We start from the raw sequence: 57,671 nt of genomic DNA, 5'->3' as shown, positions 1-57,671 counted from the left end.
CTGTAGGGCAGGCTTTTACGCAAGCCGGTTCCGAGCAGTGGTTACACCCAATGGATGCGTAATAGGCAAACACATCCTGCTCATAACTGGCATCGCCATTTTCAGTCCAGTTTCCGCCGCAATATTCATACACCCGGCGCCATAACATCCCCGGCAAGGCTGCCACACCACTATTGGCAACATCATCCTTGTTGCGTGTTAATCCCACCATGCGGTCTTTACAGGCAACATGGCACGTTTTACAACCGGTACACTTGCTGCTGTCAAAATAAAATCCTAATTGAGTATCCTGTGTCATCTTTTGTTACCCCTTAAGCTTTAACTACCTGGACACGATTGGTGTGCTGTGGATTGCCCTTGGTGATGGGTGACGGGTGATAGCGGGTTAACGTGTTGATACAACCACCCACATCCACAATGTGGCCTGATGGCCCCACTTTGCCGTTGCTGTCTGGCTGGTACCAGGCACCCTGTCCCAGGGCGCAGACGCCAGGCGTGACCCTTGGGGTTAATTTCACGGGTAATTCAATGGTGCCCCGCTGGTTGTAGACATACACGCTATCGCCATCGGACAAATCCCGTGTTGCCGCATCTTTGGGGTTCATCCACACCGCATCTTCCACCGCTTCACGCAACCAGGGAACATTGTGATAGCTTGAATGGGTGCGCCCTTTGGTGTGATATCCACACAGTTGCAACGGGAAACCGGCATCAATGGCAGCTTGATCCTGATATCCATCCCAGGTCACTACGTACTGGGGTAACGGGGTAATCTTGTCGCCTGCAGGCAGGGTCCACGTGGCCGCTTTGCGTGCCAAGGACACCGAGAAGATTTCAAACTTGCCGGAAATGGTCGGGCGAGGATTGGCCTGCGGATCCTGAATGAATGACTGAAACGCCACCACGGGTGCCGGCAGATATTTGCGAAACACCCCGACTTTCTGGGCTTCGGCATAAGTGGCCGGCATATCTACATCCGGATTGCGCGCCTTGGTTTGCTCGTACAGCAATTCACACCACTGCTGACCGCTGCGACCTTCGGTATACTCCGCCTCTTTCCCCATGGCTCTGGCAATCCCGGTACAGATATCGTACATGGACTGCGCCTCACCCAAAGGCTTGAGGGACGTACTCATGAAAGTGGCATACGCCATCTGCCCGGAAGCATAGGAGTCGTTGGCATAGTCGACAGATTCCAGCCAGGTGCTGTCTGGCAGCAAATAATCGGCAAATCTGGCTGAGGCGGTCATCCAGCAATCACACACCACAATGAGTTCGCACAGGCTTTCATCTTCAAGAATGGCAGCGGTGCCGTTACTGTCGGAATGCTGGTTGACCAAGGCATTGCCAGAACAGTTGATAATGGCCTTGATATTGCTGTTAAGTCTGGCCGGATTGTTATCCACCCGCTCCTGGGTACCACTGGCGGTAAAACGCACGCCATCAGTGCTGCCGGTAAATTCACTGCCACGCACAATCGCATCTGACCAGGTAAATACCGGAATGGTCACATCCACCGGGTTCGTGCCCGTAGGCATGCCTGCCACGCTGAAGCTGTAACTGCTGGGCATGGCACCACTATTGACACCAGACTGACCGATTTTTCCGGTCATGATTGCCAAGGTGTATACGGCGCGGGTTGCCTGATCGCCATTGGCATGGCGGCTTATGCCAGCACCTGCCGAGATATAAGGGGCATCTGCCGCCATAATGGCATTGGCCAACTGTTTGATTTTACTTTCTGATACGCCACAAACTCCGGCTGCCCATGCAGGTGTTTTGGCACCTTCTGCAACAAACGCGCCCGCGCCCATAATGTAATCAAAATAGTTTTGTTCCGGGTCCACATACTGCGCATGGGAGGCAATGAACGGGTCAGCATCCAGCGCAATGGCGGCCTTGGCATTCACCAGGGACTGACGATCGTAACCCACCACATATTTGTCGAGAAAAGCCTTGGCATGTTGATCCACCCAACCACTGCTAATCATCTGGTAAATGACGGCTTCTATTAATGCGGCATCGGTACCGGGGCGAATGGCAAGCCATTCATCCTCATTACCACGCATGGAGTCGGTATAACGAGGCTCCACCATCCACACCTTGATGCCTTTGGTGTTCTGCTCCAGCGCCTTGACAAAATCAACCCCTTCACCGCTACCGCTCATGCGGATTTCATTAGGGTTAAAACCAAATCCCACAAACAGATCCGAGTTGGCGATTTCACTCAAAGAACTGCCGCCGATGCTGTCCCACTGGTTACCGTAAGTAGCCATGCAAGCGGCATAGACACCAGCCCAAGAGTAATCCCAGTGGTGATTCAAAAAGCCGCCGTTCAGATTAAGCAAGCGTCCCCAGGTGGCTTTATTGGAGGCAAAGCCATAATACGCGCCAGTGCCGTAGTGCATGTAAATGGCTTCCGGGCCATAACTTTGTTTAACTTCCTGCAGTTTGGCGGCAATTTCGCTATAAGCCTGTTCCCAACTGATGGGGACAAACTTGGCTTCCCCCCGCTTGCCTACCCGTTTCATGGGGGCACGAAGCCGGTCGGTGGCATAAGTACGCTGACGCAAAGCGCGACCTCTAGGGCAGGCTCTGGCCTGATGATTCACCCCATATTCATCAGTGGTTTCATGATCGGTTTCAATCCGGGTAATCACCCCATCCTTACTGAATACCTTGATGGGGCAATTGGAGCCACAGTTCACCAGGCAAGCAGACCAGTTAATGGTTTCGCCGCTGGTATCCGGGGTAACCGGGGGGATCACATCGATTTCCTTGGCACTGTTGTTACATCCACTGACTGTTGCCGCGGCGCCGATGGCTGCACTCATTTTTAGAAAGTTTCTACGTTCCATACCTCTATCCTCGTAGTTTACTGATTGCGTCTAGCGCAATTGGTAGCTAAACGACAACATCACTTGGTGTGCGTTATAGTTATGGTTGATGTCCCCCAAGCTCACGACGCCAGGGATACGGCCAACATCGGTTATGGCGTCATCCGTGTCGTAATAACGCTCATAGCGATAGCTCAGTTTTAATGACATCTGCGCGTTCAGGGCATAGTCCCCATACAGGCTGGCACTGTGGTTATAGCTGTAATAATCGCCATAGGAAGCGGAGCTGATGCCACTGAGGTAGGTATCGCTACTGGCGTTGCTGAACAGGTAATCCAGCCCCAGCGTCAGTTTGTTTTGCAGCAATCCGCCATAGCTCAAGCCGCTTCCAAGGTTGATGAATCTGTCTTCCGTGTCCGCAAACCAATCCGCTGATGCAACTGCCTGGCTGCCGGCCTGATTTGACATGATCCATTGTTGCCCGGCAAAACCGTAAGCATGGACACGATCCGTAAGTTGCAACCCCACGTTCAGGTCATAGCCATAATCCTTGACGTCGGTTAAGCCGATTTGCGTCTTACTGTATTCATCATTGGCATAACGGGTATTTACATCAACGCTGAGCCAATTGAACGGTGTGTGCATGATGCTCAGCGCCACGCCATTGCGGGTCCGGTCAGCAAGGTAATATTTGCGCAATAACGCGTTTTGTTGTGATGAAGTCAGGGCATTGGCTTCGTACCTGGAGCCTCCACGGTTGGCATGTTCGGCCTTGATACGGAACGACAATGTATCGAAAATCCGTGCATTTAATGCCAACCACAGATTGTCGTCGTGGGTGTCTTCCCGGTCACTGAAACTGCGTTGAACGGCATTGCGTTGGTAACCGGCCAGCAGGCGGTAACCACTGGCAATGCGGTAACGGGCATCAATGTTGTAACGGTTGCGCCGATAATCCCGTGGCACATTTTGCCGAAAGGCACCCGTCAGGCTATTGAAGTTATACTGGGCAAATTCCGCCACCGAGCTTTTGTTGTCTCGGTCGCTGTACTCCCAGCGAGCTCTCAGCCGCAATCGGGGGGTCAGCATGGTATTCATTGCCAAACGGCCATCCAGGGTATCAACCTGACCATCCCAGTTTTGCAACGGGTTACCGGTCATCTGGATGAGCGCATCATCCTGGATCATCCGCCCCGCCATGACACTGCCATTAAGGATGGTGTTATCCAGTCGATACAGGCCAGACCATGACAACTGATGTGCCTGATTATCCGGCGCGGCGGCATACACGTTTTCCAGATAGGGCAAGCTAAGATGCTGAATGTGGTTGTCATAACGGCTGCCAACATACTGCAAAGTGCTGTTCCAGCGGCGGCCATTCACATCCACCCCGGCATTCCAATACTGGGTGGTTGCATCCACAGGCAAGCCGATATTTATCGGACTTGGGGTCACAATGCTACCCGCCCGGTGACCGGTTTTGTCCTCTTGGGTATAGCGGGCAAAGGCCCGGTAATCATAACGGGTAAAATCCATGCTCAATGCCAGCTTTTCCCGCTCCTGGGACAAATCAAAACGGTTCACACTTGTAGCGGGCATAAGTGTGCCTTGGTTATGCCAAAGTGCGCTTGCCACATCGCCAGCCCGGTAGCGGGTAGCGTTTTGATACTCCAGCGCCAACTGGTACAAACCACTTTCCTTGGCAGCCACCCGCAAAAAAGCGTTATCCGTGCCGAGTTGATGTGCTTGCAAATATCCCCGATAACCGGCATCCCGGTATTGCAGCTGCGCATCAATCATACCGATGGCACCATTGCCTGCCTGCCCGAAACTGTTGGCTGCATGGATATCACTGGCATCCTGATAGCCCGCCGCCACACTGACCTGCCCCTGGTACCCCTTGGCATTGCCCAAACAGCGATTGCATTGATATTGCTGCAGATTGACGGACGAAGTATTGGCCTTCCCCACCGAAAAATCTGCCGACACCGCGGCGCCCGAGACCGTCAACAGTGCCAGAGTGATTAAATTCATCTTGAATGACATCATCGTGATCTCCATTAGCGTTGCAGCAAGCTGCCTGATGGATGATTGGAACCATGGATTTGGCTGTGGCAATTCAAGCAACTCTCGGCGCCACCAAACGCATCCACGCCCCCTTCGGCCACCACCCGGCTGGCATGACCATCATTGGCATGGCACTGCTGGCACAGTTGCGGTGCGCGCAGTTGCAACAAATCCTCGTTCATGCTTCCGTGAGGGTTGTGGCAAGTGATGCAGCTTTCTGTCACTGGCGCGTGCTCCCATAAAAAAGGCCCGCGTTTCTCTGCATGGCAGCCATAACAAGTGTCATTGACTGACGCCTCTTTCAGCGTTGCTTCATTTGGGGAACCATGAGGGGCATGGCAGTCAATACAGGTCATCTGTTGCCACTTGAGAGGGTGTGATGAACGCTTGTTCATGTCCGCTTTTTCCCGGCGGTGACAACTGCTGCAGGCATCGTTAACCGTCAGCTTATTCAGCATGGGATCGTTAGCGGTATGGATTTGGTGACAATCGACACAAGCCACTTCTTCAAGGTTATGCACACTGTTGTGCCAGTTCATCTGCTGCGCATCCTTGTGGCATCCTTGGCAAACGCTGTTTTGCGCAGCCGCCGGCAGTTTACTTTGGCGACCAAAACCTATCATCGGCTCCTTGCCTCCCTTGTTGTGCTTCCCTTGTGGGCCATGGCAAGCTTCGCACTGCAACCCCGCCATGGGCGAACGGGCGGTGGTGGCCTGTCCGTGAACCCCATCAAAAATAGCCATGACCTTGGCATTCTGGCGGTGACACATCAGGCAAGAATCAGCACCTTTAGCCGAGTATTGTCCCTCCTCAAATTTTTGGGCCAGAGTTGCCTCTAGCGACTCGCTATCGAGCTTATCCCACGGCGTGGCATGCAGAATTGGCAAAATACCCAACCCGATACCGATTACGACAAGTTGTAAGATACATCGCATGGTAAATACCTCTGTTTCTCATTTTTTCCGGTAAAACGGAGCAACAAGAAATCGTCTTTAGCTGCTATTATTGAAACGGCAACATCAATGGCAACAAGCAAAAACCTTGTCAAAACAGCTGATTACTTTTCACCCTGATAAAACTCAATCATTTCATGCATTGCAGCTGGAAATAATATAAAAATGATCAAGTCCACATCGATGATTATTAAAACAAAGGCAGGCAACAAAAACCTTCATACCAATATGTAAAACCATCAATAATTATGTGACCAACTTAATAAAACCAGACGTATGCATCATCAATCGAAATATAATAAATGGCATATGACATAATAAGATGACATCGAAACTTAATTCGTGACTGAATTCCCATTACATTTTTATATGTGATATGCGTCTAATTTTAAAATTATGCCGATGCAGGCATTTGTTTAAAATCATGCAAATTTGTAATATTAAACAAAGTCAAAAAAGGGAAATTACCTTAAATAAAAAAAGAAGGTGTAACCGATGATCTCAGCAATCTCATTAAGCCCTGAAATGAAAAGCAAATCCTCGATATTTTTCCCAGAAGAAGTCCATCAGGAAATCGTGGAGTTTCTGCGCCTACATGGAGAATGCAAAAACCTAAAAAAGGGAGATTCAATTTCAAAGCAGATATTACTTAATAATTTCATATACTTAAATGATGGCTTGTTATTTTATGTAAAACGTACCAATGACTATACCCGTCCCAAATTTGTCAATATTGTCATTCCAAATCGATTAACGGATTATCATCTGTTACTGGATAACAATTGTACTTGCTGCAAAGCAATTAAAGTCGCCAGAGACAGTGAAGTCATACTTATCAATAAAAACTTAATCAAAGAATTAATTCATAACAATATTGATCTTTTTACAAGGTTTATGTTTGATTCAAATTATTTTACAGAAAGACAGACTGCACTTGCCATTTTTTTACTTACATCTTCCCCAGAAGATAAATTAATAAAATTTTTATTCGATATGTTAGCTGCATTAAAGTGTGACTTTAGCGATGAATGGCTAAGCATTAATATAAGACTCACCAGAGAAGAAATCGCTAACATTTTACATATCAGTGTAATTAAATTGGATTTAATGCTGGGGAAATTAAAAAAACAACGCCTCATTAAAAAAGTGAACAATAAACTTTATGTACATACCAAGATATTTGCTGAACTTTCCCCCTGCCCTTTGGGAAGGGAAGATGCAAAGGGCTGCAAATCCAATAACATGGCCAAGTTTAGGGCAAAAAATATGATATTAATTAACAATTTATAATATATTTACCACTGATGGCCTTTAATTTTCGTGTGGTTTTCAGCATACAAACACCCACACGACATTACCGGTGTATGTCCAATCCCTTCATGCCCAATACCAGAACGCCATGTGACAGGGCATGTTGTCATGACCAATGCCCCGATAACTTGTTACTGTCTTGACAGCATTGTCGCGGCAATTTCCTATCACCCCAATCCTTCATGACAATTGATTGCAAAAGACCGCCACCCCAAATAATCCGCCAAAAAATAGCACAGGTGATCATCTGCCACTACTTGCCCATAAAAGATGCTTTTTAATTATTGCTTAATGCAGGATGAATAATGTGTGACGTTTTTTTAAACAATCGCTGCAACCCAAAAATCATCACTTTCAGATTGGGTTGTTTATTTATCAAGCACTGTCTTACCCCTGTTTTTATCCATCCGCATAATCGCATTCACAATATATTGGGTGACCGTTTACCTTGATTCAATGTGCCCAAGTTCGCGTGCTGCCCCACCCCACCGCACAGTACAAAACCGTGTGGCCAAGATAAAGCATTATGTTTTACATAGGGTTTTACAGTAATAAGCCATACAACGCACAACAAACGGGTTACACTGAACAGCAACAGCCACAAGGCGGCAGGTGAACAAACGCCGCCCCATCACAAAGGATGCGCCATGCAGGATAAACGGGCAATACAGGTTGGCATTATCATGCTCATCACCTTGGCAGTGGTGTTGGTGCTGTATTTCACATCCTCGCCCAGCAAAGACAACTTTCGTCCTGCGCCGCCTAAAACCAGCACGCCGCAGCCGGCCCCGTCGGTAGAACAGCGCCCGGCAGCCACGGCAATCAACCGCAGTTGGCCCGTTGCGGTTGCCGCGCTGGCACGGCGGGCCATGTCCTATGAGGTGTTAAGCTCCCGCCTTGTAACTGACAGCGGCCGGGAACAACTGAAGGTGGTGATAACGTCCAGCTACGCCAACCGTTATGAACAGTATCTGGGTACGGCCATCAAGGTGGCGCGCACCATGGCCATCAATCGTAATGCCATGGTGGTGCATGTGCTGCTGGAGCCTAACCGTTTTCTGGCCGGCAAGGGCTACCAATTGGCTGACGTGACTTATTACAGCGATGCCATGGGAGATGACGGCCAGCGATTTGACGGCATCTACTGGAAAGCGGAGGCAGTACAGGTGCCCTATTCCCCCCAACAGTTACAGGTGGCCAAGTTGTGGTATCAGCATCTGGCTGACCATCTGAGTCACGATGGCAAGCCGGATGAAGCCGCCTTAAAGCAGCTGATTGCCGAGCAACTGCATATTCCGTTGGTAGCGGTAAAGCTGCCCCAGCCCAAGCGGGAGCCCCTGTTTTTGGATAATCAGCCTTCGGCCTGAGACAGGGTGTCGCTAATGGCCGCAAAGGTCAGCATCAGTTCGGCCAGCGACTCGGCCTGCATGCGCCGCATCAAGTTGGCTCGGTGGGTTTCCACGGTACGCACGGCAATGCATAACTCTTCTGCAATTTGTTGGTTTTTATAACCTTTGGCGATTAATGCCAGAATTTCCCGCTCCCGCAGGGTGAGCTGCCTGTAAGTTTGCAACTGCTGTTGTCTCAGGGCGTTATGCTGTGAGCGTTGCAGGGCTTTAGCCACCGCAGCGGCCAGCTGGGCGCCGTCAGCAGGTTTCTGGAAAAAATCCACCGCGCCCTGTTTCAGGGCATCCACCGCCAACGGCACATCGCCATGCCCGGTAAGAAAGATGACAGCCAGCGGACTGTGTTGCCGTTTGAGCGCCTGATGCAGCTGCTGGCCACTGAGCCCGGGCATGCGCATGTCCAGAATCACGCATCCAGGCTGCTGCCAGACATCCGCCGCCATGAAGGCTTCCGCACTGGAAAACTCTTTAACTTGAAAATCATAGCTTTCCAACATGAAGCTCAGTGAGCGCAGCACCGAGGCATCATCATCCACCAGATAGACAAATTGTGTGGTATCAGTCATCTGTCAATTCCTTTAACGAAAGGGTTACCAGTACACAGCAGCCGCCCTCTTCATGGTTGCGAAGTTGCAATCTGCCGCCGTGGCTTTCTGCAATTTCACGGCAGATAACCAATCCCAACCCCAGCCCCTGGGTTTTGGTGCTGGCAAACGCTGGCATCAGTTCATGGGCCTCACGGCTCAGGCCGGGGCCATTGTCGCGCACCTGCAGTTGCACCGTTGTGGCGCCATAATACAGCAGTATGTCGATGGTTTTATCCGGATTTTCCGTTTCCGCCAGCGCTTCGATGGCATTTTTCAACAGGTTCACCAACAGTTGCTGCATGGCCACCGGCTCCAGCCACTGAGGGCGCTCGGCACCGCGAATTTGCCAATTCAGGGCAATATGCTGTTTATCCAGTTCAAACTGCAATAACGCCACCGTGTCCAGCAACAGCGGCCGCAGCAACTGTTGTTGCTTGGCGGCTGGCTGCTTTTTCAGCAACCCCCGCAGCCGCTGGATTATGGCCCGTGCCCGCGCCACTTCCGCATCTATTTGCTGTAACGCCTGGGGCAGTTTTTCCAGTTGTCCCTGCTGCAATCGCACCGTGGCACCATGGCAATAATTGCCGATGGCCGCCAGCGGCTGGTTCAGTTCATGGGCCAGGCTGGCCCCCAATTCACCTGCCACCGCCACGCGCTGGGCATGCTCCAGCAACACCAGGTTTTCGCTGAGTTTTTGCTGCACCTTGGCCAACTGATGCCCACGGCGGTTAAAGCGGTATTCCAGCCAGAAATGATAGGCGTTAAGGCTGATGAGCAGCAACAGGATGCTCCAACCCCATTGGCGGTGTTCCTTTAACCAAACCATGGCCCGCTGCCACCAGGGCGCTTGCAGTGGGTGCATGTCCAGATCCCGATACAGTTTATCGATGGACAGCTGGCTCACTGCCGTGGTCCAACCGAGGGAATCGGCCGCTTTGGCCGCCTCACTTTGCTCCGGCAATGCCAGTAATGCCAGTGTCAACTGTTTGGCCAGCAGTTGCCCGGCGCGGCTGGTTTTGGCCAGTGACCAGTTGGGATACAGCGCGGTAGAAACCTTGCAGCCAAATCCCGCAGGGGTTTTGTCTTCCACGACCCGGTAATCCGCCCCGTCAATCAGCCCTTCGGCGGCCATCTGCTCCAACTGGCACACCGGCACCACTGCGGCATCCGCCTTGTCATCTCGCAAGGCATACAGCAGGTTATCCAGCGGAAAACCGGTGGGCAGCAACGCCGCTACCTCCTGTGGCAAGTCCAGCTGTTGCTGCCAGGCGGCATAGACCAGGGTGAGATAGCCGCCAAAGGCATGGGGCGAGACAATCGCCAGCCGTTTGTCCCGTAAATCGGCAAACCCATTAATGGGAGAATCATGGCGCACCACCAGCGCCGAGCCCACCTGCATGGGTTGCCCGTGATTGAGCCGGCTTTTTAACGTGGCCAGCCAGCTCAGGGAATACTGCCGCGCCAGCAATACCGATTGTCCCGGGTTGGTGATCACAAAATCCAGATCCTGCGCTGCCACTGCCGCCGACAGCTCGTCAATCGTTAGCGGATGCAACCGGAAATAGGTACCGGGAATTTGCTGCTCCAGCCACTGCATGGTGGGTTGCCAGCGGTTGATGCTGTCGCGATACCCGCGAATGGCCAGCACCCCCACATCCACCAGCGCGTACTGGGTTTCATCCATGGCTTTTGGTGCTGCCATCAAGAAATGCCCTGGCAGCAGCCCTATCACCAGCAGCAAACCACATCCCCGCCATTTGATGTTACGCCTGACCCATTTGCTCATGCCAAGGTGCCTTTTTTGAAATTTTGACCCAGTTTGCCGGCCATTTTAACGGGATTTTATTGTTCTGGATCAAGTCTGCGACCGGTATGTGGAAAACCACGATGGAGCCATGACAGCGGCTCTGTTGAGATTACCCGCAATGGCTCCCGCCGAGGATGCCCTCCCCAAGCTGCAAGGAGTGTGTAATGGACAATTCAAAACGCCGGTTACTGGGGCAAATTGCCGCCATTACCGCCGGCGCCGTGTTTATCCCGCTGGCAGAGGCTGAAAACCTCAGCACGCCGGCCAGCGGCAAACGCTACGGCATGCTCATTGACCTGCGCTGCTGCGTGGGTTGCCAGGCTTGTACCGTGGCCTGCACCATCGAAAACCAGCCACCGTTAGGGCAGTTTCGCACCACGGTGAACCAGTATGAAGTCACTGAAGGCGGCAACAGCGCCTTCATGATGCTGCCGCGCCTTTGCAATCACTGCGAAAACCCGCCCTGCATTCCGGTATGTCCCACAGGTGCGACGTTTCAGCGCGAAGATGGCATTGTGGTGGTCAACAATAAATGGTGTGTGGGCTGCGGCTACTGCGTGCAGGCCTGCCCTTATGACGCCCGGTTTATCAACCACGACACCAATACCGCCGACAAATGCACCTTTTGTGCCCACCGCCTTGATGCCGGGCTATTGCCCGCCTGTGTGGAAACTTGCGTGGGAGAGGCCAGGATCATCGGCGATCTGAATGATCCTGACAGCAAAATCCGCCGCATGTTAAGCCAGCACAAGGACGAGATTAAGGTACTGCGCCCTTCCATGGGCACCGGGCCACGGGTGTTTTATCTGGGCATGGATCAGGCTTTTGAAGAGCGGATCCGTGGTGAAGCACCAGTAAGAACCCTGATTGATGACAGCGGCAAGGAGTTATCCCATGGACATTAAAGAACTGCTGACACCGGATTTTGCCATCACCTGGCTGCCTTGGGCGGTACAATATTTTTTCCTTATCGGCCTGGCCTATACCGCGGTATGGATTGGTGCCATTGCCGTGCTGACACCGGGCAAGCCCGAGCAGCGCCTGCTCACCTTGTGCGGCAGCCTGATTATCAGCGCCGCCATTGTGGCACCGGTGGCACTGCTGGCTGACCTGCACCAACCGCTGCGCGCCTGGCATTTTTACATGCAGATAAGGCCCCATTCCTGGATGTGGCTGGGCGCTTGGTTGCTGCCGCTGTTCATGGGGTCAGCCCTGCTGTTCGGTTACCTGTTGCTGCGCCCGTCACTGCCAAGCAAGGCTACCGGCCGCTGGAGCCGGCTGGGTTGCTGGTTGCGCCTTGGCAACTGGTCACACACACCCTTGCTCAAACCCGCGGCACTGATTGCCGCCCTGAGCGCCGCCAGCATTGCCCTTTATACCGGCATGGAAACCATGGCCGTTGAGGCGCGCCCATTGTGGCACAGTTACTGGCTGCCGCCGCTGTTTGCCGCCAGTGCCCTGCTGGCGGGCAGCGGCATGCTGGTATGGCTTAACTTTTTGTTTAAAGGCCATAAATCCCATACCGACCGTTACCTGCTGTTATGGCTAAGGGCCGCCTTTACCCTGTTCGGGCTACTGCTGATTGGCTGGGCGTTAATGGGCGGCAAAAGCGCGGCAGAAGCGCAGCAGTTACTCAATGACAGCCCTACCTGGCAGCTGGCAGCCATGTGGGTGTTAGCCACACTGGCCCTGTTGGCACTGTTACTGGCCATCAAGCGCCAGCCCCACAGCCTGCTGTTACTGGCAGGATTCGCCGCCATGCATCTGGCCTGGGGCTTTCGCTGGCTGGTGCTCATTCAGGCCCAGACCGACCCCAAATACGGTGCCGGCACCTACTTTTACCAACTGCCCTGGGGGCCGGAAGGACTGCTGGGCATTCTTGGCACCTTTGGCCTGTGGCTGGCCTTGATCACCCTGATATCTGAGCTGGTACGCCAGACAACCGTGCAGCAGGAAGGAGCAGCATGATGGATAAGAGCAAACGCAGATTCATTAAAGGCGCAGCCATCACCGGCGGTGCCGGGTTATTTGCTGCCGGTTACAGCCATACCTTGAGCCAACTTGGCAAAGGCGTGGTCAGCGGCAGCTCCGGTGCAATCACCGATTCGGCCATTCACGGCAACTCACTGGCCCCGGAGCTGAACGTCAACCTGGAAAACGGTGCCATCAGCGCCAATCCCCAGCAGCGGCTGGCCAACAGCATGTGCCTTGGTTGCTGGTCCCGCTGCGGCGTGCGCGCCAGGATTGATAATGCCAGCGACAAAATCCTGCGCATTACCGGCAACCCTTACCATCCGTTGTCCGCCCGGGAACACCTCCCCTTTAACACTCCCATAAAATCCGCCCTGCTGCATACCAGCGGCTATCAGGAGCAAGGACTTGATGGCCGCTCCACCGCCTGCGCCCGGGGTAACGCCATGCTGGAGCTGCTGGATAATCCCCATCGGGTCACCCATTGCCTCAAGCGCGTAGGACCCCGTGGCAGTGGCCAGTGGCAAACCATTCCCTTTGCCCAACTGTTGCAAGAAGTGGTAGAGGGAGGAGATTTATTCGGTGAAGGCCATGTGGACGGGTTACGCGCCATTCGCGACATCAGCACCCCGCTGGATGGGAATAACCCTGAGTACGGCCCCAAGGCCAATCAGCTGCTGGTCACCGATGCCTCCGATGAGGGGCGGGATGTGTTTATCAAGCGCTTTACCTTCAACAGTTTTGGCACCCGCAATTTTGCCAATCACGGCTCTTACTGCGGTTTTACCTACCGAGCCGGCGCCGGCGCCTTGCTGGATGACCTGAAAAAATATTCCCACCTGAAACCCGACTGGGATAAAGCGGAGTTTTTGCTGTTTATCGGCACCTCACCGGCCCAATCCGGCAACCCGTTCAAACGTCAGGCCCGGCAACTGGCCCAGCGGCGCACCGATGACAATTTCAGTTATGTGGTGGTATCGCCCATGCTGCCCAACAGCTCCAGCCTGGCAGCGGCACCGGATAACAGCTGGTTGCCCATTCGCCCGGCTACCGATGCGGCACTGGCCATGGCCATGCTGCGCTGGATTATCGATAACCGGCGCTATGCGGCCGCGTTTCTCAGCGCCCCCAACGCCAAGGCGGCAGCCGCTGCAGGTTACCGGGGCTTTAGCAATGGCAGCTTTTTAATTCACAGCCATCAGGATGACACCCGTTATGGCCAGTATCTCCATGCCAGCGAGCTGGGCTTGCCCTTTAGCGGCGATGCGCTGGGCAAGGATGACCCCATATTGGTACTGGATGAGGCAAGCGGCCAGCCCATGGCCGCAGCAAACTGCCCCCAGGCCCGCCTGCAAGTGGATGAAACCCTGACCCATAACGGCATCAGCATCCAGTGCAGCAGCAGTTTCAGCCTGCTGGCCGCCTCGGCCCGCAGCCAAACCTTGGCCCAGTACAGCGCCGAGTGCGATGTGCCGGTTGCTGACATCATCGCCCTGGCCGACAAGTTCACCAGCCACGGCACCAAAGCGGCGGTGATCACCCACGGCGGCACCATGAGCACCAACGGCTTTTACAGTGCCTGGGCGATTATGATGCTCAATGCCATGATAGGTAACATCAACCAGCCAGGTGGCGCATTGGCAAAAGGCGGCGCCTATCCTGCGTTTGGCAAAGGCCCGCGCTACAATCTCAAAACCTTTGACGGCATGGTGCAGCCCAAGGGGGTTTTCCTCTCCCGCTCCAAATTCCCCTATGAAAAAAGCACTGAATACAAAGAGAAAAAAGCGGCAGGTCAGTCACCCTATCCGGCAAAAGAACCCTGGTTTCCCATCTCATCGCCGTTGCTCAGCGAGCATCTCACCGCTGCGGTAGCCGGTTATCCTTACCGCCTCAAGGCCTGGATTAACCACATGGGCAATCCGCTCTATGGTCAGGCAGGGCTTGTGGCCGCCATTGGCGAACAGCTCAAGGACCCAGCCGTGCTGCCACTGATGGTGAGCATTGACAGCTTCATTAACGAAACCTCCGCCATGTCGGATTACATCGTGCCCGATACCCTTACCTATGAATCCTGGGGCTGGACATCCGCCTGGCATGGCACCATCACCAAAGCCTCCACCGGACGCTGGCCCGTGGTCAGCCCCCGGGTGGAACATACGGCTGATGGCGACCCGGTGTGCATGGAAAGTTTCCTGACGCAAGTGGCCATGAAACTCCAGCTGCCGGGCTTTGGTGACAAGGCGGTAACAGCCGCTGATGGCAGCTTGCATCCGCTGACACGGGCAGCCGATTATTCCCTTTATGGTGCGGCCAATGTGGCCTGGGTCGGTGCGCCTGTGCCGGATATCAATGAAGAGGATATGCGCTGGTCAGGCGTGGAGCGAATTATGCCGGTACTGAAAGCCCGCCTGCAGCCAGAAGAAGTGGCAAAAGCCGCCTATCTTTATGCCCGGGGCGGCCGTTTTGAGCCGCTGGCCAACGCCCGTGACGCCGAGGGCAATCCCCAGCATGTGTGGCCCAAACCGCTGATGCTGTGGAACCCGGAAGTGGGCAGTCGCCGCCACAGCCAAAGTGGCGATTATCTCAGTGGTTGCCCCCGCAGCTACGGGCCACAACTGGCCAATGGCCAACCGCTGCGACAAGCCTTTACCCAAAGCCAGTGGCCGTTGTTATTGTCCAGTTACAAATCCCATGTGCAAAGTGCCATGAGCATCGGCTCTGACCGCTTGCGGCAGGTGCATCCCAACAACCCGGTGCGCATGAACAAACTCACTGCCGAGCAGATGGGGATCCACACTGGCGATACCGTGCGCATCAGCACCCCCAATGGCAGTGTGGTGGCGTTGGTGGAGTGTGTCAGCGGTGTGCATCCGGAGTGCATCGCCATAGAGCACGGCTACGGGCACAAGGAGCTGGGCGCCCGGGACACCATCATTGACGGCCGGCGCATTGCGGCCAATCCGCTGACACAGGCGGGAATAAACCTTAATGATTTGGCCATCCTCGACCCCAGCCGGCATGGCCGCTATCCCCTGGTGGATTGGGCCAGCGGCGCCTCAGCCCGCCAAGGACTGCCCGCAAAAATCGAAAAGGTTGTCTAAGCGTTTCATAACACTAGCGGCAAACAGGCACTGCAAAATGAAAACCACCGCCATGGCGGTGGTTTTTTTACCCCATAAAAAACCCGGCAAAGATGCCGGGTTTTTTCAAGCGTCACTGATTCAGCTCACTGAATTAGAAAGTGTATTTAACACCCAGTTTCAGGTACCAAACAGACTGGTTATCATCAAATGAATTGTCTGGATTCCAGTTATCAATCGGACGATATACCAAAGTACCATCTGCGGTATAGTTGGCATTAATCAGAGTCTTGGAGTTATAGCTCACGTATTCCTGTCTGCCCCATTCGTTATTCAGCAAATTGAGGAAGTTTTGCACAGTAACGTAGAACACCCCTTTATGACCTTCAGCAAACCCGGGGATTTCCTGCTGGAACGAAACGTCCATAGTGGTAACCCAAGGCAGGTTGTCAGACATTTTCGGCACAAAACCACCAGCATATTTGTTGAGGCCGGCAGGTGTTACATACTCATCCATAAAGGTTTGATAATCCAAACCATCAGCATAAGTCACCTTAGCATCATCCGCACCGGTAGGAATGTACGGCGCGTAATAACCATAAACACCACTTTCATCGCCAATGGCGTAGAAGTTTTGTTCTGCATTATTGATGTAGCTGTCATCGGCATTCTTGTAAGCACCGCCCATCAACCAGCTATATGGCAGACCGGAGCGACGTTCAAAGAAGGCGTTGAACTTGGAAGCGTAACCGGGGAAGAACTCATGGGTGTAACCCAGTGTGATCTTGAAGCTATGTTTAACTTCGTAGTAACCGGTACCAATCTGATCATCGTTACGATTGATCACATGGTTATATTTCCAGTTGGATGCCGCTTGGGAGCTAGTGCCAAAGTTACCTTCATCAATATCCTGATGGGTATATGACATGGTCAAATCCAGACCGTTATCCCATGACTTATACAAGCTGGTAGTGAAGATCTTGGACTTGCCGTCTTCATCCGCATTGGTCAGCATAATGTCATAAGTATGACCATCAGCAACGTGATCATAAATGATACGGCCATCAGATGTGGTGTTGCCAGAATCCTTGCGGTTCAGATCGCGCCATGCCAGATCATCCTGTTTTTTAACATAAATGAACTCAGCTGACCAAGTGTAGTCATCACCCAGTGCTGGCAGATCAAACTTGTAGTCATACCCTACGCTGGCACGCCAGTCTGAAGGGATCTTGAAGTTAGGATCAACCACGTTGGTTTCACCATCACCAGCCGTAAGAGCATCCTGATATTCTTGGGCAACGGAGGTAATATCAGCATTGCTGACATACTTCCAGGTTTTATCGGCAACCGTTACACCATCCTTGCTGAAGGAGTTGGATACCCAAACGTTAGGTTTGCCACCGGCAAAGCGGCCAACACCACCACGCACGGTCAGTGCATCTGTGGCATACCAGGTTAACCCTACGCGAGGCAACCAGATATCCATGCCATCCATGTTTTCCTGGTTGGAGAATCCGTAACGATCCTGGAAATTCTGGTTAAAAGCTGGGGTATCCTTGTTGAAAACCCGCTCGTAACGCATGCCGTAACTCAAATCCAATGTGCTTGAAAGTGCCCATTCATCCTGAATGTAAGCAGCATAAGTGCCCATGGTGAAATTGGCCGCGCCATCTTCCACATTGTTGGTGGTCGCGTTGCGATACAGGTATTTATAAGCCTCGCCACTCTTGAATTTATCAAAGGTGTCGAACGTCCACACCCCAAGGGATGCATCCACAAACAGGTTGTAGATATCAATGCTTTCATACTGGGCACCAAAACCTATTTTATGCTCACCCAGCAGATAATCCGCATCAAAGTTTACTGTCAGGGTCTTGGTTTCCAGCTCATTGGCGTGACGGTACTGATCGGGGCCGAATTCAATGCCTTTCTCATCCCGACCTTCAAAATTGGAAATTTTAACGGTACCAATGTCTTTGGTGCCTGACACCTGACCGGTTTTCACGGTTTTGTGCGCTACGGCAAATGCAGTAGAGAAGTCCGGGGTCCAGTCAGAGAACAATTGCATAGAAAACGCTTCCATGTCCTGGGTATTGTTATACCAGTTGGAAGAAGGTTTCAGTGTCTTCGCTGCAGATGTCATGTTGCGGATCTGGTTGCCTTCCACCTTGTTATAGGTGAACGCGGCACGATGCAGATCGTTGATGTTCCAGTCCAGTTTCACCAGATATTTTTTATCTGTTTCATCAGGTGCAGACATGGTGTCACCGATATCGATACCATATGTGTCCTGCACATAAGTCTTAATCTCGGTGAATTGTTCCTGGCTCATATTTGTGGCATTGGCCGCACCTTCTGGCGCATAATCCGGCACAACCGGTTTTTTATAATCTTCGTAGTTAACAAAGAAAAACAGTTTGTCTTCGATTAACGGGCCACCTAAATGCACGCCCCAGGAGTCACTGTCAATGCCCTTAACTTCTGATTCTTTGTCTGTAAAAGGGTTTTTCGCTTTACCGGTCCAGGCATCATCGGTTTTTTCATAGAACATGCCACCGTGGAACTCATTGGTACCGGATTTGGTAACCGCGTTAACACGGGCGCCACTGAAACCACCCAATTTGGCCTGGTAGGGATTGGTATCAATGGACACCTGATCCAAAGCATCCACGGAAATCGGTGCACGCTGGGTAGGATAACCGTTGTTGTTCAGACCGAAGTCGTCATTAATGCCCACCCCATCCACACTGATACTGTTGAATCTTGGGTTCTGGCCAGCCACGGTCATGGCGTTGTCAGAACCACCCAATGTGGTTGCCAGTGGGTTCTGGCGGACAATGTCCTTGATATCGCGGTTGAATGACGGTGCGTTAGCAATGGCATCCGCACCAAAGGTACTGGAACTACCGGCGTTGGAGGTGTAGGCAATCTGGCTGCCGGTGACGGTGATGCGCTCTACACTCTGCTGATCAGTCAGCTGCTCGCTGAAACGATAGGTTTGCCCCAATTGCAGGAAGATGTCTTCCTTGATGGCATCCTGGTATACGTCAGAGTCCACAATCACTTCATAAGGACCGCCAACACGCAGACCAGAAGCGTTAAAAGCACCTGATGCATTGGTGGTCACTTCAGTCACGGTACCTGAAGGCTGGTGAATAAGTGTGATTTTGGTGTTGGGTGCAGGCTGGCCATCTGGGCCAGTGATGGTACCACGCATGGATGAGGTGGTATCAGCAGCATAGGCCATTGAAGATGCACCGAGAGCCAGTGCCATAGCGAGGGCCAGACGGCTTTTGGTAAATCCCTGAATCATCATTAGATCCCCTGAGTTTTATTATTTGATGTTCGTTGCCGAAACGGTTAATTTCGTAACTGAATCGTCGAGCATTTCCAAACTCGCTCAACGAGCGCGTTTTATAGCACAAAAACGTTACACTTTTGTTTAGCTACCTCTCACCAAACACACAATAGTTGGCTTTTTGACCGGCAAAATAACGTTACGCCTGTTTTCGGTGAAAATTTTTTATGAGGAATAAATGAATTATCATTATATTCAGACACTTAAATGCATTTGTCTGATTTGTGTCGTTTTTATGACAGGAACGGTAATGGCAACTGAAGCGACCCGGTTAACAATCGCGACTTTTAACGTGAGTATGGAAGGGGGAAATTATCTGTCAGGGGCGCAAAAGCAACCCCAGGCAGAGACGTTGCCAAGATTGTTAAAAACGGCTGACAATCCACAAATCCGCAATATTGCCGAAATTCTGCAGCGGGTACGGCCGGATATCGTGTTGCTTAATGAATTTGATTACATTGCCGACCCCAAACAGGGGGTTGAAGCATTCATCAAGCACTACCTTAACCAGCCACAACAGGGGGCCAAAGCCATTGATTACCCCTACTATTACCTTGCCCCGGTGAATACCGGCGAGCCATCCCCTTATGACTTTGACCATGATGGCGTGGCGTCCGGCAAGGGAGCCGATGCCTGGGGTTTTGGCTGGTATCCCGGACAGTACGGCATGGTGTTGCTGTCCCGTTATCCCATCGATACCGCCCATGTACGCACGTTTCAGATGCTGAAATGGTCATCCATGCCGGGAGCCCTGCGGCCAAAAGACCCGGCAACCGGTGCCTACTGGTATGATGATGAACAATGGCAGGCGCTGCGGTTGTCATCCAAGTCCCATTGGGACATTCCGGTCAACGTGAACGGACAATGGCTGCATGTGCTGGCCGCCCATCCCACCCCGCCGGTATTTGATGGCCCGGAAAACCGCAACGGCCTGCGCAACCACGATGAAATCCGCTTATGGGCGGATTACTTGAGCGATGCCAATCGCCATCACTACATTGTGGATGATGCCGGCCATCCGGGAGGTTTTGGCAAGCAGCAACGGTTTGTACTGCTGGGTGACATGAACTCCGGGCCAGAGCAAACCGCGGAGCAAAGCGGTGCCATTCGTCAATTGCTTACCCATCCCCGGGTTAACAACAGTTTCACGCCCAAGAGCGCAGGCGGCGCAGAAATGCGCCCCGATGACGCCAAAGCCGGAGCCTATACCGCGTCATGGCAGGAGCGGGCCGATTATGTGCTGCCATCCAACGCCGGTTTCAACATTATCGGCGGCGGCGTTTTCTGGCCCGGCAAGCAGGACCCGTTACACCGCCTGGTGGCCACCCGCAGCGCTTCATCGGATCACCGTCTGGTGTGGCTGACGCTAGAAATGACCGCTTTGGATAAATAGTGCCATGCCATTAAAAAACCCGGAAATTTCCGGGTTTTTTAATGGGGTCACAAGCGGTGACGATTACTGGCCATTCCAGGGCTTCAGGCTGTTGTTGCGCAGCTGCGCTTTTTGTTCATCAGACAGCTGGTAATAACCTTTGCCAAGGCCGGGTTCCCAATCACCGTATGATGGATTAGGCAACAGCACAAAGCGCTGCCCAAACGCTTGCTGATGGGCATCCACGGTGGCATTGCGCACTTCATTAAGCTGGTGATAGGTATTCAGCTCGGGAAAATCGTTAAGGTTATCCCCTAAAAACAACACCACTTTATAACCGTCAGCCTCAATGGACTGCAGCCGGGGGGCCTTATCGGACGTTTCCCGTTTGAGGCGCAGCGTCACATCGCTCACATTGGGGAAACCCGCCTGCAGCAGATTGGCCTTGGTGGCCTCAAAGGTACGCACGGAGCGGTTTGACACATAAAACATGGTGCCGCCCTGCTTGGTCACATAGTTGGCAAACGCCACCGCACCGGCCAGCGCCGGTGTTTGCACGGCATTGACCCATTTGTTCCAGCTGGCGCTTTCATAAGGCTTGTGCTGCTGGATTTGCCAGGCGGCATAAGGCGTGTTATCCAGCATGGTTTCATCCAAGTCCACCATGACCGCCAATTTGCCACTGTTGCGGGCTTTGGCCGCATCAAACGCCATCATGGCGGTGTTGTAAGCCTGGTAACACAATGCACGATATTCGCCTGCGTGCTGCATCCATAATACGGCCTGGGTATTTTGTTGCGCCAAGTCCGTTGTTACCGGCACGGTTTTGGCAGAAACGCCCGCTGCCACAAACAGCAACGGCAATACGGCAATCAATGGTTTCATGATGTCCTCAATATTATCCAATCAGTTTAAAGTTTCAGGGCTGGCAGTAATGGCGCAATGGTGCCGTCAATCGGGTGAGTGATGGGCAAGCGTAAAATGCGCGCCACCAGCGGATACACGTTGACGTTATCAAATGGTGGCAATACCACGCCGGTGTTAAATGCCGGGCCTTCTGCCACAAACAGCGCGCCCATGTCTTTGGTGTAGCTATAACCGTGGTTACCGCCGCTGTCACGCTCTGCCAATGGCTTGGCGGTAAAATAGCGGGGAGCATCCACTTCCAGAATAATGTCGGCAATGCGCGGGCTGTTGCTGTAATGCCGCGCCGCCAGATATGCCTCGGTCAACACCCGGTAACGCCCCGCTGCCAGTTGGGACAAGCGCTCGCGCAACGCGGTGACATCTTCGCTGGCGGTATCGGGCTTGGCATACACAAACAAGCGGGTTGAAGCGTTAACCACCTGGAATTTTGCTTCATCAACCGCCAGCTCCCGGTAATCAACCGCTTTTTCATTATCGGTGGCGGCCATGCCGTGATCGGCCAGCACTATCAGGTTGACGGGATAACCCAGCGCCTTGATACCCGCCCGCAGACGGCCAATCATGGCATCCACCTTGGCTACCGCATCCGCCACCTGGGGTGAATCCGGGCCAAAGTCATGACCCATGCTGTCTACCAGTGAAAAATACCCCGCCACAAAATGCGGTCGGGTGGCTTCAGGCATCTGCAACCAGGCGATGATTTGATCGATACGGGCTTTATAGTCGGCCTGTTTGGAATAGTGGTAGTAATAGGAGGGGGTCATGCCGTTGATGCGGGCATCCGACTCGGGCCAAAAATAGGTGGCCGATTTCATGCCGTTGATTTCGGCCAGATTCCACAACGGGATACCAGACAACCAGCTGGAATCATCCTGCCCCATGCCCATTTTATAGCACTGCTGGCGCTCTTTATCACAAAAGCGGTTGTCCACAATGCCATGGTGCACCGGGTACAGGCCGGTAATCAGTGTCAGGTGGTTGGGAAAGGTTTTGGTGGGATAAGCCGGGCGCAGCTGCTCGGCCCGCACACCGTTGGCGGCAATCGCCTGCAGATGGGGCGCATGGTATTTATCCATGTAATCCCAGCGAAAACCATCCAGGGACATCATCACCACGGTGGGTTGATTTTCCGGGGCGGAAGCTCCGGCGGGCAAGGTCAGCGCCAGTAGCACCAACGACAAAAAGCTCCGTAAGCAAAGCGTAAATATATTCATATGGGTTAGCTAATTAACTGATTATCAGAACGATAGGTCAATTTGGGCGAACAGTATAACTAAAAATCATGACAGAAATGAGCCTTTTATTTGTCATAAAAGATGTCTGAAGCCGGCGTTAACCTGCCCATAACAAAAAGTTTCCCCTGAGGAGACGCCATGAAAGCGGCATATAACGAGACAACATCCGGCGCCACAACCCGGTGTGCCATCTAGGGTTTAGCCCGGAGGCTTGGCTGACGGTTGCCATACGCGGCTTACGTGTCAGTTCTACCCGTTGCCGCGACATGCTATGTTAGGCCAACAACCCAACAGCCGCTCATGAGGAAGTAACCGATGCAATTTACCATTCAGGTAACATTCCGTATCGGCGAGCGTCACCGCAGCCGCCGCTATCAAACGGAAACCCGCGCCAAACGCGCCATTTACAAGTGGCTGTTGCAAAACCGGCAGTTAACGGACATCTGCGCCAGTTATTTTTCACCCCAAGCGGGGCATCAGTCGTTTCAACAGGCCGAGCAACTGTCGGCGTTTGCCCCAACACCCGTCGACAACTTTTACCTGTCCCGGGCCTGGCTGAATGTGCGTCATCAAATCTTGAGTACCCGGGAGCACCGTTGCAATTTGTGCCAGCGCACGGTGGCTGAGCACGGTATCGCCCTGGAGGTGGATCATATTCTGCCCCGCAGCCGCTATCCCTTATTGGCGCTGGAGCCCAATAACCTGCAAATCCTTTGCTACGAATGCAATCGGGGAAAACGGGACAAATAAGCCTGCTGGCACGCCATGCCGCGCCCCAACGTTTGTTTTCAGCCTGTATTCAGTTGCAGTGGCTATAACAGCCGTTTTTTTAGGCCAACAGCCACAATTGCTAAGGGTTATCGCGGGTTGTTACAAAAAGGTAGCTGCAAACATTGGCAATTTTCCTTAGCATAGGCCGCTGGTACAGTTAGGTATCGTCTGTTTCAGACAAACGCAGCGTCATCCGCTATCCATAAACCAATAACGACAAGGACCATCATGGCATCGACCTCCACCGGACGCTGGCCGCGCCAGATCCCCTTCATCATTGCCAGCGAAGCCTGTGAACGCTTCAGCTTTTACGGCATGCGCAATATTCTCACCCCGTTTTTAATGACCGCCCTGCTGTTATCGGTTCCTGAAGAACTGCGACAGGGGGAAGCAAAAGACGTTTTCCACTCTTTTGTGATTGGGGTGTATTTCTTTCCATTACTGGGCGGCTGGATTGCAGACCGCTTTTTTGGCAAATACCACACCATTTTGTGGCTGAGCATCGTGTATGTTATCGGCCACGCCTTTTTGGCCATTTTCGAAACCAGCAAAACCGGCTTCTATTCCGGTTTGTTCCTGATTGCCCTGGGGTCAGGCGGGATAAAACCGCTGGTGTCTTCCTTCATGGGAGATCAGTTTGATCAGAGCAATAAGTCACTGGCGCAAAAAGCCTTTGACATGTTCTATTTCACCATCAATTTCGGTTCCTTTTTTGCATCGCTCTCCATGCCGTTAATCCTCAAATTCTGGGGGCCGTCAGTGGCCTTCGGCATTCCGGGGCTATTGATGCTCATCGCCACGATATTTTTCTGGTATGGCCGTCATCGTTATACCCACATTGTGCCGGAAGCCCGCAATCCCCACGGCTTTTTGCCGGTGATTAAAAGCGCGGTGCTCACCCCTGAAGCGGGCCAAACCAATAAAGGCTTATGGCTGAGTGTTACCGGCATCGTACTGGCACTGTTTGCCCTGAGCCAGGCCGGTAGCCTAGGCCTGGTCACCAGTTTGTGCCTGGCACTGGTACTGCTGATGGGATTTGTGGGAATGGGGGCATCGTTGCAGTTGCAGCGGGCGCTTCACAGTCATCCGCAAGAAGCGGTGGATGGCGTGCGGGCGGTATTTCGCATTCTCATCCTGTTTGCCCTGGTGACCCCGTTCTGGTCGCTGTTTGATCAAAAAGCCTCCACCTGGATCCTGCAGGCCAATGACATGGCCAAACCGGAATGGTTTGAACCCGCCATGATGCAGGCCCTTAATCCGCTGCTGGTGATGCTGTTCATTCCTTTCAACAACTTTGTGTTGTATCCCATGCTGGAGCGGGCCGGACTCAGGCTGTCGGCGCTGCGAAAAATGGGCGCGGGTATCGCCTTTTCCGGTTTGTCATGGATTGTGATTGGCAGCATTCAGTTGATGATGGACGGCGGCAATACCATGTCCATCACCTGGCAGGTATTGCCTTATGCCCTGCTGACATTTGGCGAAGTGCTGGTATCCGCCACCGGGCTGGAATTTGCCTACAGTCAGGCCCCCAAATCCATGAAAGGCAGCATCATGAGTTTTTGGACCTTATCGGTTACCGTGGGTAACCTGTGGGTGTTGCTGGCCAATGCCAGTGTGAAACACGAGTCGGTGACTAGCCATATTGCGCAAACCGGCATTAGCGTAACGGCATTTCAGATGTTTTTCTTTGCCGGTTTCGCCCTGTTGGCCGCCCTGGTCTTTGCCTTGTATGCCCGCTCTTACACCATGCAGGATCATTACCGGCAAACCGCGGGGTAACCCCTCACAACATGCCGCTGTCTGGCATCAGGCAGTGGCACTATCTCCCCTTAAAAGCCCACCATTGTGTGGGCTTTTTTGTGCATCCGGAATGGGGTTAATCATTCATGGCCGCAAGCATCCGTGTTTCATTAAATAACGCGTTGTTCATGCCATGTGTATTTCATGACCATTATCGGCATGGCCATTTTTTATATCCATGTGCAAATTACCTGATATTACCCCATAGAGTTGTTTTATTATTGCGATATTAAAAACAGTCATCGCCTTTTATTTATTTATATATTTAAAAATCATCACCTTATAAAGAAACAGCAAATAATTTATTCATAACTAACTGACAATAAACAAAAAATAAAAATCAGGTAATGATTTATTAGCCAGCTAACGTTATAAAAAACGCCTCTTGAATATAAAAAAGACGATATTTTCGTCATTCAACATGTGAAAAAGATACAAAAGGGGTGAAAGTGTTTCAAACTGCAAATGATGTAATTTAATTGTATTAGTTATTGAGTAGACTCCCCGCGCTGAAATATTCCTGCAATTTCTGACAACTCACTAAAGCCGAATCATTTGGCATTTTTTCTGAGGATAGAATGAAAATAAAACTACTGGTACAGCTTGGCGCTGCACTTATCTCTACATCTGCCTACTCTGCGGATATGGTCATCACCGGCGTTATTGATGGCCCGTTAACCGGCGGTGTTCCCAAAGCCGTTGAAGTGTTTGTCACCCACGACATGAGTGACATCAGCACTTGCGCTATCGGTTTTGCCAAAAACGGCAAAGCCTCAGAAGGGGTCTACACGTTCGAGAAAAAAGCGGCTGCAGCTGGCAGCTACTTGTATATTGCCTCCGAAAGCGAAGGCTTTAGCAAGTTTTTCGGCTTTGCCCCGGATATGGTCACCGGCACCGCGGGCATTAACGGTGATGATGCCGTGGAGCTTTATTGCAATGACACCCTGGTTGACGTGTTTGGCGAGGTAGGGACAGACGGCTCGGGCACTGCTTGGGAATATCTGGATGGCTGGGCCTACCGCCAAACAGGTACCACGGCTGATGGCAACAGCTTTGCACTGGATCACTGGACATTCAGTGGCACGAATGCCCTGGACAATGCCAGTGACAACAGCAGTGCTGAAAAGCCCTTCCCGGCCAAAAGCTATAGCCAAAGTGGCAGCACAACGCCCGTTGATGGTGGCGGCGATACCGGTGGCGACACGGGCGGTGAAGGCGGTGGTGATACCGGTGGCACTGAAGGCGGTGGAGACACCGGCGGCACTGACTCAGGTAGCGCCCCCTGTTACAACTGTAGCGTCATCGCACCGGTAGCCGACCCTGCCACCTTTGACGATGAGGCATATTATGGTAACGCAACCACGGCCATCAACACCCAACAACCGGCTGAAAATATCAAGCAGACACTCAGCCTGATCATCAGCGAAGGCCAGAAAAAACTCTCTTATGCCGAGGTGTGGACCGCACTGACCCATACCGATGAAGACCCGGAAAACGCCAATAACGTCATTTTGCTCTATAGCGGCCGCTCCATGCCCAAGATGTCCAACGGATCCGGTACTCAGAGCAGTAATCCGGACAACTGGAACCGCGAGCACGTATGGGCCAAAAGTCATGGCTTCAAGAGCGAAGCCAATGAAGCCTATACCGATATCAACCACCTGCGCCCGGCAGACATCTCCATTAACGCCTCCCGCGGCAACCTGGACTTTGACAACAGCGATGCCGAGCTGGCAGAAGATCCCAAAAACCGCATTGACAGCGACTCCTTTGAGCCCCGTGATGCGGTAAAAGGCGATGTTGCCCGCATGTTGATGTACATGGATACCCGCTATCAGGGCAATGGTGACGTAACGCCGGATCTGGTATTGGTCAATACCACCACCAATAATGGCGAGCCGCAACTTGGCCGCTTGTGCCGCTTGCTGGAATGGGCCAAGCAGGATCCGGTAGACAGCTTTGAGCAAAAACGTAACAACGCCATCTATCAGTACCAGGGTAACCGTAACCCCTATATCGACCATCCGGAATGGATTGCCAAGGTTTATGGTGATGCCCAGTGTGACGATACCGCCAGCGATGGCAACGATGTGCCCGCCCCGGCTCCGGCGCTTGGGCAATGCGGCGATGAAGCCACACGTATCAGCGCAATTCAGGGCCAGGGTGCCAGCTCGCCCATGGTGGATAACACCGTGGTGATTGAGGGCGTGGTCACTGCCGTCAACAGTGCCAGCAATGCCTTTTTCGTGCAGGAAGAAACCCGCCATGAAGATGGTGATGCCAGCACGTCCGAAGGGATTTACGTCTACAACCGCGCCAAACTGCCCATGCCGGAAGTGGGTACGGTAGTACGCCTGATGGGAGCGGTATCCGAGTATCACGATAAAACCGAAATCACCCTAAGTGAGCAGTACAGCAGTTGTGGCACGGATCAAGTGCAACCTGTGGCCGTAACGCTGCCGGTCACCTCCATGGCGGCGCTGGAAAGCCTGGAAGGCATGCTGGTGAGCTTTAACCAGGAACTGCTTGTCACCGACAACAGCAAGCTGGGCAAATTCGGGGAGCTGACCCTGTCAAGCCAACGCCTGTTTGCCCCCACCAATCAGCATGCGCCCGGCTCTGATGCCGCCAAGGCACTGGCCGAGGCCAATGAGTTGAATCGCATCGTGCTGGACAATGCCGAAGATGTCCCCTATGGCTTGTCAGCCAGTAACAGCGTGCGTATCGGCGACCAGGTGTCCGCTGTTACCGGGGTGATGGATTACAGCTATAACGCCTATCACATCTCCCCCACCCAGGCGCCAAGCCTCATTGCCGCCAATGCCCGCACGGACGCGCCTTCACTGGCTGAAGGCGATATCACCGTGGCCAGCATGAACGTATTGAACCTGTTCAATGGCGATGGTAACGGCGAAGGTTTCCCCACCGCCCGCGGCGCCGACACCAAAGAAGAGTATGAGCGCCAGCTTGCCAAAACCGTCGCGGCCATCATTGCCAGCAATGCGGATGTTATCGGCTTGATGGAAATTGAAAATGACGGCTTTGGAGACACATCCGCCATTGCCGAACTGGTAAGCCATATCAATGCCCGTCTGGGTGATGGCACCTACGCCTTTGTCAGCGCCGGTGATAAAGTGGGTACGGATGCAGTCAGCGTGGGCATTATTTACCAGGTCGCCAAAGTGACGCCGGTAGGTGATGTGATGGTTAACAACGCGGACATTTTCAGCCGCGCGCCCATGGCCCAGCAATTCCAGCTGGCCGGCAGCGACAACCGTTTCACGTTGGTGGTCAATCACTTCCGCTCCAAAATCTGCAGCAGCAGTGCCAGTGATGACAACACGGATCAGCATGACGGACAGGGCTGCTACAACGCCAAACGCGTGGCCCAATCCCAAGAGCTGCTGCAATGGTTCAGTAACGATGCCATGCTCAGTGAGCAACCCAACAAGGTGCTAATTGGCGACTTGAACGCCTATGCCAAGGAAGATCCGGTGACCACCCTCACCAGTGCAGGGTTTGTGGATCTGCTGCAGAAATTCCGCGCGGATGAAGCTTACTCCTACGTTTATGGCGGCGAGTCCGGCTACATGGATCACATGCTGGTATCTGCCAACATGGCGTTAGCCGCCGTGGATGCCAACGACTGGCATATCAATGCCGATGAGCCATCGGTGCTGGATTACAACATGGAGTCGAAATCGGCGCAGCAGCTGACCGACTATTATGCAGCCGACCCATTCCGGGCGGCAGATCACGATCCGGTACTGGCAAGCTTCAGCTTCAAGGCTGATGAGAGTGCAGACAAGCCGCAAACGGACGACAAGGCTGACAATGCCAACAATGGCGGCAGCTTGTCCTTCCTGGCACTGTTGCTGTTGCCTCTGGCCTGGTTGCGCCGCACCCGCTAAAGCGCAGCGCTAACCGCCATGAAAAATGCCCACGTCAATGTGGGCATTTTTTTATGATCAGGTAACAGCTAATGCCGCTCAGGCAATTTCCAGCAACACTTCACCGGGGTTAATCCTGTCCCCTTTTTGCACGTGGATGGCCTTGACCTCTCCGGCGATGGGAGCGGTAAGTTCCGATTCCATCTTCATCGCTTCGGTTACCAGCACGGCCTGCCCGGCGCTGACGCTATCCCCGATATTGACCAACACGTCCACAATGTTACCGGGCATGGAAGTGCTCACATCCCCAGGGGCACTGGCCTGTTTGCGTTTGCGGTTATCCGCGCTCAGCTCTTTTAACGGCTCAAACACCACCTCTTCGGGGAAGCCGTCAATGGACATGTAAAAGTGGCGTTTGCTGGCACTCTTGATGCCCATGCCGGTAATGTCGATGTGATAGGTTTCACCATGCACATCAATGACAAACTCGGTCGGGCTGCCTTCACGCAGCGGGCTGCCATCGGCGCCGGTGCTGGCAATGGGCAGCAATGGCTCCGGCGCCAGCGTGCCTTCTGCCCGCTCATTGAGAAACTTGCGGCCGATTTCCGGGAACATGGCAAAGGTCAGCACATCTTCCTCGGAGGTTGCCAGCGCACCGATATCCGCCCGCAGTGCCTGCAGCTCGGGTTTGAGCAAATCGGCCGGACGCCCGTCCACCACCTCTTCCGAGCCGATGGCACGGCGCTGCAACTCAAGGTTCATCTGGCTTGGCGCCTTGCCGTAACGGCCCTGCAGATATAATTTCACTTCATTGGTAATGGTTTTGTAGCGCTCTCCGGCCAGTACGTTAAACACCGCCTGGGTGCCGACAATCTGCGAAGTGGGCGTTACCAGCGGCGGATAGCCCAGGTCTTGGCGCACTTTGGGAATTTCGGCAAACACTTCGTTAATCCGGTCCAGCGCCCCTTGGTCCTTGAGCTGATTTGCCAGGTTAGACATCATGCCCCCCGGCACCTGGTTGACCTGCACCCGGGTATCCACACCGGTATAGGCGCTTTCAAACTGATGATACTTCTTGCGCACTTCATAGAAATAGCTGCTGATCTCCTGCAAGGCGACCAGATCAAGCCCGGTGTCGTATTCGCTGCCACGCAGTGCCGCCACCATGGATTCGGTACCTGGATGGCTGGTGCCCCAGGCCATGCTGCCGATGGCAGTGTCAATGTTATCGGCGCCGTTTTCAATGGCCTTGAGCTGACACATGGCAGCCACCCCGGCGGTGTCGTGAGCGTGCAAAAATACCGGCAAGTCAAAATTGTCTTTCAGGGCTTTGACCAGCTCACCGGTGGCATAAGGCGTCAACAATCCCGCCATGTCCTTTACCGCAATGGAGTCGATGCCCAAGGCCACCATTTCCCGTGCCTGCTGCACGAATTTCTCGGTAGTGTGTACCGGGCTGGTGGTATAGCAAATGGTGCCCTGTGCGTGTTTGCCCGCCAGTTTTACCGCTTCGATGGCGGTTTCCAGATTACGCACGTCGTTCATGGCATCAAAGACCCGGAACACATCAATACCGTTGGCGGCGGCACGTGTCACGAATGCGGTGACCACATCATCACTGTAATGGCGATACCCCAGCAGGTTCTGCCCCCGCAGCAACATCTGCAGCCGGGTATTGGGCAGCGCGGCGCGCAACTGGCGCAAACGCTGCCACGGATCCTCTTTTAAAAAGCGCAAACAGGCATCGAAGGTCGCGCCGCCCCAGACTTCAAGCGACCAAAAGCCCACTTTGTCCAGTTTGGGACAGATGGGCAGCATGTCTTCAGTACGCATCCGCGTGGCCAGCAGCGATTGGTGGGCATCACGCAATGCGGTTTCGGTAACAGTGATTTTCTTGCTCATAGGTTCTTCTTCCTGAGCCGGCATTCAATGTGCCGACCATCATTAGTTATAACCCAGCATTTGCGGCAATTGCCGCCGCAATGGCCAGTGCCAGTTGTTCGGGACGACGTTTTTCCGAGTAATCCAACAACTCCGGATGGCTTTCCACAAAGCTGGTGTTGAACTGACCGGTACGAAACTCCTGATTTTGCAAAATCTGCTGATAATAGGGCGCAGTGGTTTTCACCCCCTGAACCCGCATGTCATCCAGTGCCCGCAGACTGCGATCCAGCGCATCTTCCCAATTGAGCGCCCAAACCACCAACTTGAGGCACATGGAATCATAGTGGGGCGGAATGACATAGCCGGTATAGATGGCGGTATCGGTACGCACCCCGGGGCCGCCGGGAGCGTAATAACGGGTAATGCGGCCAAATGACGGGAAAAAGTTGTTTTTCGGATCTTCGGCATTGATACGAAACTGCAGGGCATATCCCCGGTGATGGATATCCTGTTGCTTGATGGACAAAGGCAAACCGGAGGCGATGCGGATCTGTTCGCGCACAATATCAATGCCGGTGATCTGCTCGGTGATGGTGTGCTCCACCTGTACCCGGGTATTCATCTCCATGAAATAGATTTCATCGCCGGAGAGCAGAAACTCCACGGTGCCGGCATTTTCATAATTCACCGCCTGCGCCGCCCGCACGGCCATTTTGCCGATATAGGCCCGCTGTTCCGGCGTTAGCTGGGTACTGGGGGCAATTTCAATCAGTTTCTGGTTGCGCCGCTGGATGGAGCAGTCACGTTCAAACAGGTGAACCGTACTGCCAAAACTGTCGGCAAGGATCTGCGCTTCAATGTGTTTGGGGTTGATAATGCATTTTTCCAAAAACACTTCAGCGGAGCCAAAAGCCTTGGTGGCTTCGGAAATCACCCGGGGAAACTGCAGTATCAGCTCATCCCGGTTATTGCAACGGCGGATCCCCCGTCCACCGCCACCCGAAGTGGCTTTTAACATCACCGGATAGCCGATGCGCGCCGCTTCTTGCAGCGCTTCATCCAAATCCTGCAAATTACCTTCTGTACCCGGCGTGCAAGGCACACCGGCCGCCATCATGGTGCGGCGCGCTTCGGTTTTATCGCCCATGCGCCGGATGATGTCGGCACTCGGACCGATAAACTTGATGCCATGCGTGGCGCAAAGCTCCGCCAGCTCGGGGTTTTCAGACAAAAAGCCATAACCGGGATGCAGGGCATCACACCCGGTTTCCAGCGCCAAGCCCACCAACCGTTGCGGGCTCAGATACCCCGCCAGCGGGTCATCTCCCAGACTGTAAGCCTCATCTGCGCGCTTTACGTGCAAGGCATGGCGATCAGCATCTGCATATACGGCTACCGAACGGATCCCCATTTCCGCACAGGCACGAATAATGCGCACGGCTATTTCACCGCGGTTGGCGATGAGAATTTTTTTGATCACAGAAAGTAACCTCTTTGTTACAAGATTGGATAAACCTCAGGGGAATTAAGCTACTGCGATTTCAAAAATAATTAAAATTAATATTTATTTTGTCTATCATAAGGAATTATTTATAGATAAGGAGTCGCTCTGTGCAAAATTCATACATGCGCATCACCCTGCGGCAATTATTGGTGTTTCGCACCGTCTGCGAGCAACGCTCTTACAGTCGTGCCGCAGAGTTGCTGGCACTGACCCAACCGGCAGTGAGTTTGCAAGTCCGGCAGCTGGAAGAACTGCTGGAAGAACGGCTGCTTGATTATATCGGCAAAAAACTTTATCTCACGGAAGCGGCTGAATACCTGCTCACCACCGCCAATGACGTGTTCCAGCGCCTTGACGTGCTGGACATGCAGCTCTCGGAGCTGCGGGGCACCCTGAAAGGCACCTTGCGCATTGCGGCGGAATCCAGCGCCAAATACCTGTTGCCCCACCTGCTGGCAGCCTTTCAGCAGCGCCATCCGGATATTCACCCGGTACTCAATGTCTTCAACCGGGCCCAGTTAATCCGCAGGCTCAATGAAAACCGCGACGATTTGGTGATCATGACCGATGTGCCCGATGACATGGCACTGGATTTCATGCCGTTTCTCAACAATCCCATTGTGGCGGTGGCACCGGCCGGACACCCGCTCAGCCAATTGCCGGCGCCCGTACCGTTGAAAAACCTGCAGCAATATACCCTGGTGCGCCGCGAGCACGGCTCGGGCACCCGCCGCGCCTGTGAAACCTTTTTCAGCCAGAAACACATCAGCTTCAGCAATGTGGTGGAATTCAACTCCCATGAAGCCCAGCGTGAGGGGGTCAGTGCCGGGTTGGGCATTGCCTTTTTGCCCCGTTACTGCATTTACCGGGAATTGCGGGACGGCTCCTTGCAGGAGCTGCCCATCAAGGAGCTGCCCATTGTGCGCAGCTGGTGCCTGGTGCATCCCCGGGGGCGGCAGTTGTCGCCGGTGGCTCAGGCTTTTGAGAATTTCATTTTGCAGGAGCGGCAGGTGATTAACGCCATTGCCGCTAAATTTGAGGGAACCCTGAGCAGCACTTAGCCCCCGACAATGCCATGCCAGCCAACGGGGGCAGCTTATGGCTCGCCCCTTGGCGCCTTGCCTGATAAACTCGCTACTTTCATCATCACTAATTCACTTGTTACGGTTACAGGCAGGAGCTGCTATGCGCCCAATTATCCGAATGTTTTTCTTTGTGTTACGTCGACTGCTGATGCCATTCATGTGGCTGTATGCAGCCTTATCCAAACCCAAGCCCATCAGCCGCGAAACCGCCGCCCAGGCGCTAGTGGATGACGCTTGCCGGCAACTGACCCTGTATCAGTTCAACACCTGCCCGTTTTGCATCAAGGTGAAAAAAGAGGTTCACCGGCTGGCGCTGCCCATCACCATGGCCAATATTCAAAAAGATGCCGAAGCCCGGGACAAGCTCGTCCGCCATGGCGGTAAAAGCCAGGTGCCCTGCTTGCACATTGTCCATGAAGGTGGCGAGGAGCAGTGGCTTTATGAATCGGGGGACATTACCCGTTACCTGCAGCAACGCTTTGCCGCCTGAGCGGCTGTTGCCTTGTGTAAAAAATCGCGCGTCAGTTTTTTGCACACACCAATAAAACGGGGGCTGCCATTGGCAGCCCCCGTTTTATTGAAAATGCCCCAACATCCAGGTCACTCCAGACACACCGCCACTCGCGGGGTCAATTTGGTGACCAGTTCATAAGCAAACGTGCCGATTTTTTCCGCCACTTCCTCCACCGGTAACTCCGGCCCCCACAGGATCACGCTATCGCCCACCCGGTCGCTGGCATCCGCGCCCAAATCCACGGTGAGCATATCCATGGAGACACGGCCGACCACCGGCACCCGCCGTCCGTTAATCATCACCGGAGTGCCCGGCAAAGCATTGCGGGGATAGCCATCACCATAACCAATGGCAATCACCCCCAAGCGGGTATCGGTTGTGGCTTGCCAATGGCCGCCATAACCCACCGTATTACCGGCTTGGTGATCCCGCACTGCAATCAGTTGTGACACCAGTCGCATGGCCGGGATGAGTCCGTGCCGCGAGCCACGATCCCCATCAAGCGGCGACACGCCATAAAGCGCAATGCCGGGGCGGATCCAGTCAGCCTGGCTTTCGGGCCAAAACAGAGTGCCGGCAGAAGCGGCAATGGTGCGTTCACCGGGCAACTGAGCGGTGAGCCGGTTGAAAATGGCCAGTTGCTGGCGGGTGTATTCATTGTCCAGCTCATCGGCACAGGCAAAATGGGTGATAAAATTAATGGGTTTGGCCACCTGCGGACATGCCATGAGCCGCGTGTAAACATCATGAAACTGCGCTGGGGAAAACCCTAAGCGGTGCATGCCGGTATCCAATTTCATCCAGACGGTCACCGGCTCGGCCAGTTGGGCCTGCTCCAGCATCTGCAACTGGGATTCATGATGTACGGCGGTATCGATATGATGGGTAACCAGTTGGAGCAAATCTTCACGGCGGAAGAAACCTTCCAGCAACAGTAATTTGCCGTGAATGCCGCCGCGCCGCATCTCCAGCGCCTCTTCAAGCCGCGCCAGGCCAAAACCGTCGGCATCGCACACACTGTTGGCCACATTCAGCAAACCATGGCCATAGCCATTGGCTTTGACAACGGCAAGCACTTTGCTGTGGGGTGCCACTTCTTGAAGGCGTTTCAGGTTGTGTTTGAGCGCCCGACTGCTGATCTCAGCTCTGGGAAAAGGTTTCACTTCATACCTTCATTAACGTGTTGATAAGGCGCGATGAGCATCGCGCCGATAATGACCGGGCCTGGGTTAGTCATCGTCAAATTGCGGCCCGGCATAGTTGTCAAAGCGGGAAAATTGCCCCTGGAATGTCAGCCGCACTTTACCGATGGGGCCGTTACGCTGCTTACCGATGATGATCTCCGCCACCCCTTTGTCCTGCGAATCTTCATGATAAACCTCATCACGATAGATGAACATGATAAGGTCGGCATCCTGCTCAATGGAGCCGGATTCACGAAGATCCGAGTTCACCGGGCGTTTGTCTGAGCGCTGCTCCAATGAACGGTTGAGCTGGGACAGGGCGATCACCGGGATTTCCAGCTCTTTGGCCAGTGCTTTCAGGGAGCGGGAGATCTCGGCGATTTCCAGTGTACGGTTATCCGCCAGCGCCGGTACCTGCATCAGCTGCAGGTAATCGACCATGATCATCGACAATCCGCCGTGTTCCCGTGCCACCCGCCGTGCCCGGCTGCGCACTTCCGTAGGGGTCAGTCCGGAGCTGTCATCAATGAACATCTTGCCATTTTCCAGCATCAGCCCCATGGTGGAAGAGACTCGCGCCCAATCATCATCATCCAGTTTGCCGGTACGGATACGGGTCTGATCCACCCGCCCAAGAGAGGCCAGCATACGCATCATGATCTGCTCGGAGGGCATTTCCAGGCTGAAAATCAGCACGGGTTTCTCTTCATTGAGGGCGGCATATTCGCACAGGTTCATGGCGAAAGTGGTTTTCCCCATGGAGGGACGGGCCGCCACAATGATTAAATCCCCCGCCTGGAAACCGGCGGTTTTTTCATCCAGATCGGAAAAGCCGGAGGATACCCCGGTCACCCCATTGTGCGGGTTGTTGTAAAGCAGCTCGATTTTATCGACGGTTTTTTCCAGAATGGTTTTGATCCCTTCCGGCCCTTCATTGGCGTTGGCCCGCTGCTCGGCGATTTTGAACACTTTGGTTTCGGCCAAATCCAGCAGCGCCCCGGAGTCGCGCCCTTCCGGGTTGTAGCCCGCATCGGCGATTTCATGGGCCACACGGATCATCTCGCGCACCACGGCGCGCTCCCGCACAATTTCGGCGTAGGAGATGATGTTACCGGCACTGGGCGTGTTTTTGGCAATCTCCCCCAGATAGGCAAAATCCCCGGCATCCTGCAGCTCATTGGTTAATTCCAGCTGTTCGGAAACCGTAATCAAGTCCAGCGGCTGACCGTGATCCACCAGTGTTTGCATGGCGCTGAAAATCAGCTTGTGGGCCCGGGAGTAAAAGTCCTCTTTGACCAGCACTTCGGCCACCTTGTCCCAGGCTTCCGCTTCCAGCATCAACCCACCGAGCACGGACTGCTCGGCTTCAATGGAGTGAGGCGGCAGTTTCAGCGCATCAACCTGTGCACTCTTACGTTTATCCCCTTTGGCTTTAAACGCGCTTTGCTGTGGCATAAATCCGGAAGTCTCCAATCGAGGTATGGCTTACACACTAAAAATCACTGTCATTCCCGCCGCTGCCCACGGGCATGGCTGCCTGAAAACACAAGCGGTAGGCGCCTGGCGCAACATCACGGTGGGCATCAAGGTGGCAACATCTTGCATGCCTTGCCCATGCAGGCATCCGCATCAAGATAATGGCGCTTATTGTAACGTCTATCGCCATCCATCAAAAGCAGAGTATTGCGCCATCGGCCACAGTGGTCAGCCGGCCGAATTGCCCCGTCCAGCCCGCCCCAAAATGGACACAAAATAGACAGATTTTAACAAAACCTACAATTTGATGGAAAATACATAATTTATAAACAATATATTTACATTTATTTTAAATAATTGTATCAATTGTTAGTCATCTAACGACTGACAACTGCGTGTGAACGCATTTTGCCAAATACAAAAATAATACGAGGAAGGATTCCAATGGATTTGAAAAAGACGCTGATTGCCGCGTCAGTGGCAGCAACCCTGGGGCTGGGAATGTCCGGCCAGGCGATGGCGGACAATACCACCTCCACCATCAACGGGGTGCTGAGCGTTGTAGGCGCATCAGCAAATGAATACAGCGCAACGGCATACAATCCCAAAACCGGCCTGACAAGAACCGTGGATGTAGGGCCCCAGGGCAATTTCCGCTTTGCCAAATTGCCTTTTGGCGTTTACGAGGTCACGATTTTCAAGGGCGATACGGTCGTTGCCAAAGACAGTGTTGCCGTTTCCCTTGGGGTGAACGCCAATGCGCAGTTTGATATCCAGGCCGCACAAAATATTGAAGTGCTCTCCGTTGTGGGTGCCCGTATCAATCCGGTGGATCTCACCACGGCGGACTCCGGCCTGACCATTAACAAAGACAGCATTGACATGATGCCTGTTGCCCGTGATTTCACCTCCATTGCCCTGCTGGCGCCGGGGACCGTCTCCGGCGATGGAAAATTTGGCAGCGGCGCCTCATTTGGCGGTTCATCCGTAGCTGAAAACTCCTGTTACATCAATGGACTGGAGGTTACCAACACCAGCCGCGGATTAGGTTGCAGCAGTGTACCCTTTGAGTTTTACAAAGAATTCCAGGTAAAAACCGGCGGATATTCCGCCAAATTCGGCCGCACCACCGGCGGGGTGATGAACGCCGTGACCAAAAGCGGCAGCAACGACTGGGAATTTGGCGCCTCGGCGCATTGGCGCCCTGCGGCACTGGCCGCTGAAGGACAATACTCCCGGGGGAATGGCGGCATCGGCACCATTTTCCGTGATACGCGCAATGATGAATACGATTTAAAGGATTACACGGTTTCTGCCAGCGGCCCGCTTATTCAGGACACCCTGTTCATATACGCGCTGGTTAACCCGCGGGATTTGCAGGATAACTATACCGATTACAGTGGCAAGGCGGCATACAGTCCAGTCAACAGTTACGTTAAAAACAGCGCCACCGGCTCGGACAACCTGTTTTGGGGCGCCAAGCTGGACTGGAATATTACCGACAACCACGCACTGAGCCTGTTTGCCTATTCCGATCGCAGCGATACCACCTCCGAATCGTTCGAGTACAAACCCGAATCACAACAGATTGGCAAATCCATTGGCACCACCACCTTAAAAAGGGGCGGCGAAGCCAAAAGCATTACCTATAACGGCACCATTACCGAAGATCTGTCCATCACCGCCATGTATGGTGAGATCAAAGCCAATTACACCAATATTCCGGGCAATCTTGATTGCCCCACAGTGGCAGATTCACGCACCGACATACTGGAATCTGACATCATCAGCAGCTGCGGTCCCGGCGGAGCCTATGGCGACAATGTCGATACCAACAAACAAACCCGTGTCGATATTGAATACTACTTGGGCGACCACCTGTTAAAAGCCGGCTACGACAAGCAAAAACGCGACACCATGCACACCTCAGCGCCCATTACCGGCCATAGCTGGACTTACTCTACCCTGAAAGACAATGGTGCCATTCAGGGCAATGGCGGCCCTATCTACATGAATAACTCCGGGGCGCCAATGGATATTGTGCAAGACCGCATATTTGACGGTGGCGGGGCCTTTTCATCGGATTTGACTGCCTATTATCTGGAAGATAACTGGCAAGTCACGGATTCATTGATGCTGCAACTGGGGCTGCGCAAAGACAAGTTTGAAAATGCTGGCGTGACCGGCTTGGTGTTTTCCTCATTTGATACGGATATAGCCCCCCGCTTGGGCTTCACCTGGGATGTGATGGGTGATGGCGCCTCCAAACTCTTTGGTACCTACGGCCGCTATTATCTGCCGGTACCCAACAATACCAATTACCGCTCGGCTTCAGGGGTGAGCGACACCACCACCTATTACACCTTCACCGGCCATGATGAAACCGGGGCGCCCACAGGACTGACCCCCATCAATGGCGGTAACTCCACCGTGGTTAACAGCATTCCGAACCCCACCATCCAGGAAGCCTATCAGAGCGAGGAAGCCGAACCCTTCGCCAAAGATGAATACATTCTGGGTTATCAGCAACAACTGACCGAGAGCACTACCGCCTCCATCAAGGGGATTTACCGTGAAGTGGCCAGCGCGCTGGATGATTATTGCGGTGATTTGGCATCACAATCCACCTGCACCATCCTTAACCCTGGCAAATCCGCCACCTGGCAATTGGACAACGATGGGGATTCCATTCCCGATGCCGGCAGCCGCCGTACCTACAGCGCGGCAGAAATCGGCTTGCCCAAAGCGGAAAACACCTACAAGGCCATTGAAACCCAGCTGCAGTATAACCATGACGATCTGCACCTGACCTTTACCTATACCTGGAGTAAAAGTGAAGGCAACTTTGAAGGCGCGGTGAAATCGGATATCGGGCAGGCAGATCCCGGCGTGACCCAGGACTTTGACTTCCCGGCCCTGATGGATGGGGCTTACGGTTATCAGGCCAATGATCGGCGCCATGTGTTCAAACTGTTCGGCACTTATGATGTCACCGATGATTTAAGCCTGGGCTTCAATAGCGTACTGTCCAGCGGCCGGCCACTTAGCGCTTTCGGCCAAGGGTATCCGTCAAACGATCCCCATCTTTATGGCAGCTATGGTGACACCTTCTACCTGTATACCGGGCAGTGTCCTGACAGCAATGGCAGTGGCGATTGCCAGCAAGAGGAGAAGATTTACGATTATGTCAGCCGGGGAACCGTTGGCCGCACGCCGTGGAACTTCAGGGTGGACTTGTCTGCCAACTATCAATTCACCCTTAATGCCGTGGACATGATGGCTTCGGTCAAGGTGTACAACGTGCTGGATGTTCAGGAGATCACCTCCAAGAACGAACACTATGAAGGCTACCGGGCAGAAGGAACACAAAACCAGTACTATGGCGCGGCCTATGACTGGCAAACGCCGCGGTATGTGGAATTTTCCATTTCGGCCCGCTTCTAGGCAGAATCAAGGGGCTGACAACCTCGGTATCCCGGTGGTGGTGCCAGCCCCGAAATACTGTTGAGAACCGCTTTTAAAACGGTAACACACTCATAAAAACACCCGCTATAGCGGGTGTTTTTTTACGATATTCATATGGATAACTGATTGCCATGGTGAGGGCCATCAGTTCCCATCAGTTGCGTACCAACGTCAGCTCATCCAGCAGGTTGTCGGCATGATCCACTTTGTCCATCATCCACAGGATGTAGCGAATATCCACATGTACCGCACGGGTGATGGTGGGGTTGAAATACCAGTCCTTGGTAATGGCTTCATAAGTGGAGTCAAAGTTCAGTCCCACCAGTTCCCCTTTGCCGTTGAATACCGGTGAGCCGGAATTACCGCCGGTCGTATCCACACTGGAGAGGAAGTTCACTGGCACCGAGTCGAATTGGGCCGGTTTGTCCAGACAGGAAAACAGGCGGCACAGCCAGTTGCGGGGATCAGGATACAATTGCTGCACTTTATGGGTGCCCATATCGCCTTTCTCAATGGCGGCCAGCAATTTTTGCGGGGCATTGAAAGGGACCACACCGGTATGTTTGGCAACAATCCCTTCAAGACGCGTAAAGGGCTGTTTATACAAGGCATCCTGCGACTGATAACCATCTACCATGCCATAGCTGATCCTCAAGGTGCTGTTGGCATCAGGGTATACCGGCTTACCCAAGGACTTGTTGTAGGCAATAATCGCTTTCATGTAAGCGGGGCGGGCGATGGACAGCTCCCCGGCCAGTGCCTTATCGGCTTTTTCCTGCGCCATGTTGGTGGCATAAAGCGCCACGGCCATCTGGATGAAAGGATCGCTGCTGGCCTCAAAATCAGCGGCGCTGGCCTGCATCCACGCCAGCCGTTTTTGTTGCGAGGTCAGCTCGCTCTTGGCGTACATCGCTGTCAGCTTGTCTGCCAGCGAGATGCCAGCGTCTGTTGTCAGCCATTGGTCCATCACCCCAACCCGGTTATCCTGGGCCAGGTAAGCATCCACATCCATCTGCCACAAAGTGTTGTCCACGGCCACATCAAAACTGGTATCAATACGTTTAAGGCGGGCGGCAAACATTTTCATGTCACGCTGCTGATAACCGGCCTCACGCTCCGCATCGGGCTTTTCATTTTCTTTGGCCAACCGATACAGCTGCTTGGCCACGCTCAGCAACGTGCTGGACTGGGCATTGTCAAAATAATAGCTTTGCTGATGGCGCTGCTGCCGCTCAGCCAGCAAGGTTTCCAGTTGAGCAAGCTGTTGTGTCAGCGCATCAGCCTCCGGCTGCCGGGCAAGCCAGTCACGAAAAGCGTTTTCTTCCGTTTGTTTGATGGCGGCAATGTCCGTGGCCCGAAAACCATCCAGCAAACCATTGAGCTTTTTCATGCGGTTGGCCATGCTGGCCAAAGTGCCCGCGTACTTGATGGCCACATCCTTGTTGGCATCACCCATGCGCTCGATGGTATCGATACGGGCTTGATAGCGCGCCGCCTGGGTGGGATACAACCAATCACTGGCAAACCGAAGTTCCGAGGTCAGCCGGTAGCGGCTGGTGGAACCGGGATATCCCGCCAGAAAAACCCCGTCGCCGGCTTTCACGCCATCGGCATTAATCTTGAGATAGCTTTTGGGCTGATAAGGCACGTTATCGTCAGCATAAGCCGCCGGATTACCGTCTTTGCCCACATAAGCCCGCAGGAAAGTGAAATCGCCGCTGTGGCGGGGATACTCGTAGTTATCAATATCGCCGCCGTAACTGCCCACACTTTTGGGCGGCGCATAAACCAAGCGCACATCGCGGATAATCAGCTGCTTGATCAGGTAATATTCCAGCCCGCTATGGAAACTGCGCACTGAGCAGCGGTAGTTGTCATCGGCTTCACAGGCCTTGATCAACGCCTTGCGATTGGCCTGAATGGCTTCATAGCGAGCCAGCGGCTCAACGGGCAAGTCAACGGTTACCTGCTGGCTCACATCCGTGACCGCTTCGGTCACATAAAGCCGTTCATTGGGGCCTGCAGAGGGTTCCTGGGCAGGGCTTTTGGCCAAAAAGCCCTCTGCCAGGTAGTTATGCTCCGGAGTGCTGTTGTACTGGATCCCCCGGTAGGCGCAGTGATGATTGGTGACCACCAACCCCTTGGGTGATACAAAACTGGCAGTGCAATAGCCCAGGCTAACCACGGCATTCATGGGATATTGTGTCAGATCTGCCAATTGCTCTGCCGGGATGGCAATCCCGCGCTCACTGAGCTTATCGGCGATTGAAGGCATCTGGTAAGGTTGCCACTGTCCTTCATCGGCAACCACGAGGCCGGAGGTCAGCGCCAAGGCTGCAGCCAATACTTTGCGCATGTTCATTCCTTATTGCTTATGAGTATCCATGGGGATATGACCAGCAGGTTGTTGTAGGGCAAGTGCCTGCTTTTATTGAACCGGGGGTTATACCACATTTTGCCCGTTTATTGGAGGGCAAGAAAAAAGCGCAGCCACAGGGGGGATACACCTAAGAGGATGGGAAACCTCATGACACCCTGCTTGGTGAAAAGGTGGGGGAGTTTCGGCAATCACCTATCTTTGGCAAATTACCGCCCATTATCATCGGCCATAAAAAAACACCGCACAAAGGCGGTGTTTTTTTAGCAACTTAAAGCTTAAGCTTCGCCAACGATAGTCACGTTAACAATGGCTTTCACTTCAGAGTGCAGCTGAACTTCAACTTCGAAGTCGCCAGTAGTGCGCAGGGCACCCAGTGGCAGACGAACTTCAGCTTTGGCCAGTTCAACACCAGCGGCAGTCACGGCATCAGCGATGTCACGAGTACCAACAGAACCGAACAGTTTACCTTCATCACCGGCTTTAGAAGCGATAACCACAGCTTCCAGTGCAGCAATTTTTTCAGCGCGAGCAGTGGCAGTGGCCAGCTCAGCAGCAACTTTGGCTTCCAGTTCAGCGCGGCGTGCTTCGAAAACTTTTACGTTTTCGGCGTTAGCAACAACAGCCTTGCCCTGAGGCAGCAGGTAGTTGCGAGCATAACCGGCTTTTACAGAAACCTGGTCACCCAGATTGCCCAGGTTGGCAATTTTATCAAGCAGAATAACGTTCATTATCAATTCCTCTCAATTGGATTTGGATCTATGCCGGCTTACTGATGCAGATCAGTGTAAGGCAGCAGAGACAGATAACGAGCGCGCTTGATAGCACGAGCCAACTGGCGCTGATATTTAGCGCTAGTACCAGTAATACGGCTGGGAACAATCTTACCGCTTTCAGTGATGTAGTTTTTCAGCGTAGCGATATCTTTGTAATCGATCTCCGTAACACCTTCAGCAGTGAAACGGCAGAATTTGCGACGACGGAAATAACGTGCCATTTTGACAGTCTCCTAAATTTTCAATTCGACATTTTCGGCGTGTAACACCAGTCGGCTTTGGCCATTGCGACTCTGTTGTAGCGTCAAAAAGCCTTCGATCTGGACATCCACACCCGCTTTCAGCTTATCTGCAACGCTTTCAAAGCGTTCTCCACTCAATACCACCTGTAGCTGGCAATAAACGTTTCGAGGCAACTGGGCTTCAAAACGTTGCGATTTATGCTCCAGCTGAATGACCGTGTGCTTTATGCCTGCCGGACTTTGCAAGTGCCGACACCGTAAAATTCGCCCGGACAATGCCAGATGGTTAGTGGTCACAGAAAAACTTACTCGGCGCTCTCTTCAGCGTTTTCTTTAGTGGTTTCAGCAGACTCGCTTTCTACAGCACGTTCGCTGGTAGCGGCGCGACGTGAGTCACGTTCGTCTTTGGCTTTGGCCATTGGAGAAGCTTCAGTGATGGCAGCTTTAGTGCGCATAACCAGGCTACGCAGAACAGCGTCGTTGAAACGGAAAGCAGTTTCCAGTTCTTCAATAGACTCTGCAGTGGTTTCCACGTTCAGCAGAACGTAGTGGGCTTTGTGCAGGTCCTGAATAGGATATGCCAGTTGGCGACGACCCCAGTCTTCCAGGCGATGGATTTTGCCGCCTACAGCAGTGATGGCACCGCTATAACGCTCAATCATGCCAGGAACCTGTTCACTCTGATCAGGGTGAACCAAAAATACGATTTCGTAATGACGCATTTAGTGCTCCTTACGGTTATTTAGCCTCGTTGTGGCTCAGTCAGACCCCTGTAAGGCAAGGAACGAAAGTAAAGTAACTGATTTAGGCGCGAGATAGTACATAAATGGGGCGGCAAACTCAAGCAATAACTTTGCCTGCACGGCGTCTGCAGTTATCATGGGGCGCCTGATTGCAGCCGTAACAGCATAAAGACCGAAGACCATGACCAGATTTTTTGTATTGGCAGTAGCCAGTGTATTGTCATCCCCGGCCTGGGCGCTGGTGCCACCGGATTATCGGGAGCCACCCAGCGACTTTACCGCCGAGGTAGAAGCGGGATTTCAGCTCAATACTGGGAACACGGACTCCACCAGTTTCAACGGTCGTACCAAGATGGTGTACGATACCCACAAAGCCACTCAGGAAGGCACGTTCAAAGCGTATTACGCGGCGGACGCCAAAAACACCACCGCAGAAAAATATGATCTGCAGTTACAGTCCAACTACAAACTGACCCAAGGCTACATTTTTGGGCGGGGAGAGTTTGTCTGGGACAAGTTCGGCAGTTATACCGATATCTATACCATTTCCAGCGGTTATGGTTTTGATGCCATCAGTAATGGCCGCACCAAACTCAGTTTGGAAATCGGCCCCGGTTATCGGTACAACCTGCCGTTTGCCACCGAGGAAGAGCCGGATCCGGCATCAGAAACCGATGTCATCCTGCGCACCGCAGCGCGCTTTGAACAAAAAATTCACGAGTACACCACCTTTAACGCGGACTTGACTGCAGAAGTGGGTGAAAACAACAACACGGTCACCCTGGATATGGGTTATAAAAACACCCTGTTCCAGGATTGGGCGTTCAAGGTGGGGTTTTACGTCAAATATACTGAAATCGTGCCGGAAGGCAGCCATCAAACCGATACCATTACCACCTTCAACCTGCTGTACACCTTCCAGTAATCTTGCCGGGTCAAACACGATGAAAAAAGGGATGACATTGTCATCCCTTTTCGCTCACTGATGGTGCATCACCTATTGGTCACGGCGCTGGCGCACCACTTCAAACAAACAGATGCCGGTTGCCACCGAGACATTAAGGCTGGAAACACTGCCTGCCATGGGAATGGAAATCAGCGTGTCACAGGTTTCCCGGGTCAAACGGCGCAGCCCCTTGCCTTCTGCACCCATGGCAATTGCCAGCGGGCCGGTCAACTTGGCCTGATAAAGCGTGCTGTCCGCCTCCCCTGCCGTACCGGCAATCCAAATGCCCGCATCCTGCAGTTGTTTCATGGTGCGCGCCAGGTTGGTCACCTGGAACAAAGGCACGGTTTCTGCCGCACCACAGGCCACTTTACTCACGGTAGCGGTCAAGCCTACGGAATTGTCTTTGGGTACAATCACCCCGTGCACACCGGCAGCATCCGCATTACGCAGGCAAGCTCCCAGATTATGGGGATCGGTGACCCCATCAAGAATAAGCAAAAACGGCATGGGCTGAACATCTAGCAATGCCGCCAGATCGTTTTCCGTCAGCACTTTGGCAGGACGCACCCGCACCACCACCCCCTGATGCTGGGTACTTTCCGCTTTGTCATCCAGCGTCTTGCGGGCCGCCAGCTGGGGTTTAACGCCAGCGGCATCGGCCAGGGCCAATAGCGGACGCAGCCGCTCGTCCTGACGGCCACTGAGCAACCACATCTCCAGTACCCGCTCCGGGGCCTTGTTCAACAGTGAGGTAACGGCATGGATACCAAACACCAGTTCCGGTTTTTTCATGATCTATTTCTTTCTCTTTGGCCGTTTTACAGCCTTTTGCTTATTGTTTTCAGATGGGGTTTTAGGTTGTTTATCCGCAGTTTTTACCGCCTTTTTAGCGCGTTTTTCTTTGTGGCCACCGCTGCGCCGCCCTTTATTGGCCGCCAGTTTGGCACCTTCCTTATTCACCCGTTCCCGGGCGGTCAACCCGCGTTTGCGGCTGCGCCCACGGGAGCCCATGTCATCGGCCATGAGCAATTCAATCTGGCGATCATCCAGATTCACCGCGGCGACTTTCACCGTAACAGGATCGCCAATCTGGTAGCTTTTACCGGTATGCTCGCCCAACAGGCGCTGACGCATGGGATCATACTGGTAGTAATCACTGCCCAAGGTGGAGATATGCACCAAGCCGTCAATGAACAGATTATTCAGGCGCACAAACAGGCCAAAGCTGGTCACTGATGCCACCACTGCATCAAAGACATCGCCCACATGATCCTGCATGAATTCGCATTTCAGCCAGTCAGACACATCACGGGTGGCCTCATCGGCACGGCGTTCGGTATTGGAGCATTCCTCACCCAGTAAATCCAGCTCTTCAGGCTGATAATGATAACCGCCATCAGCAGTCCATTTATCCTGCACCTCCCCTTGTTGCTGGGCGAGCAAAAAGCGGATGACCCGGTGCAAAATCAAGTCGGGATAGCGCCGGATGGGGGATGTGAAATGCGCATATTCCCCCAACGCCAGCCCAAAGTGGCCGTCGTTGTCCGGGGTGTAGATGGCCTGACGCATGGAGCGCAGCAACATCACCTGAATGAGCTGTGCATCCGGTCGCTCACGCACCTGTTCCATCAGCGTCTGATAATCCGCCGGTTGCGGATCCAGGCCGCCATTCAGTTTCAAGCCGCGCTCTGCCAGAAACTCTTTGAACTGAGTGAGTTTTTGTTCTGACGGTGCCTCATGCACCCGATACAAGATATGCCCTTTGTGTTTTTTCACAAACTTGGCAGCGGCCACGTTAGCCATGATCATGCATTCTTCAATGATCTTGTGGGCCTCGTTGCGTAGCCTAGGCACAATGCGTTCGATTTTGCGCTGCTCGTTGAAAACAAACTGGGTTTCTTCCGTTTCAAAACCGATGGCGCCCCGCGCTTCGCGCTGCTGTTCCAGCGTGCGATACAGCGCCTGCAACACTTGCAAGTGTGGATAGACTGCCTGGTAGGCCTCTGGCACTTCGCCGGTTTCCAGCATGCCGGCCACTTGGGTATAGGTCAGGCGGGCATGAGAGTGCATCACGGCAGGATAAAACTTGTAGCCGGACAGGCGACCGGAGGCGGCAATGGTCATCTCTGCCACCATGCAGAGTCTGTCCACGCCGGGGTTCAGTGAACACAGGCCATTGGACAGTTTTTCCGGCAGCATGGGGATCACTTGGGAGGGGAAATACACCGAGTTGCCACGGGCCCGAGCTTCCACGTCCAGCGCCGAGCCGGTGCGCACATAGTAGCTCACATCCGCAATGGCAACCCACAGGCGCCAGCCACCACTGCGTTTGCGTTCGGCATATACCGCATCGTCAAAATCCCGGGCATCCTCGCCGTCAATGGTCACCAGCGGCAATTGGCGCAAGTCCACCCGCCCCTGCTTGTCTCCCTCTTGTACCTCATCGGGAATTTTCCGCAGTTTTTTCTCAATGGCCACTGACCAGCTGTGGGGCAGATCATAATTGCGCAGCGCAATTTCAATCTCCATGCCGGGCGCCATGTCCTTGCCCAGCACTTCGGTCACCTTGCCGGCCGCTTTCACGTAACGTCCAGGTCTGCGAGTGAGTTCCACCACCACCACGTCCCCTTGGCGGGCACCATTGCGGTCCGCATTATCAATCAGGATTTCCTGGGGAACACGCTTGTCATCGGCAATCACAAAGCCCATGCCGCAATCGATATGAAAACGCCCGACTAACGGCGCGCTTCGCTCTTCAAGCAGCCGCACAATCCGCGCCTCGCTACGGCCTCGCCCACCCACTTTTTGGGCCAGCACCCTGTCGCCATGGAAGAATCTGAGCATGTCGCCATGATGAATGTACAGATCGTCCCCGCCTTCTTCCGGATGAAAAAAGCCATAGCCATCTTTGTGGCCGATAATCGTGCCGGCAATCAAGTCCATGCGCTCAGGCAAACCGTAACAATGGCCGCGGGTAAACACCAGTTGCCCGTCACGCTCCATGGCCCGCAAACGGCGCCGCAGCGCTTCCAGCTGCTCTTCATCGTGGATATTCAGGGCATTGGCAATGTGTTCGCGATTTAGGGGGGAGGTCTGGCGTTTTAGGTAATCCAGAATGAATTCCCGGCTGGGAATGGGGTTGTCGTATTTCTGTTGTTCTCGCTCAAAATGAGGATCTTTAATCATTCAAATTCCATCTATTGGGTTAACCATGGCGTTATCTGTGCACCACGGCTTTTTGGGCTTGTTCCAATTGGCTGGCGGGTAATTTCAGCGCCAATTTAGCCAATAATTCACGTGCCCGTTTTTGGGTTTTGGCGTCATTAAACGTTTGGTTGTACAACCAATGGTAAGCCATCATGTAGTCCCTTGGGCTACCATAACCTTCACCGAATAATTGCACCAACATCATTTGTGCAGGCAAATCGCCATTGGCCGCGGCGGAATAGAGATACTGCACCGCCCGCTGTTTATCCTGCATCAGAAACTGGCCTTCTGAATAATATTGAGCCAGTCTGACCATGGCTTCGGCACTGCCCTGATTGGCGGCGGCGCGCAGCTGCTGCATGCCGCTGGCAGGGTCTGCCTTGACACACACGCCATGATTGAGCATTTCGCCCCACAAGTATTGATACATGGGTTCTTTAAGCACATCGGCGTGGGCTTCAATGTCTTGTACTATCTGGCAATTATCCGCTTTTATCCGTTGCAGGTAAGTATGGTTACGGATCATCTGTAACAATTGTGCTTGGGAATAAACATCCACTGCGCGAGTTTGTGCCACCACGGCGTGACTCATCAATAGTAATAGCACCAAGGTCAATCGCAACATACATCCATTCCAAAGCTAAGGGGCAGATAACTGGATCATCGACAGTATAATGCAATTCTGAAGGGATATTTGAAAGAGAGCCCCCTATAAAAAAGGCCGCTTACGCGGCCCTTTAACAGTTACTCGTTGAACGGATTAACTAAAATCATCGTTTCATTACGATCCGGACCGGTGGAGATGATATCCACAGGTGTTTCCAGCAGCGCCTCAATACGTTTAATGTAATTGATGGCAGCTTGTGGTAACTGTTCCAGTGACGTTGCACCAAATGTGTTTTCGCTCCAGCCTGGCAGGGTTTCATAAACCGGTTTTACCTGTTCATAACCTTCTGCAGCCAGTGGGGTTACCTTGCTCACGCTACCATCGGGCAATTCGTAACCCACACAAATCTTAACTTCTTTCAGACCATCCAGCACATCCAGCTTGGTCAGGCACAAACCGCTGAGGCTGTTGATTTGGATGGCGCGGCGCATGGCCACTGCATCCAACCAGCCTGGACGACGTCGGCGACCGGTGGTTGCCCCGAACTCATGCCCCTTGGTAGATAAATGATCACCAATTTCACAGTTCAGTTCGGTAGGGAATGGACCACCGCCAACACGGGTAGAGTATGCCTTGATAATCCCCAGGACATAATCAATATAACGGGGACCCAAACCACTGCCAGTAGCAACACCGCCTGCGGTGGTGTTGGAGGAAGTGACAAACGGATAAGTGCCGTGGTCAATGTCCAGCATGGTGCCCTGGGCGCCTTCAAACAGGATGGGTTCACCGTTCTTGCGGGCAGTATCCAGCAATTCGGTCACATCCACACACATGCTCTTCAGGTAATCAGCCAGCGCCAATGCATCTTCCAGGGTTTTTTCATAATCCACTGGCTCACATTTGTAGTATTCAGTGAGGGTGAAATTATGGTACTCCATAACATCTTTCAGTTTGGAGGCGAACTGCTCTGGATTGAACAAATCCCCCAACCGTAAACCACGGCGGGAAATTTTATCTTCATATGCGGGGCCAATGCCTCTGCCGGTAGTCCCAATAGCCTTGTTGCCACGGGCTTTTTCACGCGCGGCATCCAAAGCGCAATGGAATGGCAGGATCAGCGGACAGGCTTCAGACAACAGCAGTCGTTCCTCAACGGGAACACCCTTGTCTTTCAGCATGTTGATTTCGGTCATCAACGCATCCGGCGCCAAAACAACACCATTGGCAATAACGCATTTCACGTTATCGCGAAGAATACCGGATGGAATCAAATGAAGGACGGTTTTTTCACCATCGATAACCAGTGTATGGCCAGCGTTATGACCACCCTGATACCGAACCACGTATTTTGCCTGTTCTGTAAGAAGGTCGACAATCTTACCTTTTCCCTCGTCACCCCATTGGGTACCGAGAACGACTACGTTTTTGCCCATTGTTTGCTGCAAGGTTGCGGTTAAAACAGGATTCTAACAGATTTTGAGCTGAAATGGCCAAGTGTTTATGAAAAAATAATCAGCACCATGGCGCCAAGCAGCACCAGTGCGGCACCGATTCGTTGCAGTGTGGCCGCAGGCATGGACGCGATTTGTTGTAAATATTGCCGCCAACGGTTGGGAAACAACAAAGGCCCCAACCCTTCCAGTAACAGCACCATTCCTAGCGCCGTCAATCCCACATGCCAGCTCATCGATTTACGCCTCCAATTTTTGTTTACAGCCGTCATTGTGGCATAAAAAAACCCGGCATAGCCGGGTTTTTGACAAACACATGAAGCGATATTAACGCTTGGAGAACTGTGGTTTACGACGTGCTTTACGCAGACCCACTTTCTTACGTTCAACCTGACGGGCATCGCGGGTAACGAAGCCTGCAGCACGCAAGGTAGGACGCAGAGTTTCGTCCAGTTCCATCAGTGCACGGGTAATACCGTGACGGATAGCGCCAGCCTGACCGGTAATGCCACCGCCTTTAACGGTTACATACAGGTCCAGTTTATCAGTCATCTCAACCAGTTCGAGTGGTTGGCAAACTACCATGCGAGCAGTTTCACGACCAAAATAAACATCCAGAGGACGCTTGTTAACAACGATATTACCACTGCCTGCTTTGGCAAATACGCGGGCAGTTGAAGTTTTGCGACGGCCAGTGCCGTAGTACTGAGTTGCAGCCATTTGCTTAATCCCGTTTAGATATCAAGAACTTGAGGTTGTTGTGCAGCGTGGTTATGCTCTGCGCCAGCGTAAACTTTCAGTTTACGGAACATGGCACGACCCAGAGGGCCTTTTGGCAGCATACCTTTAACAGCTTTCTCGATGATCATTTCTGGCTTGTGAGCTTGCAGCTTTTCAAAGCTGATCTGCTTGATGCCGCCGGGGAAGCCTGAATGGGAATAGTATGTTTTGCCCAAAGCTTTGTTACCGGTAACGGTCACTTTGTCAGCATTGATCACGATGATGTAATCACCGGTGTCAACGTGAGGAGTATATTCAGGCTTGTGCTTACCACGGAGGCGCATAGCGATTTCAGTGGCAATACGGCCCAAAGTCTTACCTTCGGCATCAACAACATACCAGTCGCGAGCTACAGTTTCTGGCTTGGCAGTAAAAGTCTTCATTATTACAAAAACCCAAAGTTAAATTCTGTCACATGTTACTGCGGATGCGAGTAACACTATATGCCGTTCCATACCCCTTCGAGCATGTAGTGAGCTTTAAATCCGCCCAACAAAAGGACGGAGTAACGTGGGCAGGCGCAAGATTATAGACAAGGCTGGACTAAAAATCACCTACTTTTTAGTGCCAACCGCGTATTTTTCCATTAAAAACTTATGGTAGATGGGGCAGCGCCAAATACTCTTTGGACTGCATTTCCACTAACCGGGAGCGGCAACGGCGAAATTCGAATGTCAGCTGCCCTTGGGTGTAAATCTGTGATAACGGTACGGCCGCCGACACGATAAGTTTAACGTGCCGCTCGTAAAACTCGTCCACCAGCGCCAGAAAACGCCTGGCAATATCATCACCGGTTTGCTGGGCTCCCATCTGCTCGACACCGCGCACCAGAACGGTATGAAACTGATGGGCCAGCGCCATATAATCCCGCTGGCTCCTGGGACCGTCGCACAATGCCCGGAAATCCACCAGCAGCACACTTTTGCTGCGTTGCGCCACGGCAATCTGCCGCCCATCAACCGCTACCGGCTCGGCAGAAATCTCGGCCCCTTCGGTCAATTGGGCAAAATAGGACTGCAGATTGCTTTCCGCTTTGTCATCCAGCGGAAAATGGTAAATCTCCGCCTGCTCCAGGGTACGCAGGCGGTAATCAATGCCGGAGTCCACATTCAGCACCTGACAATGGGCTTTAATCTGTGCAATCGCCGGCATGAAGCGCGCCCGCTGCAAACCGTTTTTGTAAAGATCATCCGGAATGATGTTTGAGGTTGCCACCAGCACCACCCCCTTATCAAACAGTGCGGTAAACAGTGTGCCCAGCAGCATGGCATCGGTAATGTCCGACACGAAAAACTCGTCAAAACAGATAACCCGGTACTGTTTTGCCATGCGCGAGGCGATGACCAACAACGGATCCCTGATGCCTTTCAGGCCGGTGAGCTCCTGATGCAACCGGGCCATGAAATGATGAAAATGAGCGCGGAGCTTGCGATCGTCCGGGAGCGCCTCGAAGAAAATATCCATCAGGTAGGTTTTGCCGCGCCCCACGCCGCCCCATAAATACAAGCCTTGTACCGGCTGCGGTTTGCCCCGGCCAAGCAAGCGGCGCCAGCCGCCCTTGGCAGGTTTTTGCAATGAGTCATACACGCGTTGCAAGGCGCTTACAGCACGCTCCTGGGCAGCATCGTAACTGAAGTCTTCACGTTCCAGATCCTGCTGATAATGTTCCCACGGGGTTAATTGTGACACTTGAAATCTTCTCGTTATGCCCTATGTAAAATACACAGCTATCAAAATGGGCTGAATGTTAACACGTTGTCGTGAACCCGGTATAGCCACATGCCGGGCACTAAATTACAACATATTGTTTTAAATTGGTTTATTAAATTAGTTTTCAATTAAGCATGGTGACAAGAATTAATCTTTGTTAATGACCAGAACTTTTCAAAACCTTGGTCAGTCGGATTAAGTACCCATCGCTGATAGCGTAGAAAACACATTCGCCGCCTAATGGCAGAGCAAAACATCTGAATGATTCCGGATGAGGAGCAATACATAGATGAAGACCAAATTATCACTGATTTCCGCCGCCCTGTTGGGGGCGAGCCTGATGTTGACCCCGGCCATTTCCCAGGCATCCATTCCCCAAGCGGTTGACGGACAGAACATTCCCAGCCTGGCGCCCATGCTGCAAAGAGCCACGCCCGCGGTGGTATCGGTAGCCGTATCAGGCACTCATGTGTCACGCCAGCGCGTACCGGACATTTTCCGTTACTTTTTCGGACCCAACGCCCCACAGGAGCAAGTGCAGGAAAGACCTTTCAGGGGCCTTGGCTCCGGGGTGATTATTGATGCGGACAAAGGCTATATCGTCACCAACAACCATGTGATTGACGGCGCTGACGAGATTAAAGTGGGCCTGCACGATGGCCGGGAAGTCACCGCCAAACTGCTGGGGAGCGACAAGGAATCTGACGTGGCCCTGTTGCAGATTAAGGCCGATAACCTGACCGCCATCAAAGCGGCTGACTCCGATGCCCTGCGGGTAGGGGATTTTGCCGTGGCCATTGGCAACCCCTTTGGCCTGGGACAAACCGTTACCTCCGGGATTGTCAGCGCCTTGGGCCGCAGTGGCTTGGGGATTGAAATGCTGGAAAACTTCATTCAGACCGATGCTGCCATTAACAGCGGCAACTCCGGCGGCGCCTTGGTTAACCTCAAAGGGGAACTCATTGGCATTAACACCGCGATTGTTGGCCCAAGCGGCGGCAATGTGGGCATAGGCTTTGCCATTCCGGCCAACATGGTACACAACCTGGTGAACCAGATTATCGAGCACGGTGAAGTGCGTCGTGGCGTGCTTGGCGTCATGGGCCGGGATCTGGATGGCAAGCTGGCCGAAGGCTTCGGACTGGATTCTCAACACGGCGGTTTTGTCAATGAGGTGATTGCCGACAGCCCGGCAGCCAAAGCCGGACTCAAAGCCGGCGATGTCATCATCAGCCTCAATGACCGTCCGGTAAAAAGCTTCCAGGAGCTGCGGGCCAAAATTGGCACCATGGGCGCCGGGACTGAAGTCAAATTGGGGATCATCCGTGACGGCGATAAAAAGGCCATCAAGGTGACGTTGGGTGATGCCGGTGAAATGAAAGAGGCATCAGCCGGAGATGTACACCCCATGCTGGCAGGGGCCACACTGGAAAACAGTGATAACGGCGTAAAAATCACTGCCATCATGCAAGGCTCCCCAGCGGCCATGAGCGGATTGCAAAAAGATGACCTGATTGTGGGCGTCAACCGCTCACGCATTGACAGCCTTAAAGCGCTCAAAGCGGCACTGAAAGACCGGGAAGGCGGCGTTGCATTGAAAATCCGCCGGGGTAACAGCCTGTTGTATTTGGTGTTAAGAGGTTAAGCGTTATTTCAGCAGGCGGCGCCGTATTCTGCGGCCCGCCTTTGCTTTTTGCCTTATCCACGAAGGGCTGCAGCCATCCTCGGCAGCAATGACGTAATCCCCCATAAAACGTGTTAGTCTAAGCCAGAATTTTCCTGTTATTGCAGCACGGACTGTTAATTATCATGCTCAAATCCTCGCTGATTTATCTCGCTAAAGCCGTCTCTTTCGGGTTGGTGATGGCAGCCGTGTTTATCCTGTTTACCCGCCTGACCAATACCCCCAATGGCACCTCTTTGTCATTTTCGCAAAATCCCCGCGAGCTATCGTTCGCCTCGGCGGTGCGCAAAGCCGCACCTGCGGTGGTCAATATTTACAGCCTCAGCATCAACCAGGCCCAGCCCCTTAACTCCAGCAAATTGCAGGGGTTGGGTTCCGGCGTCATCATGAGTAAAGAAGGCTATATCATTACCAATTACCATGTGATTAACAAAGCCGATGAGATTGTGGCCGCATTACAGGATGGGCGCAAATTCAGTGCGGATGTGGTGGGGCTCGACCCGGAAACCGACTTGGCCGTGCTCAAGGTTGAAGGAGACAACCTGCCGGTGGTGCCGGTCAACCTGAAACATTCACCGCGGGTGGGCGATGTGGTACTGGCCATTGGCAACCCCTACAACCTGGGGCAAACCATTACCCAGGGGATTATCAGTGCCACTGGGCGCAGCGGGCTTAGCAGCCATTATCTGGACTTTTTGCAAACGGATGCGGCCATTAATGCCGGCAACTCTGGCGGTGCCTTAATCGATACCACCGGCAGCCTTATCGGCATCAACACGGCGGCGTACCAGTTGACCAATGACGATAAAGCGGGCCACGGGATTAATTTCGCCATTCCCATTGAGCTGGCCTATAAAGTGATGGGCAAACTTGTCAAAGATGGCCGGGTCATTCGCGGAGCGCTGGGCATTTCCGGCGAACCGGTTAACCAGGTGATTGCACAAATTCTTAACCTGCCGGATCTTAAAGGCATTTTCATTACCAGCCTGGACGCAGGCGGCCCGGCATCACGCGCCGGATTACGACCAAGGGATGTGATTGTCAAATATCAACATGAGGATGTCACTGGTGTTGAAATGCTGATGGACCGGATTGCAGAAACCCTGCCAGGCACCCAGGTGGAAGTAGAGATTATCCGCGATGGCAAAACCCTGGTGCTGCCGGTGATTATGGGAGAAAAACCGGTGCACTACAATTAAGGCCCCCGTGAACGCGCCTTGGCACAAAACCCGGCGCGTGCATTGTTTGGCAATTCAGCCAGCCGCGAATAAAAACGCAGCGAAAATACAAAAAACACCGGGATAACCCGGTGTTTTTTCAATGACACATGCTCGCCGGCTAAGGCTTACCAGCACCTAGCGCCCGCAAGGATTAATGATGCCAGTCATCAGAGGCATCTTCAGCGTCGTCATCAGCCATTTCGTCATCGTCACCCATAAAATAGGTGCCCCAGCCGTCATAATCTATCTGGTGCTTACCCGCCAACTGCAACAGTTGTTCACAGGCTTTATCCAGCAGCGCCACCTCCAGCGGATGGTAGGCGATGGCGTCAAAACAAAACAGCACACTGCCATCTTCCAGCTCGACCTCTTCAGCATCATTCACTTCAAAGCCCAGCTTAAAGGCATCCACGGCCGCTTTTTCCAACCGGTCAAAATCCGTTGAGGAAAAATGGTGCTCAATGGTGTACTCCCCATCAGCATCCGAACCATCATTCAGCAACGACTCGACAATATCGCGGTTTTCCTGCATCTGAGCCTGCAGTTGTTGTTGAACACTCATGTAGTCATCTCCCATCAGCGTTTGTAACGCCGTTTATTGTGCCTGGTGTTGAGACTGTGCCGCCATCATCTGCGCAGCCTCAGCATTTAATTGGGCCAGTTTATCCGCCATCCGTTGATGTACCTCGGCGGCAAACTCGCGAATTTGTCCCGGTGCCACATTGTCGGTGGCAATGGGCTCTAGCAATTCAATGATAACCACCCCATTGTTACGCCGGTTCAAACGAATGTGATTTTGGCATGATGCCACAATGGGCACCACGGGCACGCCGGTGGTCACCGCCGTATGAAAAGCCCCCATTTTAAATGGCAGCAACCCGCGGCCACGACTGCGTGTTCCTTCCGGGAAAACCCACAATGACAGTTTGTGCTGTTTGATTTTCCGGGCGGCTTTATTAAGGGTGGCAATGGCCCGGGTACGATTGGTGCGATCAATGAGCAAATTGCCTGACAACCAGTAAATAATGCCGAATAGCGGGATCCACAGCAGGCTTTTTTTGCCCAGGGACACCGTCCCCCGGGGCACGACCTTGGACAAGGTGAACAGATCAAAATTATTCTGGTGATTGGCGAGGAAAATAGACGGCTGGCAACGATTGCGCTCCAGATGGCGAATAATCACTTTCAGCCCCAATAACGGGGAAACCGCCGCAAAACAGCGGGCCAGCACGTGCACGTTGTCCCTGTGCATCGGGCGCAGCAGGCATAATACAATGCTAAAACAAAACAGTAATATCAGCAGCAATGCCAGCAGCAAACTTCTTAACACTAACAGCACGATAGGGCTCCTCACAGGAAGGGGCGCCAGTATACCATCTTGAGGTCAACTCACAACGCGGCCAAATAACATAAATGGCCTAAAAACAGGATGACAAAA

The 57,671-nt window shown here is 53.1% G+C and carries 43 protein-coding genes (1 of these 43 only partly in view); 15 read left to right on the top strand and 28 right to left on the bottom strand.

Features of this window, described 5'->3' with window-relative positions:
• The 4 genes in view from ACIDEJ_RS08015 to ACIDEJ_RS08000 are tightly spaced (at most 30 nt apart) and all read right to left on the bottom strand, a layout consistent with a single transcriptional unit that may run on beyond the window.
• Window positions 1-298: the 5' portion of a DMSO/selenate family reductase complex B subunit gene (locus ACIDEJ_RS08015; protein ID WP_411987563.1), read on the bottom strand. It extends 380 nt beyond the left edge of the window; the window shows 298 of its 678 coding nt (coding positions 1-298); its start codon is at window positions 296-298; the stop codon falls past the left edge of the window.
• Window positions 299-311: 13 nt separating this feature from the next.
• Window positions 312-2,858: a DMSO/selenate family reductase complex A subunit gene (locus ACIDEJ_RS08010; RefSeq protein WP_411987562.1), complete on the bottom strand. Its 2,547-nt coding sequence runs from the start codon at window positions 2,856-2,858 to the stop codon at window positions 312-314.
• Between the two features lie 30 nt (window positions 2,859-2,888).
• Window positions 2,889-4,886, bottom strand: coding sequence for an MtrB/PioB family decaheme-associated outer membrane protein (locus ACIDEJ_RS08005; RefSeq protein WP_411987561.1), 1,998 nt, complete (start codon window positions 4,884-4,886; stop codon window positions 2,889-2,891).
• 11 nt (window positions 4,887-4,897) lie between these two features.
• On the bottom strand, window positions 4,898-5,839 hold the full coding sequence (locus tag ACIDEJ_RS08000; protein ID WP_411987560.1) for a DmsE family decaheme c-type cytochrome: 942 nt from the start codon (window positions 5,837-5,839) through the stop codon (window positions 4,898-4,900).
• Window positions 5,840-6,352: 513 nt separating this feature from the next.
• Between ACIDEJ_RS08000 and ACIDEJ_RS07995 the strand changes: the two genes are divergently transcribed.
• Window positions 6,353-7,147 carry a Crp/Fnr family transcriptional regulator gene (locus tag ACIDEJ_RS07995; protein ID WP_411987559.1) on the top strand — a complete coding sequence of 265 codons (795 nt, stop codon included), beginning with the start codon at window positions 6,353-6,355 and terminating at the stop codon, window positions 7,145-7,147.
• 668 nt (window positions 7,148-7,815) lie between these two features.
• Complete coding sequence (locus tag ACIDEJ_RS07990; RefSeq protein ID WP_411987558.1) at window positions 7,816-8,535, top strand: DUF4875 domain-containing protein; 720 nt, start codon at window positions 7,816-7,818, stop codon at window positions 8,533-8,535.
• Here the strand turns inward: ACIDEJ_RS07990 and ACIDEJ_RS07985 are convergent.
• Window positions 8,520-9,140, bottom strand: coding sequence for a response regulator transcription factor (locus ACIDEJ_RS07985; RefSeq protein WP_411987557.1), 621 nt, complete (start codon window positions 9,138-9,140; stop codon window positions 8,520-8,522). The two genes, ACIDEJ_RS07990 and ACIDEJ_RS07985, sit on opposite strands and share 16 nt — an antisense overlap.
• On the bottom strand, window positions 9,133-10,947 hold the full coding sequence (locus ACIDEJ_RS07980) for a sensor histidine kinase (RefSeq protein ID WP_411987556.1): 1,815 nt from the start codon (window positions 10,945-10,947) through the stop codon (window positions 9,133-9,135). The genes ACIDEJ_RS07985 and ACIDEJ_RS07980 overlap by 8 nt, the downstream gene beginning before the upstream one ends.
• A gap of 185 nt (window positions 10,948-11,132) precedes the next feature.
• On the opposite strand from ACIDEJ_RS07980, the gene dsrO reads away from it, so the two are divergent.
• The 3 genes from dsrO to ACIDEJ_RS07965 are packed head-to-tail and all read left to right on the top strand — an operon-like array spanning window position 11,133 to window position 16,040.
• Window positions 11,133-11,873 carry a sulfate reduction electron transfer complex DsrMKJOP subunit DsrO gene (gene dsrO / locus ACIDEJ_RS07975; RefSeq protein WP_411987555.1) on the top strand — a complete coding sequence of 247 codons (741 nt, stop codon included), beginning with the start codon at window positions 11,133-11,135 and terminating at the stop codon, window positions 11,871-11,873.
• A complete protein-coding gene (nrfD, locus tag ACIDEJ_RS07970) occupies window positions 11,863-12,936 on the top strand; it encodes an NrfD/PsrC family molybdoenzyme membrane anchor subunit (protein ID WP_411987554.1) in 1,074 nt (357 codons plus the stop codon). Before dsrO ends, nrfD begins: the two co-directional genes overlap by 11 nt.
• Window positions 12,936-16,040 carry a tetrathionate reductase subunit A gene (locus tag ACIDEJ_RS07965; protein WP_411987620.1) on the top strand — a complete coding sequence of 1,035 codons (3,105 nt, stop codon included), beginning with the start codon at window positions 12,936-12,938 and terminating at the stop codon, window positions 16,038-16,040. The genes nrfD and ACIDEJ_RS07965 overlap by 1 nt, the downstream gene beginning before the upstream one ends.
• A gap of 133 nt (window positions 16,041-16,173) precedes the next feature.
• On the opposite strand, the gene ACIDEJ_RS07960 is transcribed toward ACIDEJ_RS07965, so the two are convergent.
• Window positions 16,174-19,335: a TonB-dependent receptor gene (locus tag ACIDEJ_RS07960; RefSeq protein WP_411987553.1), complete on the bottom strand. Its 3,162-nt coding sequence runs from the start codon at window positions 19,333-19,335 to the stop codon at window positions 16,174-16,176.
• Window positions 19,336-19,627: 292 nt separating this feature from the next.
• On the opposite strand from ACIDEJ_RS07960, the gene ACIDEJ_RS07955 reads away from it, so the two are divergent.
• Entirely contained in the window at window positions 19,628-20,770 is a 1,143-nt protein-coding gene (locus tag ACIDEJ_RS07955; protein ID WP_411987552.1) for an endonuclease/exonuclease/phosphatase family protein, read from the top strand.
• Between the two features lie 63 nt (window positions 20,771-20,833).
• Here the strand turns inward: ACIDEJ_RS07955 and ACIDEJ_RS07950 are convergent, their stop codons facing one another.
• The gene (locus ACIDEJ_RS07950) at window positions 20,834-21,634 is read right to left on the bottom strand and encodes a 5'-nucleotidase, lipoprotein e(P4) family (RefSeq protein WP_411987551.1); all 801 of its coding nucleotides are present in this window, start codon (window positions 21,632-21,634) and stop codon (window positions 20,834-20,836) included.
• Between the two features lie 26 nt (window positions 21,635-21,660).
• Window positions 21,661-22,848 (bottom strand): alkaline phosphatase family protein, encoded by a 1,188-nt coding sequence (locus ACIDEJ_RS07945; protein ID WP_411987619.1) that lies wholly within the window; start codon window positions 22,846-22,848, stop codon window positions 21,661-21,663.
• A gap of 378 nt (window positions 22,849-23,226) precedes the next feature.
• Here ACIDEJ_RS07945 and ACIDEJ_RS07940 point away from each other — a divergent pair, with 378 nt between their 5' ends.
• The 3 genes from ACIDEJ_RS07940 (at window position 23,227) to ACIDEJ_RS07930 (ending at window position 29,393) form a co-directional block, all read left to right on the top strand.
• Window positions 23,227-23,661, top strand: coding sequence for an HNH endonuclease (locus tag ACIDEJ_RS07940; RefSeq protein WP_411987550.1), 435 nt, complete (start codon window positions 23,227-23,229; stop codon window positions 23,659-23,661).
• Window positions 23,662-23,910: 249 nt separating this feature from the next.
• Entirely contained in the window at window positions 23,911-25,461 is a 1,551-nt protein-coding gene (locus ACIDEJ_RS07935; RefSeq protein WP_411987549.1) for a POT-type proton-dependent oligopeptide transporter, read from the top strand.
• Between the two features lie 599 nt (window positions 25,462-26,060).
• Window positions 26,061-29,393 (top strand): ExeM/NucH family extracellular endonuclease, encoded by a 3,333-nt coding sequence (locus ACIDEJ_RS07930; protein ID WP_411987548.1) that lies wholly within the window; start codon window positions 26,061-26,063, stop codon window positions 29,391-29,393.
• Window positions 29,394-29,471: 78 nt separating this feature from the next.
• Here the strand turns inward: ACIDEJ_RS07930 and oadA are convergent, their stop codons facing one another.
• Window positions 29,472-31,274: a sodium-extruding oxaloacetate decarboxylase subunit alpha gene (gene oadA / locus ACIDEJ_RS07925; RefSeq protein WP_411987547.1), complete on the bottom strand. Its 1,803-nt coding sequence runs from the start codon at window positions 31,272-31,274 to the stop codon at window positions 29,472-29,474.
• A 46-nt stretch (window positions 31,275-31,320) separates the two neighbouring features.
• Window positions 31,321-32,736 (bottom strand): acetyl-CoA carboxylase biotin carboxylase subunit, encoded by a 1,416-nt coding sequence (locus ACIDEJ_RS07920; RefSeq protein ID WP_411987546.1) that lies wholly within the window; start codon window positions 32,734-32,736, stop codon window positions 31,321-31,323.
• 131 nt (window positions 32,737-32,867) lie between these two features.
• Here ACIDEJ_RS07920 and ACIDEJ_RS07915 point away from each other — a divergent pair, with 131 nt between their 5' ends.
• Together ACIDEJ_RS07915 and ACIDEJ_RS07910 are read left to right on the top strand one after the other, a co-directional pair.
• Complete coding sequence (locus ACIDEJ_RS07915) at window positions 32,868-33,821, top strand: LysR substrate-binding domain-containing protein (RefSeq protein WP_411987545.1); 954 nt, start codon at window positions 32,868-32,870, stop codon at window positions 33,819-33,821.
• 124 nt (window positions 33,822-33,945) lie between these two features.
• Window positions 33,946-34,335 (top strand): glutaredoxin family protein, encoded by a 390-nt coding sequence (locus ACIDEJ_RS07910; protein ID WP_411987544.1) that lies wholly within the window; start codon window positions 33,946-33,948, stop codon window positions 34,333-34,335.
• Between the two features lie 110 nt (window positions 34,336-34,445).
• On the opposite strand, the gene alr is transcribed toward ACIDEJ_RS07910, so the two are convergent.
• Window positions 34,446-35,522 (bottom strand): alanine racemase, encoded by a 1,077-nt coding sequence (gene alr / locus ACIDEJ_RS07905; RefSeq protein WP_411987543.1) that lies wholly within the window; start codon window positions 35,520-35,522, stop codon window positions 34,446-34,448.
• A gap of 66 nt (window positions 35,523-35,588) precedes the next feature.
• Window positions 35,589-36,998 (bottom strand): replicative DNA helicase, encoded by a 1,410-nt coding sequence (gene dnaB, locus ACIDEJ_RS07900; protein ID WP_411987542.1) that lies wholly within the window; start codon window positions 36,996-36,998, stop codon window positions 35,589-35,591.
• Window positions 36,999-37,463: 465 nt separating this feature from the next.
• Between dnaB and ACIDEJ_RS07895 the strand changes: the two genes are divergently transcribed.
• Window positions 37,464-40,463, top strand: coding sequence for a TonB-dependent receptor (locus ACIDEJ_RS07895; protein ID WP_411987541.1), 3,000 nt, complete (start codon window positions 37,464-37,466; stop codon window positions 40,461-40,463).
• 175 nt (window positions 40,464-40,638) lie between these two features.
• On the opposite strand, the gene ACIDEJ_RS07890 is transcribed toward ACIDEJ_RS07895, so the two are convergent.
• From ACIDEJ_RS07890 to rpsF, 5 genes are all read right to left on the bottom strand, one after another.
• The gene (locus ACIDEJ_RS07890) at window positions 40,639-42,840 is read right to left on the bottom strand and encodes a S46 family peptidase (RefSeq protein WP_411987540.1); all 2,202 of its coding nucleotides are present in this window, start codon (window positions 42,838-42,840) and stop codon (window positions 40,639-40,641) included.
• A gap of 299 nt (window positions 42,841-43,139) precedes the next feature.
• Window positions 43,140-43,592, bottom strand: a complete 453-nt coding sequence (gene rplI / locus ACIDEJ_RS07885; protein ID WP_411987539.1) for a 50S ribosomal protein L9 — start codon at window positions 43,590-43,592, stop codon at window positions 43,140-43,142.
• A 38-nt stretch (window positions 43,593-43,630) separates the two neighbouring features.
• Complete coding sequence (gene rpsR / locus ACIDEJ_RS07880) at window positions 43,631-43,858, bottom strand: 30S ribosomal protein S18 (protein ID WP_025009344.1); 228 nt, start codon at window positions 43,856-43,858, stop codon at window positions 43,631-43,633.
• 12 nt (window positions 43,859-43,870) lie between these two features.
• Window positions 43,871-44,176, bottom strand: coding sequence for a primosomal replication protein N (priB, locus tag ACIDEJ_RS07875; RefSeq protein ID WP_411987538.1), 306 nt, complete (start codon window positions 44,174-44,176; stop codon window positions 43,871-43,873).
• An 8-nt stretch (window positions 44,177-44,184) separates the two neighbouring features.
• Complete coding sequence (gene rpsF / locus ACIDEJ_RS07870; RefSeq protein ID WP_411987537.1) at window positions 44,185-44,601, bottom strand: 30S ribosomal protein S6; 417 nt, start codon at window positions 44,599-44,601, stop codon at window positions 44,185-44,187.
• Between the two features lie 202 nt (window positions 44,602-44,803).
• On the opposite strand from rpsF, the gene ACIDEJ_RS07865 reads away from it, so the two are divergent.
• A complete protein-coding gene (locus ACIDEJ_RS07865) occupies window positions 44,804-45,547 on the top strand; it encodes a DUF481 domain-containing protein (RefSeq protein ID WP_411987536.1) in 744 nt (247 codons plus the stop codon).
• Between the two features lie 72 nt (window positions 45,548-45,619).
• Here the strand turns inward: ACIDEJ_RS07865 and rlmB are convergent, their stop codons facing one another.
• From rlmB to zapE, 8 genes are all read right to left on the bottom strand, one after another.
• Window positions 45,620-46,363, bottom strand: coding sequence for a 23S rRNA (guanosine(2251)-2'-O)-methyltransferase RlmB (gene rlmB / locus ACIDEJ_RS07860; RefSeq protein ID WP_411987535.1), 744 nt, complete (start codon window positions 46,361-46,363; stop codon window positions 45,620-45,622).
• A 3-nt stretch (window positions 46,364-46,366) separates the two neighbouring features.
• On the bottom strand, window positions 46,367-48,757 hold the full coding sequence (rnr, locus tag ACIDEJ_RS07855; protein WP_411987534.1) for a ribonuclease R: 2,391 nt from the start codon (window positions 48,755-48,757) through the stop codon (window positions 46,367-46,369).
• Window positions 48,758-48,788: 31 nt separating this feature from the next.
• The gene (locus ACIDEJ_RS07850) at window positions 48,789-49,403 is read right to left on the bottom strand and encodes a tetratricopeptide repeat protein (protein WP_411987533.1); all 615 of its coding nucleotides are present in this window, start codon (window positions 49,401-49,403) and stop codon (window positions 48,789-48,791) included.
• A 119-nt stretch (window positions 49,404-49,522) separates the two neighbouring features.
• Entirely contained in the window at window positions 49,523-50,821 is a 1,299-nt protein-coding gene (locus ACIDEJ_RS07845) for an adenylosuccinate synthase (protein ID WP_411987532.1), read from the bottom strand.
• 65 nt (window positions 50,822-50,886) lie between these two features.
• The gene (locus tag ACIDEJ_RS07840) at window positions 50,887-51,075 is read right to left on the bottom strand and encodes a DUF2065 family protein (protein WP_411987531.1); all 189 of its coding nucleotides are present in this window, start codon (window positions 51,073-51,075) and stop codon (window positions 50,887-50,889) included.
• Between the two features lie 91 nt (window positions 51,076-51,166).
• Window positions 51,167-51,559 carry a 30S ribosomal protein S9 gene (gene rpsI / locus ACIDEJ_RS07835; RefSeq protein ID WP_411987530.1) on the bottom strand — a complete coding sequence of 131 codons (393 nt, stop codon included), beginning with the start codon at window positions 51,557-51,559 and terminating at the stop codon, window positions 51,167-51,169.
• A gap of 14 nt (window positions 51,560-51,573) precedes the next feature.
• Complete coding sequence (rplM, locus tag ACIDEJ_RS07830) at window positions 51,574-52,002, bottom strand: 50S ribosomal protein L13 (RefSeq protein ID WP_411987529.1); 429 nt, start codon at window positions 52,000-52,002, stop codon at window positions 51,574-51,576.
• A gap of 211 nt (window positions 52,003-52,213) precedes the next feature.
• Window positions 52,214-53,308, bottom strand: coding sequence for a cell division protein ZapE (gene zapE, locus ACIDEJ_RS07825; RefSeq protein ID WP_411987528.1), 1,095 nt, complete (start codon window positions 53,306-53,308; stop codon window positions 52,214-52,216).
• Window positions 53,309-53,618: 310 nt separating this feature from the next.
• Here zapE and ACIDEJ_RS07820 point away from each other — a divergent pair, with 310 nt between their 5' ends.
• Both ACIDEJ_RS07820 and degS read left to right on the top strand, forming a co-directional pair.
• Window positions 53,619-54,974 carry a DegQ family serine endoprotease gene (locus ACIDEJ_RS07820; protein WP_411987527.1) on the top strand — a complete coding sequence of 452 codons (1,356 nt, stop codon included), beginning with the start codon at window positions 53,619-53,621 and terminating at the stop codon, window positions 54,972-54,974.
• A gap of 164 nt (window positions 54,975-55,138) precedes the next feature.
• Window positions 55,139-56,212 (top strand): outer membrane-stress sensor serine endopeptidase DegS, encoded by a 1,074-nt coding sequence (degS, locus tag ACIDEJ_RS07815; protein ID WP_411987526.1) that lies wholly within the window; start codon window positions 55,139-55,141, stop codon window positions 56,210-56,212.
• A 172-nt stretch (window positions 56,213-56,384) separates the two neighbouring features.
• On the opposite strand, the gene rraB is transcribed toward degS, so the two are convergent.
• Together rraB and ACIDEJ_RS07805 are read right to left on the bottom strand one after the other, a co-directional pair.
• Entirely contained in the window at window positions 56,385-56,795 is a 411-nt protein-coding gene (gene rraB / locus ACIDEJ_RS07810; RefSeq protein ID WP_411987525.1) for a ribonuclease E inhibitor RraB, read from the bottom strand.
• A 33-nt stretch (window positions 56,796-56,828) separates the two neighbouring features.
• Window positions 56,829-57,572: a 1-acylglycerol-3-phosphate O-acyltransferase gene (locus ACIDEJ_RS07805; RefSeq protein WP_411987524.1), complete on the bottom strand. Its 744-nt coding sequence runs from the start codon at window positions 57,570-57,572 to the stop codon at window positions 56,829-56,831.
• Between the last annotated feature and the right edge of the window lie 99 nt (window positions 57,573-57,671).

This window comes from Shewanella mytili, assembly GCF_046765975.1.
Taxonomy (GTDB): domain Bacteria; phylum Pseudomonadota; class Gammaproteobacteria; order Enterobacterales; family Shewanellaceae; genus Shewanella; species Shewanella mytili.
This window is presented reverse-complemented; position numbering and strand designations above follow the sequence as displayed.

What these genes read in the sequence shown, in the direction of transcription:
- ACIDEJ_RS08010 (WP_411987562.1), bottom strand. Translation starts at nt 2,858, where the DNA reads ATGGAACGTAGAAACTTTCTAAAAATGAGTGCAGCCATCGGCGCCGCG.
- ACIDEJ_RS08005 (WP_411987561.1), bottom strand. Translation starts at nt 4,886, where the DNA reads ATGATGTCATTCAAGATGAATTTAATCACTCTGGCACTGTTGACGGTC.
- ACIDEJ_RS08000 (WP_411987560.1), bottom strand. Translation starts at nt 5,839, where the DNA reads ATGCGATGTATCTTACAACTTGTCGTAATCGGTATCGGGTTGGGTATT.
- ACIDEJ_RS07995 (WP_411987559.1), top strand. Translation starts at nt 6,353, where the DNA reads ATGATCTCAGCAATCTCATTAAGCCCTGAAATGAAAAGCAAATCCTCG.
- ACIDEJ_RS07990 (WP_411987558.1), top strand. Translation starts at nt 7,816, where the DNA reads ATGCAGGATAAACGGGCAATACAGGTTGGCATTATCATGCTCATCACC.
- ACIDEJ_RS07985 (WP_411987557.1), bottom strand. Translation starts at nt 9,140, where the DNA reads ATGACTGATACCACACAATTTGTCTATCTGGTGGATGATGATGCCTCG.
- ACIDEJ_RS07980 (WP_411987556.1), bottom strand. Translation starts at nt 10,947, where the DNA reads ATGAGCAAATGGGTCAGGCGTAACATCAAATGGCGGGGATGTGGTTTG.
- dsrO (WP_411987555.1), top strand. Translation starts at nt 11,133, where the DNA reads ATGGACAATTCAAAACGCCGGTTACTGGGGCAAATTGCCGCCATTACC.
- nrfD (WP_411987554.1), top strand. Translation starts at nt 11,863, where the DNA reads ATGGACATTAAAGAACTGCTGACACCGGATTTTGCCATCACCTGGCTG.
- ACIDEJ_RS07965 (WP_411987620.1), top strand. Translation starts at nt 12,936, where the DNA reads ATGGATAAGAGCAAACGCAGATTCATTAAAGGCGCAGCCATCACCGGC.
- ACIDEJ_RS07960 (WP_411987553.1), bottom strand. Translation starts at nt 19,335, where the DNA reads ATGATGATTCAGGGATTTACCAAAAGCCGTCTGGCCCTCGCTATGGCA.
- ACIDEJ_RS07955 (WP_411987552.1), top strand. Translation starts at nt 19,628, where the DNA reads ATGGCAACTGAAGCGACCCGGTTAACAATCGCGACTTTTAACGTGAGT.
- ACIDEJ_RS07950 (WP_411987551.1), bottom strand. Translation starts at nt 21,634, where the DNA reads ATGAAACCATTGATTGCCGTATTGCCGTTGCTGTTTGTGGCAGCGGGC.
- ACIDEJ_RS07940 (WP_411987550.1), top strand. Translation starts at nt 23,227, where the DNA reads ATGCAATTTACCATTCAGGTAACATTCCGTATCGGCGAGCGTCACCGC.
- ACIDEJ_RS07935 (WP_411987549.1), top strand. Translation starts at nt 23,911, where the DNA reads ATGGCATCGACCTCCACCGGACGCTGGCCGCGCCAGATCCCCTTCATC.
- ACIDEJ_RS07930 (WP_411987548.1), top strand. Translation starts at nt 26,061, where the DNA reads ATGAAAATAAAACTACTGGTACAGCTTGGCGCTGCACTTATCTCTACA.
- oadA (WP_411987547.1), bottom strand. Translation starts at nt 31,274, where the DNA reads ATGAGCAAGAAAATCACTGTTACCGAAACCGCATTGCGTGATGCCCAC.
- ACIDEJ_RS07910 (WP_411987544.1), top strand. Translation starts at nt 33,946, where the DNA reads ATGCGCCCAATTATCCGAATGTTTTTCTTTGTGTTACGTCGACTGCTG.
- dnaB (WP_411987542.1), bottom strand. Translation starts at nt 36,998, where the DNA reads ATGCCACAGCAAAGCGCGTTTAAAGCCAAAGGGGATAAACGTAAGAGT.
- ACIDEJ_RS07895 (WP_411987541.1), top strand. Translation starts at nt 37,464, where the DNA reads ATGGATTTGAAAAAGACGCTGATTGCCGCGTCAGTGGCAGCAACCCTG.
- ACIDEJ_RS07890 (WP_411987540.1), bottom strand. Translation starts at nt 42,840, where the DNA reads ATGCGCAAAGTATTGGCTGCAGCCTTGGCGCTGACCTCCGGCCTCGTG.
- rplI (WP_411987539.1), bottom strand. Translation starts at nt 43,592, where the DNA reads ATGAACGTTATTCTGCTTGATAAAATTGCCAACCTGGGCAATCTGGGT.
- rpsR (WP_025009344.1), bottom strand. Translation starts at nt 43,858, where the DNA reads ATGGCACGTTATTTCCGTCGTCGCAAATTCTGCCGTTTCACTGCTGAA.
- rpsF (WP_411987537.1), bottom strand. Translation starts at nt 44,601, where the DNA reads ATGCGTCATTACGAAATCGTATTTTTGGTTCACCCTGATCAGAGTGAA.
- ACIDEJ_RS07865 (WP_411987536.1), top strand. Translation starts at nt 44,804, where the DNA reads ATGACCAGATTTTTTGTATTGGCAGTAGCCAGTGTATTGTCATCCCCG.
- rlmB (WP_411987535.1), bottom strand. Translation starts at nt 46,363, where the DNA reads ATGAAAAAACCGGAACTGGTGTTTGGTATCCATGCCGTTACCTCACTG.
- rnr (WP_411987534.1), bottom strand. Translation starts at nt 48,757, where the DNA reads ATGATTAAAGATCCTCATTTTGAGCGAGAACAACAGAAATACGACAAC.
- ACIDEJ_RS07850 (WP_411987533.1), bottom strand. Translation starts at nt 49,403, where the DNA reads ATGTTGCGATTGACCTTGGTGCTATTACTATTGATGAGTCACGCCGTG.
- ACIDEJ_RS07845 (WP_411987532.1), bottom strand. Translation starts at nt 50,821, where the DNA reads ATGGGCAAAAACGTAGTCGTTCTCGGTACCCAATGGGGTGACGAGGGA.
- ACIDEJ_RS07840 (WP_411987531.1), bottom strand. Translation starts at nt 51,075, where the DNA reads ATGAGCTGGCATGTGGGATTGACGGCGCTAGGAATGGTGCTGTTACTG.
- rpsI (WP_411987530.1), bottom strand. Translation starts at nt 51,559, where the DNA reads ATGGCTGCAACTCAGTACTACGGCACTGGCCGTCGCAAAACTTCAACT.
- rplM (WP_411987529.1), bottom strand. Translation starts at nt 52,002, where the DNA reads ATGAAGACTTTTACTGCCAAGCCAGAAACTGTAGCTCGCGACTGGTAT.
- ACIDEJ_RS07820 (WP_411987527.1), top strand. Translation starts at nt 53,619, where the DNA reads ATGAAGACCAAATTATCACTGATTTCCGCCGCCCTGTTGGGGGCGAGC.
- degS (WP_411987526.1), top strand. Translation starts at nt 55,139, where the DNA reads ATGCTCAAATCCTCGCTGATTTATCTCGCTAAAGCCGTCTCTTTCGGG.
- rraB (WP_411987525.1), bottom strand. Translation starts at nt 56,795, where the DNA reads ATGAGTGTTCAACAACAACTGCAGGCTCAGATGCAGGAAAACCGCGAT.